The organism is Peribacillus sp. 05N428 (assembly GCF_056397085.1).
Genome location: NZ_JBFTMS010000002.1, coordinates 115,344 through 173,014, shown reverse-complemented (window position 1 = coordinate 173,014; position 57,671 = coordinate 115,344). Strand labels below are relative to the sequence as shown.

The following is a 57,671-nucleotide window of genomic DNA, read 5'->3' as shown; positions in this document are numbered from 1 at the left end:
GTGCTTAGATTGCGGGATATAAACAAGGAAAGATAATATGATCAGTAAATGCAGCCACCAAGCTACATAAAAAACGACGGTTGCCGCTGTTGTCCCCATCCAGCCGAATAGAAATGCGATGCTCGATGCGACTGGCTCTGACCAGGTTGCATCGTGTCCATGCCAGATCATCCCCATTCCATTCCCCAGTAATACGGTGATCATGATACCGGTAATGAAGATGACAACCAAACCTGCTTTGAAATCCCTTTTCAAGCGAACGAGCTTTTCGACATAACGGCGGTATGCCGCCCATAGGATTGCAACAAGAACGGTAAGCGTCACAATTTCCTGGAAGAAAGTAAAGGCCGGATAAACAGGGCCGAACGGTAAATGCCACCCCGGCCTTAAGCCTTTAACGAAAAAATCAAGTGCGCCAAATTGCACTAATATGAAACCATAAAATAACAAGGCATGAATGATCCCGCTCTTTTTATCTTTAAAGAGTTTCTTCTGTCCAAATACATAAATCCCTATTTTGACAAGACGATCTTTCACACGGTTATCGAATTCCACTTTTTTGCCAAGTTTTATATAAGCAATACGAGTCTTTATCAAATAGACAAACAAACCGGCGGCGTAAGCGGTTACAAGCAGGAATGCAACTAAGTTGATCCACAGTAAACCATTCATTTCCATGCAGTCTTTCCCCCTCTTTAGTAAATTGCAAAATGCCAGGTACCATTATGGGAAATTTGGCATTTTTCTGAAATTTGATTAATTCCATTATATAATGAATGAGCATTCAGTCAACTTTTTTCTTTTAAAAACCATTTAATTTTTCTGCCCCTTAATTATATAATTCGACAAATCCATGCATTACCCTTCTGCATTCAAAAAAAATGAAGACCCTTTCCCCCTTTTTAATGGTTACTGACAGGGAATTAGAGCCAAACTAAATATAATCATTTAGGGGGGATTTTTTTTGAAGATAATCACTACGATTGCCTCTATATTTTTATTGATCTTCTCTTGGTGCTGGGTTGATCTTAAGGTAGGGCATAAGCGTTATTTGAAGCACGCAACCAACATTAAATATCCGCCTCGGAATAGCGAAATGACTGTATTCACATCAGGGAAAATCCTGTTTGAAGATTATATCAAGGAAGTCAGGCAAGCTCAGGATTCCATCCATATCCTTTTTTATATAGTAAAAAATGATAAATTCAGCAAGGACTTTTTGAAGTTACTGCAGTCAAAAGCGGAAGAGGGCGTGGAAGTGCGGCTTTTAGTCGATTGGATAGGGAGTAAAAAGATGTCCCGCCAAACCATTCAGGAGCTGACTGAAAGCGGCGTTCATTTTTCTTTCAGCTTTAAACCGAAACTCCCCTTCCTTTTCTATACCATACAAAAAAGAAATCACCGTAAGATCTCGGTGATAGATGGAAAAATCGGCTATCTTGGCGGCTTTAATATCGGTAAGGAGTATATAAACCAAGGGGAGAAGCTGAACCCATGGAGGGATTACCATTTAAAAATGACCGGGGAAGGTGTAAAAGACCTTCAGGAAGTCTTCCTTTCGGATTGGTTCTATGATACAAACGAGGATTACAGAGGAACGCCTGCCTATTTTCCGACATTGACTCCCGGGACGCAGGCCCATCAGTTTGTCGTCACGAATGGCAGTGATCTTGAACAGTCACTGACAAACATGATTCGTCAAGCGACTAAAAAAATCATTATCGGGACTCCATACTTCATTCCCAGTGAAACTTTATTTCAGGAATTAAGGGATGCCCTTGCACGCAATGTTTCCGTTACGGTCATCGTACCTGAAATTTCAGACCACGCCCTTGTAAAGGAAGCTTCTTTTCCCTATTTTCGGGTACTAATAAAAGACGGGGCGGAAATCATGCAATTTCAAAGAGGGTTCTACCATTCTAAAGTGATATTGATCGATGATATAATGTGTGATATCGGTACGGCTAATTTTGATAAACGCAGTTGTTTTTTAAATAGTGAAATGAACTGCATCGTATTTGACCGGACATTTATAAAAGATGTAGAAAAGGAATTGGCAGTGGACCTGGCCGAATCCAAGCCGCTAAACGGGGATGCTCTTTCCAGTATGAATGTAGTCCGTTCAGCAAAAGAATCGCTGGCTTCCATCCTTTCTCCTTTTCTTTGACAACCCTTTGCTCAAGGAGAAAAATATAATGATAATAAGATTTGGGTTCGTATCCAATGCCACCTGTTTATGGGAGGCTTCTCCGGCTAAGACACTTACTTTCAAGCGATATAGCACACTTAGCGCAGAAAAAGGAATGGAAAAGCTCCTGGATGTGACAAGGCAGAACATTGAAAATACCTTAAGGGTCCTTCAATATAACACGGCACACCAAATAGAAGTATACCGGATGTCCAGTTCCATTGTTCCTTTAGCCACACATCCCGAAATCGAATGGGATTTCGTTACTCCTTTTAAGAAAGAGTGGAAACAGCTTGGCGATTGGGCCACTGCACACAAGATGCGGCTCAGCTTTCATCCCAATCAGTTTACGCTGTTCACCAGCCCTAAGCCCGAGATCACACAAAATGCCGTGAAAGATATGGAGTTCCATTATAAAATGCTTGATGCAATGGGCATTGCGGACACCTCTTTCATCAATATCCATGTCGGTGGGGCCTATGGTGATAAAGAGTCCGCCCTTGTAAGGGTTCATGACAACCTTAAATCGCTGCCTATGCACATCAAGGAAAGAATGACTTTGGAGAATGATGATAAAACCTATACAGCATCTGAAACCCTCGGCGTATGTAAAAGGGAGGGCATCCCGCTTGTATTCGATTATCACCATCATCTCGCAAACCTTTCGGATGAGCCGCTTAACGAGCTGCTCACCGAGGTGTTCACCACTTGGAAACAAGCAGGAGCGGTACCAAAGATCCATATTTCATCCCCAAAATCGGCAGGTGAATTTCGCTCGCATGCAGATTATATCGATTTGGACTTCATCATGCCCCTTTTTAAAGTGCTTAAGGATCTTGGACAGGACGTGGATTTCATGATCGAGGCCAAGATGAAGGATCGGGCAATGTTGCAGCTGATTGAAGATATGGCTAAGATTCGAGGTGTAAAAAGGGTGAGCGGAGGAGCCATTGAGTGCTAAATAACCTAAAAAAAGCGGCTGTTTCGCTCGAAACAGCCGCTTTTTTCCATTACATTTTTTCCGGTGCCGAAACCCCGATGATGGCCAATGCATTCTTTAACGTAATTTGGACGGATTTGACCAGTCCAAGGCGAGCCTTACTTCTTTCCATTTCTTCAACATCCAGAACCTTATCTGCATTGTAGAAACTGTGGAATGTAGAAGCCAGGTCGTATATATAATTCGTCATACGGTGAGGCATCCGTTTTTCGGCTGCTTCCGCTATTGCCTGCGGGAATTCTCCTAATTTCTTCAAAAGCTCCACTTCTTTTTCAGTAGATAGGGAAGAGAAATCAGTGACTCCTTCATAGCTGATCCCTTGTTCCACACCTTGGCGCAAAATGCTGGAAATACGGGCGTGGGCATACTGTGCATAATAAACCGGGTTTTCATTGGATTGTGAGACCGCAAGATCCAAATCAAAGTCCATATGGGTATCCGCACTTCTCATTGCAAAGAAATAACGTGTTGCATCCAGACCCACTTCATCAATCAGGTCACGCATCGTAACTGCTTTACCGGTACGTTTACTCATCTTCATTTTCTCGCCATCCTTGTACAGGTGGACAAGCTGGATGATTTCCACTTCAAGCTGCTCGCGGTTGTACCCTAATGCTTCGATCGCTGCTTTCATGCGCGGTATATACCCGTGGTGGTCTGCACCCCAGATATTGATCAGCGTTTCAAAGCCGCGCTCCAATTTATTACGGTGATAGGCAATATCCGGTGTCAAATATGTGTAAGAACCATCCTGCTTAATAAGCACCCGGTCTTTATCATCGCCTAATTCCGTAGAGCGGAACCATGTAGCCCCATCTTCCTCGTAAACATGGCCCCTTTCCCTCAACACCTTAAGTGCTTCATCAATTTTACCGTCTTGATAAAGGGATGTTTCGGAGTACCATACATCAAATCCGACACGGAAATTACCCAAGTCCGTTTTCAGTTTTTCCATTTCATATTTCAAGCCGTACTCACGGAAAAATTCAAAACGTTCCTTCTCATCGACATTTACATATTTATCCCCATACTCACTTGCAAGTGTCTTACCGATGCCAATGATATCTTCGCCATGATAACCGCCCTCAGGCATATCCTTTTCGAGGCCAATCGCCTGGAAATAACGGGCTTCTATGGAAATGGCCAAATTATTGATTTGATTTCCGGCATCATTGATATAGTATTCACGTGAAACATCGTAACCGGCTTTAGAGAGGATATTACATAACGTATCACCTACTGCTGCACCACGGGCATGACCAAGATGGAGATCACCGGTCGGGTTTGCGGAAACGAACTCCACTTGGATTTTTTCGCCTTTACCAAAGTCACTTTCCCCATATGCTTCATCCACTTTCAAAATGACAGGAACCAATTCCGTCAAATAAGCATTATTCATGTAGAAGTTGATGAAACCCGGTCCTGCTATTTCAATTTTTTCGATGGATGCTTTTGAGTTGTCAAAGTTTTCGATGATTGCCTCTGCTATCATCTTTGGCGCTTTCTTTGCAATCTTCGTTAATTGCATGGCCATATTCGTGGAATAATCTCCGTGTGTCTTATCTCTTGGCAGTTCCAATACAACATTTGGAATTTGCTCTTCCGTTGCTAAACCAGCTTTAATGACTGCCGCTTTAATCTCTTCTTTCAGTTTTTCCTGTACCTCTTTTACTATATTCATGCGTTATGCTTCCTCCTTGTAGGAAATCGTCATCTCATATTGACCAGGTTCGCTTCCCTGCATATGTAACGTATATTTAAGGACAAGTTTCCCTTGCTTGGCCTGCTCATCCCATTGATGATGGATCTTCTTCGCGGTCGTCCGTAATCCTAACCTGCCATATATACTTTCGTAATGCCCATTTGTCGCTTCCTGCAGGCGGAAAAGCTGCCTCATTTTAATGGCACCATTTCTAAGCAGGATCGTTTCATCCGGTTTGTGTTTGATGGTCGTTTGTGTTTGACCGGTTTCATTTTCCTCTTTATATTGCAAATATAAATCTGCACCTTTATACATTTTTGTACCAAATGTGACCAGCTCATACGTTTCCGTTTCTGAACCGTGCTTGATTTTTGTCTGTAAAGTCACTTTAATAGCATGCTTATCTATATCATGAAGAGTCAAAGCTACACTTCCTTCATCATGTCGTTCTTAACTTTATAAGTATAAATATTCTTCAAGGAAGTTTCAACTTGGAGCGGAAAATAAAGTGTTAATCCAAAAGTGTGAGGATAAACTGTCGAAATCATGTTGTTGCAATCCATTTGATTTTAACGCAATAATGACTCATTGGGCGGAATAATTCAAAAAGAGCCATTAATTCTTATCCATGGATAAAAAAAGACCATTCCCGCTATAAAACAGGAACAGTCAAGTCTTCCATCATTAACCTTTTTGAACCCATCCTAGAATCATTTCGCGAATCAGCTTGCTCGCCGTATTCGCAGTTTGCTCGGATGGATCATAGATCGGTGCCACTTCTACTAAATCGCAGCCGACCACATTAATTTCAGACCGTGCTATCTCATGAATCGAAGCTAAAAGCTCTTTGGAAGTGATGCCTCCACAATCTACGGTGCCTGTACCCGGCGCGTGCGCAGGGTCAAGAACATCGATGTCGATCGTCACATATACAGGACGGCCAGCTAACTGCGGCAATACTTCTTTCAAAGGTTCAAGAACTTCAAATTTAGAGATGTGCATGCCATTTTCTTTTGCCCATTGGAACTCTTCCTTCAAACCTGAACGAATGCCGAAAGAGTATACATTTTTCGGGCCGATAAGTTCTGCGGATTTACGGATGATGGACGCATGGGAAAGCGGCTCTCCCTCATAATCCTCACGTAAATCTGTATGGGCATCCATATGGATGATGGCCATATCGGGATACTTTTTGAACATGGCTTTGATGACAGGCCATGTGACAAGATGTTCCCCTCCCATCCCCATTGGGAACTTACCTGCATCCAACAAGCTGTCGACAAAGTTTTCAATCATATCGATACTGCGCTGCGGATTGCCGAATGGTAATGGAATATCCCCGGCATCAAAGAATTTAACTTCCTCTAATTCACGATCTAAATACGGGCTGTACTCTTCCAAACCAATCGAAACTTCACGAATCCGGGTAGGGCCGAAGCGGGAACCCGGACGGAAACTTACCGTCCAGTCCATCGGCATGCCGTATAGCACAGCTTCAGATTCCTCAAAAACAGGGTGGCTTTTAATGAATACATTGCCTGAATAGGCTTCATCGAATTTCATGGTCCATGCCTCCCTTATTTCACTAAATCTTGAACGAATTTAGGCAGAACGAATGCTGCTTTATGAAGTTCTTTTGTATAATATTTAGTTTCCATTTCATGGAAACGATCTTCAGTCACTTCTAATGGATTATATTTTTTCGATCCGATCGTGAACGCCCAAAGGCCGCTTGGATACGTCGGGATATTCGCTAAATACAGGCTCGTGATTGGGAATATCTCTTTCACATCACGTTGAACATCGCGAATTAAGTCCGCTTTAAACCAAGGGTTGTCGGATTGTGCCACAAAAATCCCATCTTCTTTCAAAGCTTTGGAAATCCCGGCATAAAAACCTTTTGTGAATAAATTGACAGCAGGTCCGACAGGTTCAGTTGAGTCAACCATGATCACGTCATATTCATTTTCACTTTTGGCGATGTGCATGAAGCCATCCCCAACTTGTACGTCTACACGCGGATCTTCAAGCATGCCTGCAATTTCCGGCAGGTATTTCTTTGAGTATTCGATGACTTTCCCATCGATATCCACCAATGTAGCTTTTTTTACGCTTGGGTGTTTAAGGATTTCACGGATAACTCCTCCGTCCCCTCCACCTACAACCAAAACGTTTTCTGGATTAGGATGGGTAAATAAAGGAACATGGGCTACCATTTCATGGTAAACGAATTCATCGCGCTGTGAAGTCATTACCATGTCATCCAGCAATAGCATATTGCCCCACTCTTCCGTTTCAATCATATCAAGCTTTTGAAACTCAGTTTGCTCCGTATGTAAAGTACGATTCACTTTCATCGTAATACCAAAGTTCTCTGTTTGTTTTTCAGTAAACCAAATGCTCATTTATTAACGCTCCTTTTCCATTTCATATTGTCAGTCACCTTATAGGTTCCCCAAAATCGGTATAGTCATTAGCTAGAAAAATTATAGACGAATCTAGCAGAATTGCAAGATAAATTTCTTAAATGCAGTTCTTATGTTTAAAATTTTCTTTTTTTTCCATAATAGTAATAGATACTAGATTCTTACCTGATAAGAGAGGTGAAAGCAATGGAATTGATTCCAAGCGAACGATTTAAAAGGACAACTAAATATGTACGGGCCTTCATTATCCTTGCCACAATCGGGCTGACAATACTCTTTGTATTGCTTCTCTCTTTACTGATTTATGCAAAAATATTAGGTCCGCCTCCTTTGGTCGTGCCGCAGTCCACTCTCTATTACAGTGATGATGGAAATGTGATCGGTGAAACAGATAATGGCCAGAAGCGTTATTGGGCCGGAATGGAGTCGATTTCACCACAGCTCATCAAAGCGACTGTCGCCGTTGAGGACCGCCAATTTTACACTCATTATGGATTTGATATAAAGCGGATCGGCGGTGCCATCCTTGCCGATATTAAGGCAATGTCCAAGGTCCAGGGTGCAAGCACCATTACCCAGCAGTATGCCCGGAACCTGTTTCTTGGGCATGACAAAACGTGGTCGCGCAAACTTAATGAGGCCTTTTATACGATACGTTTAGAAATGAACTACTCCAAAAAGGAAATTCTAGAAGGCTATTTAAATACGATTTACTATGGCCATGGTGCATATGGAGCCCAAGCTGCAAGTCAATATTACTTTGGCAAGGATGCCAAGGATTTGACTCTTCCTGAAGCGAGCATGCTGGCCGGAATACCAAAAGGGCCGTCAAACTATTCTCCATTGGATAACTTTGAAAAAGCGAAATCAAGGCAGAAAGTTGTCCTGCAATCCATGAAAAGCAAAAACTACGTTTCAGAAAAGGATATCGCGGAAGCGCTGCGAACATCCCTTACATTAAAAGGGGAACACGGAACGGTCACCAAGAAGACCGCTCCTTATTTCCAGGATGCCGTCAAGCAGGCTTTAAAATCTCAGCTTCATTTAGATGACCGGACGATCGAGCTCGGCGGCCTTAAGGTGTATACGACACTGGACGAAACCCAGCAGGATGCTGCTGAAGAGGTCCTTTCCAATACCATACCCAAGTCTTCTGGCATTCAAGCCTCGATAGTGGCAATGGATCCGGATACCGGGGAGGTCCGTGCGCTGGTCGGCGGTAAAGATTATTCCGAGTCTCCATTCAATCGGGCCACACAGGCCGTTCGCCAGCCTGGTTCAACCATGAAGCCATTGCTATACTATTCAGCGCTGGAGAATGGTTTCACACCGTCCACCACCTTGAAAAGCGAGACAACTACATTTTCTTTCGATGATGGTCACTCATCTTACACACCGCATAATTACAACCATCAATATGCGGAAGGCGAAATCACGATGGCTCAGGCCATTGCTCTTTCCGATAATATCTTCGCCGTAAAAACACATTTGTTCCTTGGGGAACAGTCATTGGTCGATACGGCGCGTCGATTCGGAATCACGGCGAAGATGGATGCGGTCCCTTCCCTGGCACTCGGTACGTCAGGTGTTAGGGCGATTGAAATGGTGAACGCATACAGCATTCTGGCTAACGGCGGCAAGAAGGTTGAACCCGTGTTTATCAAAAAGGTGGAAAATCAAAAAGGTGAAGTGATTTTTGATGAAAAGGAGAAACCGGAACAGATTCTTGATAAGGACAAGGCATTTGTCATGACCCAGATGCTTACAGGTGTTTTCGATGAAACGTTAAATGGCTATACGAAAGTGACCGGCAGCACCATCAGTTCCCGGCTGACCCGCCCATATGCCGGCAAATCAGGCTCCACCCCGACGGATAGCTGGATGATCGGTTACACACCGGAGCTTGTAGCAGGAGTATGGACTGGATATGACCAAGGCAAAAAGATCGAGATCCCTGCTGAAAAAGGCTATGCAAAGAAAATCTGGGCTTCCTATATGGAAAAGGGGCTAAAAGGTAAACCAGCAAAATCATTTAAGGAAACCGAAAACGTAATCGGGGTAAATGTGAATCCCGTAAGCGGAAAATTGGCCACAAAGGATTGTCCCGTCTCAAGAATGACTTATTATGTTAAAGGAACCGAGCCTGTCGAATACTGTGCCGAGCACTTTAAGGGTGAGAATCCGAAACATGCCCCAAAAGAAGAAGAACATAAAAAGGCCCCGTGGTACAAGAAAGTCTTAAAACCTTGGGGATAACGAAAAACCCCCGAAGCCTGCAGCGGCTTCGGGGGTTTTTCTGTCCTAGTTCCACAGTGACTAAACTGCTGTCTTTAAGTTTACTGATTTTATCGCTTTCCTACAAGTGCATTTTTCACTAAACTTAACATTTCATCCATCAAACGAGATTCAAACCGTCAATGACTCCTTCAGCTGATCTGAAGAACGCTCCCACATTCCCGCATCATGATTTTTCAGGAAGTCTGCAAGCACACGTTTTGATTTATCGTCCATGTCCTCAACGATGATTTTTCGTTTTAGCGATTTATCCATCCGGTTAACATGCTCCGGGAGCGATTTGTAACCGCGTCTAATTGACCTGTCGACCATCATTTCACATGCTGTCACACCTGCATAGTGCGGACCATTTTGAGTGGCTTCAATGGTCACCCAAACAAGCCAGTAAGGTTTGGCATTCGGGACTTCCTCTTTAGTCTTTAAAAACTTGATCCCTTTTTCCACTGCACTTCTTGCATGCATCGCTCCGATATCGACCTCTGCTTCACCTGCATCCACATCGATGATGACCGGGGAAATATTATCGAGCGTTAATACCCCTGCCCCATATCCGCCATGACCTTCTGTTGGGTCGTTTTTTATAATATTGAAGCCTACCTTTTTCTTTGGTTGTTCTTCCATGTTCATATCCCCCTTTATCGTTTTGTCATTCCTTATTATTGGTTAAAAAAACAAAAGTGAAAAAAATTGACTCAAGGTGTCTCCCACAAACTTGGTACCAGTATTCAAAACCGGTCTAATTGTATATTGACTCAGCGGTGTAATGATCAGAATCAAAAAAATCAGTGAGCCATATTGTTCATACTGGGTCATTTTTGCCCGCAAGTCTGCGGAAACAAGATCCTGAACGATCCTATAACCATCGAGAGGCGGCAGCGGTAACAGATTAAATACAAATAAAAGGACATTTAAATTTATGAGTATACTTAAGAAAGGCTCGACGAAAAACGGTAAATCAGGTCCAACGCCTGCGGCAATCAATCCGTAAAAAATCAAGTACCCCAAAATTGCAACAAGCAAATTACTGAACGGACCGGCAAAAGAGACGAGCACTCCTGCCAATTTTGGATTCTTGAAATGAAAACGATTAACCGGAACAGGTCTCGCCCAACCAAATCCGGCTATTAATATCAACAGAGTTCCGATCGGATCCAAATGAGAAATCGGATTCAATGTGACTCTTCCTTCATTCTTGGCAGTCGGGTCACCGAACTTATAGGCCACATAAGCATGGGAAAATTCATGAACCGTAAATGCGATCAACAGTGACACAATGACATATGGAAGCTTTTCCAAAGGATAAACCAAAAACCGTTCTATTTGATCAATGAATTCCATCGATAGCTTCTCCCCCAATGTTTATTACCGTTAGTATACATCAAAAACTCAAGAAGTGAAAAAACTCTGACTTCCGTGTCTTGCAATTCTTTTTCCATTGTGAAACACTACAAGATAAGAGAGGAAGGGGGGGAAAAGAGATGCCATATGTAACAGTCAAAATGCTTGAAGGCCGTACAGACGAACAAAAAAAGGCTTTAGTCGAAAAGGTGACTGCAGCCGTGACGGAAACAACTGGAGCACCAGCTGAAGCCGTGACGATTTTCATTGAAGAAATGTCAAAAAATCATTTAGCAGTAGCCGGTGTCCGTAAAAGCGATCTATAAGATTTACATAATGGGGAAAAGCTAAGCCATCAATTCGGCTTAGCTTTTGTTTTTAACTGCTCAATATATTCATATGCCTCATCAATTTCTTCAAGGGTATATTTTTGTTTGCTTTTCAGCGTAAAAATTTTCTCGGTGACTTCCTCTTTTTCAAGCGTGTCGAAGTATAGCACCGTTGAAACCAGCTCCAAAAACCTGGCATTCTGCTCGTTCATATCCTGTAAGCATGCCTCAAGTGCCGGCATCTCCACTTCCTGTATGGATAGGAAATCCTGGCCGGCATCCGTTATCGAATAACAATATTGATAATAGCCTGCTTTTTTTTCCCTTACTTCATTCAAGTAGCCCATTTCGCAGAGCTCTTCAATCCGTAAGGTCAACTCCTCCGAATACGGTCCATAAAAGTGAAACTGAAACTTTTCATGAAATGGGAAGGACAGCTTCTTCGCGATATAAACGATTTTTTGTAATTTTTTCCGACCCGAGATTTCACCGGCAGTAGAAATTGCATTGATAATGTTTGCATGATCCTTAAACAAGGCTCGTCACTCCTCACCAAAAATGTACCACTTTAATCCGATAGCTCCAAAAGCTTGCGGATCTGTTTTTTAATATTTTTCTTCGTAGATTCATCACGCAATAAATCCGCTGGATAATACAACTTATGATCCGTTCTTCTTTTCCCTGAAATTGCATCGACAATTTCGGATTCACGTGATAATTCACGAATTTCGCCATTATTTTTAAGCAAGTGAATCGGAAGTCTCTCCTCTTCCTCACCTGGCCGGTAAAAATCATACGGCAGATCTGATGAGGAATCGACGACAAGATAATAATCCGGATCGATGCCTGCCTTCTTGAATAGCGTCCTTAATTCCATCAATCTGTTCATTTGACTGTTCGACGGATGGAATTCCACATATTTAAATAGTGTACGGTTAACGAAGCGAGTGCATAAATCTTTTAAAATCGCATCGTTTTCCTCTTCCCATGCTTCGAAATAATAGAGCATCACCGATTCATCCATTTTCAAATAGTCCGTTAAAGTCACTTCTCCCTTGAACAATGAATAAAAATGGTGCGGTTCTTGAGCAAACTCATAACCGGATTCATATAAATGTTTCGCCCTATGTAGGATCTTTGTAAGTATGACCTCCGCACTTCTCGTAACTGGATGGAAATAAACCTGCCAATACATTTGGTAGCGACTCATGATATAATCCTCAACCGCATGCATCCCGCTCTGCTTTATGACGGCATGTTCTTCCCTTGGCCTCATCACACGCAAAAGCCTTTCCATATCGAAATGTCCATAACTCACGCCAGTGAAATAAGCATCACGCTGTAAATAGTCCATTCTATCAGCATCGATCTGACTTGAAATCAGGCTGACTACTAATTTGCCTTTATAGGTTTTCGCGATGACTTCTGCCACTTTTTTTGGAAAATCACGCCCAACTCTAAGGAGGATCTTATTCACTTCCGTATCGCCGACGATTATCTGCTGCGTGAATTGCTCATGATCCAGATCAAACACTTTTTCAAAAGAATGAGAGAAAGGACCATGACCCAAATCATGCAGGAGGGCTGCGCACAAGGATAGTAACCGCTCCTCTGGTTTCCATTCCGGTCTGCCCTCGAAAACATCATCCACGATTCTCCGGACAATCTCGTATACTCCAAGCGAATGGCTAAGCCGACTATGTTCCGCACCATGAAAGGTTAAATAAGTCGTTCCCAGCTGTTTGATCCTACGAAGCCGCTGGAATTCCTTCGTCCCTATTAAATCCCATATAACCCGGTCACGAACATGTATATATCGGTGCACCGGATCCTTGAATACTTTTTCTTCTTGTAATTTTTCGCCGGAATATCCCATGAACTACCCTCTTTTTCATAATCTCGATGCACTCATTATAGCGTGTTTTGACAAAAAACCCTAACTTCCACCTTGCTAGTAAGAGGGGGCATTTTGTAAGAAAACGGAAGTTTCAGTCTGGTTTTGTCTCGAAAATAAGGAAATAAAAAATCACCGCAGTGTGTCGAATCTGGGTGATGATTACTGGTTCCATATATCATTAAGAAATAATCCACTCTACCTATATATCATGGATCCTACTTTAGTTTTTTATTGATTTTATCTAGTAACTCGTCTTCTGTCGGTGCAGCAACCGGACGGTTATTGACAAAGGCAAAAGACTTCTTTCTGCCAGGACCGCAGTAGGATTGGCAGCCCACTTCAATTTTCGCGTCGGGATCAAGCTTTTCAAGACGCGGGATCAATGTTTTTATGTTTACCGCCAAGCAGTCATCGCACACTCTGAATTCATTGGACATCCTCCGGTCACCATCCTTTCCATGACAAACTGTATTTCATCCATTTATATGACTAAAGGGTATTTTACCGTTTCTACTTATGAATATCAAGAGGGCTGAATGATGTGAAAAATGATGTAATTAATCAAAAAACTAGTATCCTTTTAACCTTTTTGTATAAAAAATCCATATTTTGTCCAAAATGCTAGTAGAACCCTCCATAAATCACTGCCACACGATATTTTATATAGTTATTTATTTTAAAAGTTACCAGAAAGGGAGTATGTAGAAATGAAGGTTCGTCAAGACGCCTGGACAGAAGAAGATGATTTGCTTTTGGCAGAAACGGTATTGCGCCATGTGCGGGAAGGCAGCACTCAGCTTAATGCTTTTGAAGAGGTAGGAGATAAGTTGAATCGCACCTCTGCAGCATGCGGATTCCGCTGGAATGCAGTCGTCCGCCATAATTATGATAAAGCACTATCCCTTGCCAAGAAACAGCGTAAGCAGCGGCAAAGGATCCTTGGAAAAGATCAAGGAGGAAAAAAACGGCTTCTTTATACACCGCCGTCCCCAACGATTTCCGACATAATGGTTCCCCATGTACAAGAAGAGGAACTAGAGTTGAAATCCGAAGTCGATACTACCAATTATGAAGCAGCAGAGGAATTCGTTGTGGCAGAAGCCCTCGCTCCTAAGGCACAGCACACACCAGTTACTTTGGAAACGGCCATGAGCCTTGATGCCGTCATCGCCTATTTGGAATCCATGAACGGCCGCATGCTTCAAGCCGAAGTATTAAAAACCGAAAATGAAAGATTGAAGCTTGAAATTAAAGGGCTGAAAAAGCGAAACGAAGATTTGGAGAATAAAATCAGCCACCTAGAACAAAACAGCGGGTTGATGCAGGAAGATTATGAAACTTTGATGAATATCATGAATCGAGCAAGAAAGCTGGTCTTGTTAGAGGAAGAGGAACGTCCGGCAACTAAGTTCAAGATGGACCGGAATGGCAATTTGGAAAAAATGGCCGAGTAATAAGATAATGTGGGGTTCTGTTATATAGATCAACCACATGCCAGAGGCCGTTTCACCCCTATTTATCCGAAAAAGGGAGCCAACAAGGCTCTTTTTTTCATTGTTTCAAGAAAGAAGGAATACTATCTCCGCCTATCATACAGTCCTTTTACAGTTTCAGTGAATGCTAAAGTCGTATTAAATGAAAGAAGCCATTCCTGACTTAATGGAACGGCTTCTTTCATATCAATCCTTTAATGCATCGAATACTTTATCATTGCGTTCGACCACTCTCGTCAAGTACGCCTCATACAGCGGCCATTCCTCAGCGGAAAGCGTGTCAGAGAATATCTTTTCGCTATGTTCCTTCAATACTCGAAGGAATCTGAGCATCACGTCTTGAACACTCAATTGCACACCCAACAATTCGGTTAGGGACGCCATTACCGAAGGGACGATATCAGGATAAGCGAATTTGGTTTCTGCATTTCCTTTAGCTGCATTATAAAAACCCTTCACGAGACTGGCACGTTCAGCCCCGCTTCCATTGACACACAAATAGATTTGCACCGCTACGCCATTGCGGATCCTGCGTTGGGATATACCCGCAAACTTTTGCCCATTTATACTTAAATCATAACTGCCAGGACAATAGGAACCGACGATTTCCCGCGCCTCCATCTTGACTGGGAAATCGGAAAACATCAATTGGACAAGCTTCCACATCGCATCATATCCACGATTGATTTCAATTTTCTGCTCGTTTTCAGGAAAAATGAGCGAAAAATTAAGGACCCCCTCATCCAGGACGACTGCCAGCCCTCCCGAATTCCTCACGATGGCCCGGAAACCATGTTCATCCAAATGATCCAAACCCTTTTTAAGAAAAGGCAACTTCGTATCCTGTATACCCATGACGATGGTTCGGTGGTGTACCCACGCCCTGGCTACGGCCGCTGATTTACCTGACCCAACGGAAGCGCAAAATGTATCATCCATCGCAAAGGACTCCAGAGCAGGAAACTGAGGTCCAACGGAAGATTGATCAATAATCCTCCACTCTTGCTGCATTAATAATGAATCTGTCTCACCCATACGAATCTCCCTCTACATTTAATCCTCAAGCTGCCTATTGATACTGCGCCACAAACCCCTGTGCCGCTGTAATGACAGCCAGTTTATATACATCCTCTTCACTGCATCCCCTCGAAAGGTCATTCACCGGACGATTCAGCCCCTGAAGGATCGGACCGACCGCTTCGAAGCCACCCAAGCGCTGTACCATCTTATAGCTAATGTTCCCTGCTTCGAGACTTGGGAAAATAAAAACATTCGCATCCCCCTGAATAAGGGAATCCGGTGCTTTTTTCCTTGCCACAGAAGGAACGAAGGCCGCGTCAAACTGAAATTCCCCATCAAGAATGACTTCAGGGTCCATTTCTTTTGCCAAATCGACCGCATCAACCACTTTTAAGGTCTCGGGGGATGTTGCCGATCCCTTTGTGGAAAAGCTCAGCATCGCCACACGCGGTTCGATATCGAACATTAATGCAGTCTTCGCACTTTCTATAGCAATTTCAGCCAGGTCCTGGGAACTGGGGTTTATATTGATTGCACAATCCGCGAATACATATTTCTCTTCCTCCCGGACCATGATGAACACTCCCGAGGTTTTTTGGACGCCCGGCTTTGTTTTAATGATCTTTAAGGCTGGACGAACCGTATCGGCAGTCGAATGCGTTGCGCCACTAACCATTCCATGTGCCAGTTTCATATGGACGAGCATGGTTCCAAAATAGTTCTCATCCGTTAAGATTTCACGTGCTTGCAGATCGGTCGCTTTACCATCACGGACCTTCACGAACGCTTCAACCATTTCATCCATCATGATATAATTCTTCGGATCATATATTTCGATTGCATCAAGGGAGATCTTTAAGTCTTTTGCCTTCTCTTGAATCAACCCGATATCCCCGATCAATACCGGTGTCACCAGTTTAGCTTGGGCAAGCCTGCCTGCCGCCCCCAAAATCCGTTCATCCAACCCTTCCGGAAAAACGATCTTTAAATTATGTCCCATAATTTTCGATTCCAATATTTCAAATAAATCACTCATTGGCTCTTCCTCCTTTTTAGATACGTTTCCCCCATTTTTTCTATATTTAACCATCCGTTAAAATCCATTGTCGTCTTCTTTTAAGAATACTCCAGCAGCCAGGTAAATTCCAGCCATCCGCAAATTTGAAAATTTCAGAAACACCGAAAAACAGTGATGGTGTTTGCGGGTTGATATAAATTTCCTTATACTGAAACTATGCTATATTAAAGTTATAATAAGACTTAGGAGTGATTGTAATGAGTGAAGCAGCACAAACACTGGACGGCTGGTATTGTTTACATGATTTCCGCCTGATCGACTGGGCTTCTTGGAAAACGTTATCAAGTGACGAACGCCAATTGGCCATCTCGGAATTCCAAGGTTTACTGGATAAATGGAATATGACACAAAGTAACAATGAAGGCAGCCATGCCCTATATTCCATCGTTGGTCAGAAAGCGGACTTCATGCTTATGTTTGCCCGCCCAACCATGGAAGAATTGAATGCAATCGAAAGCGAATTCAATAAAACGAAGCTTGCCGAATATACAATTCCCGCTTATTCATACGTTTCCGTCGTGGAATTAAGCAATTACTTAGCTGGCGGAGATGGTGAGGACCCATACCAGAACCCTCATGTTCGTTCCAGACTTTATCCGATACTGCCAAAAGCGAAACATGTATGTTTCTATCCAATGGACAAGCGTCGTGATGGCGATGATAACTGGTATATGCTTTCCATGGAAGAGCGCAAAGGCTTAATGCGTTCCCATGGCTTGATTGGCCGCAGTTATGCCGGTAAAGTAAAACAAATCATTTCAGGTTCTGTCGGATTTGACGATTATGAATGGGGCGTGACTCTATTCGCAGATGATGTCCTTCAATTCAAAAAATTAATCTATGAAATGCGTTTTGATGAAGTGAGTGCACGTTACGCTGCATTTGGGTCTTTCTTTGTGGGCAATATCCTGCCTGAAGAAAATGTATCTTCATTCCTATACGTTTAAGACGAATGGCTTCCGGTTTCCGGAAGCTTTTTTTATGTCCGTTCCTTTTTATTTTTCCCCGGCTGAGGAATAAATCCAATCTACATCCCATACATTTTCAATAGTGATGAATTTATTTTTTCACAGTCCCATTCAGCTTCAGGAAAATTGATCAAGGCAATTCCTGTCTCCAGCGAGGTGAAGGAACGTTACTTCTATTCATTAGCCGGCAAGAGGATATGGCTTATATCATGAACGGCAGCAGCCGTTATGTATCGCTTAACATTCATTGTGGTTTTTTAAGCCACCCGGGGATTGTCCAGAACATACACAATACTACCGGTCGCTATAAATCGCACTGTTTCTCCCAGTCCACACTCTCGGATTGTCCAAATTCCACAGTATCAACTAAACCTTGAATTCAGGAGGGAATGCAATGTCACAAAATAATCCTTATGGTAATTACCCGTACGGAGGAAGCCCTTATTACCCCTATGAAAATAACGAGCCTGAACTAAGGCAGCAGAATCCTAACCCGCAGCAAGGTTACCCGCAGCAAGGATACCAACAGCCATCATACCAGCCACAACAGCCCACTATGGCAGGCACGCCACAACAAATGCCGGTGACGATGGGTCAACCCCCTTCCGGACCACAGATACCTGGTATGCTTCCGGTCGAAGCGTCGTATATCGAGAACATCTTGCGTTTGAATAAAGGGAAGTTAGCCACTGTTTATACCACGTTTGAAAACAACCAGGAATGGAATGCCATGATCTTCAAAGGAATTATCGAGGCTGCAGGACGCGATCATCTAATCATAAGCGACCCTCAAACGGGAAAACGATACTTAATCCCGATGGTATACTTAGATTATATAACGTTTGATGAAGAAATCGAATATGACTATCCATTTGGAGGCGCTGGGCTTACCACCTATTCGCCAAGGTAAAAAAATCCAATAAAGAAAAGAGCCTCAGAATCCATTTGATTTTGAGGCTCTTCTTATATTGGGGTGACTTTTCTCCAAAAAAAAGCTGACCCAAAAGGATCAGCTCAGTCTTTAGAGGTTCGGAAAACATTCCACCTTCAACTCACCAGGTATGGTTTCTATCAATATGTAGGAACAAAGTTGATTGGAGAAAAAGGTGCGAGCCGAGGAGGCCCATGACCGCCTCTGGATAAGCGAGTGCCTGCAGCGGTAATGTACGTCCAAATTGTACAAGCCATAAAAAAACTGCAGGCAAACTCGATTTCTTCGAATTTGTCTGCAGCCTCAACTGAACTTACAAGTATTTATACGCAGCAATGATCATTAAGACCCAAGCAACCAAGAAAGAAACTCCGCCAAGCGGTGTGATGGCACCAAGGACTTTGATTTGCGTAACGCTTAGAACGAATAGGCTACCGGAAAACAGGATAATCCCTATTAGCATAAGCCAGCCTGACCAGTTGATCAGCGGGCTGGAAATTTTCCCAGCCAATAAACCGAGTACCAATAAACCCACCGCGTGGAACATTTGATATTGAACAGCGGTTTGCCAAGTTTCCAAATATTTATCAGGAATTTTCCCTTCCAGTCCGTGGGCACCGAATGCACCAAGTGCCACAGCAATAAACCCATTCAATGCACCTAAAATGATGAATAGTTTCAATTATTTCGCTCCCCTTCCCTAATTTAAAAATCGAACAAGGACTCCCCATTGGCCTCATCCATTTTAACCGGTTCTACATTCGGTGTAGCCGACATGACGGGCTGGGTCAATGTGATTGGCTTCTGTATGCTGATGTTCGAAGCTTTTTCATCAACCATCACTTCACAAAGGGACTTAATGGCCATTACATACCCTTGCACCTTATCCTCTGAATTTGCCTGTTTCGCTTTTAAAACAAGCTCTTCGATTTTATCTAACATTTGTCTTGATGAAATTTCCAACTTTACCACCTCGTCTATATACAGGTCAAAACTATCATAACTAGCATAGCAAAAATCAGAGAAGAAAACACCTTGCATATTTCCTACCTTTTAATTGGCTTGGCTTGAAATTTCAAGCATGGCTCCCCTGAAGAATGAAAGACATCAAGAGAAGGCTGGTTTGATGTTTTGAATTGAAAAGCACGGCAGCCTTTTGGAAAACCGAGATCCCAAGTTATATAGAAATGACGGCACGCCATACAATTCACCCGTTTCGTTTTCTTGCTGATATCATCGGTTTGGGATTTTCCAATCAATTGGAGATTCCCCCATTTCCATCAGCAATTGATTTGTTTTGGAAAATGGTTTGGTGCCAAAGAAACCACGGGACGCCGACAGCGGACTTGGATGTACGGACTTAATGATTTTATGGCGGGCTTCATCAATCAAAGGGATTTTGGTTTGAGCGGGTTTCCCCCACAGGATGAATACAACCGGTTTCGAACGCTCATTCAATAGGCGAATAACTTGATTCGTAAAGATTTCCCATCCTTTTCCGCGGTGTGAATGCGCCTCTCCCTCACGGACAGTCAAGACGGTATTCAATAGAAGCACTCCCTGTTTTGCCCATTCGACCAGGTAACCATTATCCGGAACCTCATAGCCAAGATCGGTGTGTAACTCTTTAAAGATATTTCTTAAAGAGGGCGGGATGCGAACCTCCGGCTTGACTGAAAAACTAAGGCCATGCGCCTGACCCTGGCCATGGTATGGGTCCTGTCCAAGGATGACAACCTTTACATCTTCAAAAGGAGTATAATGAAGCGCGTTGAAAATATCGTCCTGATCCGGATGAATGACTTGCTGACTGTACTCTTGCTTTATAAATTCCCATAGCTCCTGGTAATATTCTTTTTTGAATTCCTCTTTCAATAGAGGCCACCAATCATTTGTTAAAAACTGCTTTTCCATTTGCCACAGCCCCTCTCCACTTTTTGAAACTATATTATATCAAACTTCATCGCTTGCCTTTTTCCATAGATTACGATTTATGTTTCTATATACCCCAAAAAGGGGAAAATAGAAAGTTAGCAAGCAATTTAACCATGTTGGAGGCTTTCCTATGAAAAAGTGGTACAAAAGAAAACGATTTTATCTGCTTGTCAGCATTTTGATCGTCATTGCAATCGTCATTGCCTATAACAGCTACAAGCCACTTCCCGATGGCATTTCTTATGAAGGGAAGGTTCATCAAGTCGAGGATATCGATTTCATCTATGACCTTTCCTATCACGATGAACAAGGGAATCTGCAACATGAGCAGCGAATTTTCCAAACCATAAATCAAGCCATAGAAGAGGCTGATTCGTATATCGTAATCGATATGTTTTTGTTTAATGCTTTTTATGATGAAAAGATAAACTTCCCGAAGTTAACCGAGACGCTGAAGGATAATCTGGTTGAACAGAAGAAAAAGAAACCTGACCTCCAGATTATATTCATTACTGATGAAGTGAATACTTCCTATAATGCCTACCAGTTAGAGGCATTGGAAACGATGAAGAAAAATGGAATTGATGTCATTGTTACCAACTTAGACCGCCTCCGGGATCCGAATCCTCTCTATTCAGGTGTGTATCGGACCTTTTTCCAATGGTTCGGTGAAAGCGGGAAAGGCTGGATTGTCAATCCAATGGCTAAAAGCGCACCAAAGGTCACCTTGCGTTCTTATCTTAGACTGATGAATATCAAAGCCAATCACAGAAAAGTGGTCGCGACTGAAAAAACGGCCATCATCTCATCTGCCAATCCTCATGACGCAAGTGGCTTCCATTCCAATATTGCCTTCCAGATGGACGGGAATATCATCGGCGATTTCGTTAAAGCCGAAGAAGCCGCTTCGAAATTCTCGGGAGGTCCAAAGTCATTTCCTGAGTTCAAGGAGAAATCAGCAGATAAAGGGCCGATATCGGTACAACTGCTAACGGAAGGAAAAATCAATAAACATGTCCTAAAGGCAATTAAGGATGCTGAAAATGGTGACAAGATCCATCTTGCCATGTTCTACATTGCCGATCGCGAGGTTGTCGAGGCATTAACGGATGCAGCTAAACGGGGTGTGAAGATTGAAATGATATTGGATCCGAATCAAAACGCATTCGGAAGTGAAAAAATCGGGCTGCCCAATCTTCCGGTTGCCGCCGAATTCGAAAAACTGGGGGATGAAAACATCTCGATACGCTGGTATAAAACAGATAAAGAACAGTTCCATACAAAATTGATGATGATCCAAAAGGCTGATGAAACAGTCATTCTTGGAGGATCGGCTAATTATACTTCACGAAATCTAGATGACTATAACCTTGAAGCGAATGTTGAAATCCATGCTCCAAATGATGCGGACGTTTCCAAGGATGTCGACAGCTATTTCCATAGACTCTGGACAAATCAAAACGGAACATACACGGTGGATTACAGTGAATACCAAAAGAAACTGCCTGTCTTCAAATACTTGACCTACCGCATACAGAAGGTATTCCGCTTCACCACTTACTAAATATTCTTTGAGATAAATGTTTAACAGGGTCCAAATGAGGTTATATATTACTATAGCCAATCAGCAACTGTAATAAGCAAGATTCCATTTACCTATTTTCAAGAGAATCTTAATGAAATTCAAGGAGGAGTTTATATGTATCAAGTACATGTAGTAGAAAACGGTTTACAAGCAAAGGAAAAAATCGATGAATTAGTTACATCAGGTTATACGAAAGATGATGTATATTTGTTTGCCCATGATAAAACCCGTTCTAAACACCTTACCGAGAATACAAATACAGAAGGTGTAGGCATGAAGGAACAAGGTTTCCTTGATACCGTAGGAAATCTCTTTAAATCTCGCGGAGATGAACTTCGTAATCGAATGAGCAACCTTGGCCTTAGTGATATGGAGGCAGAGCGTTACGAGGAAGTTCTTGACGAAGGAAAAGTAGTCATCGTTGCTTCCAAACAAGATAATAAAGACGGGGTCACACACTAAAATAAACCATACCATTACCCTATATGGATTCATAAAAAACGAGGCCCCAAAACTTGGGGCCTCGTTTTTTTATGATCATTATCCCAGGATGCTTTGGTACGCGGCCTTTGCATGGACCATATCCTTCGTACCGTGGATCAACGCCCGGCCATCCTTGAAAATGACGATACGTTCCCCGGCTTTTTCACAGGAGAGAAGAAATGGATTGAATTTCACCAAATAACCGCTGCCGTCCAGATCTTTGGCTAATTTTTCGAGTTGCAGTTCCAGAGGTTTTGGCGGTCTTACCTGTACAGTGTCCCTCCCGCAAAGAACAGCCGTTTTCGTTGCATTTTCCATTGTTAAAAATGGGTATGTCCTCTGCTCTCCGCACGAGAGACAATCTTTCTTTTTCGCTTTTGTCAATTTAACGGTTTGGTATTGATTTCTCCACAGATCAAAAGAAACAAGTGCAGGCCGCACCGATTCCCAATCTTCAACAAGGATTTTCAAAGCCTCGGCAGTTTGGTGTGCCACGACCATCGTAACAGCTGGTGATATGATCCCTCCTGTGTCACAGGTCATTCCTTGAATCGGGATCGCTTTAAGCAAACAGTGCAAACATGGAGTCTGCCCGGGAAGGATCGTCAAAGTCATGCCCACGCTCCCCACACATGCCCCATAAATCCACGGTATATGAAGCTTTTGTGATAAATCATTAATAATCATCCGTGTCTCAAAATTGTCGGTTGCATCCAATATCAAATCAACATCACCAAGCAGCTGTTCGAGATTCTGGGCAGTTGCGTCCATGATGATGGCATTCACTTCAACTTCATGGTTGATATCCAATAAATGACGCTTTGCCGCCTCTGCTTTTGGCAGTTTCTCCTCGACATCCCGTTCCGTATACATTTGTTGGCGCTGTAAATTACTGGTCTCGACATAATCCCTGTCGACAATGGTAAGCTTCCCTACTCCTGCACGAGTAAGGGCCTCGGCATTAGCAGATCCCAAAGCCCCTGCACCAAGAAGCAAGACATGCTTCTTCATAATTTTCAATTGGCCCCCTTCACCAACGGGGGCGAATAAAGTCTGCCTTGAATATCGCTCTTTCACCGTGATCCCTCCCTTCCGGACGCTTCACCCTCCACTTACTGGCGGAATGAAAGCAACTGTATCTCCATCAGATAAAATCGTGTCATCATCGGCAAATTCCTCATTGACCGCTGTCATCACGGTTTCAAGACCTTCCAATTGAAAATCCACCTTCATCTTTCCTTTTAGCTGGGCAACACTCATTCCATTTCCTTCTATTGAAACAGTCTCTTTGCCTAGCTCATCTTTCAATTGGGCAAATAAAAGTACATTAATCATCAATATCCCCCTCTTCCGGTTTCCCTGATGGATATGGAACGGTTTCCAACTGGTTTCCTACCCATGTCTCCCCATCTTCCCAGTGTTCTTTTTTCCAAATCGGGACGATTTCTTTAATTCTTTCGATCGCATACCTGTTCGCCTCATATGCATCATTTCGGTGGGGCGTACTAACGGCAATAACCACTGCGATATCCGTGATTTCAAGTTTACCTACACGATGGGTGATCGCCGTTTCTGCATCTGGCCAACGCTCCTTGATCTCAGATCCGATTTGCTCCAATTTCTTGATGGCCATCGGTTCATACGCTTCGTATACTAAGAAGAGAGTCTTTTTTCCTTTCGTCATTTCCCTCACCGTACCAATAAAGGTCGTGACGGCACCTGCATTTCGACTGACTACTTTATCAATCACTTCCTGGATGACAATCGGCTCTTTTGAAATATTATAATTCATGTCTACCATCCTTTATATATAATTCTGTTTGATCAATATAATCTGCCTCTTGATAATCTTCCCTCGTATTCATATTGAAAAAAAGGTAGTGAAAATGTTCAGGATTCTCGCGATATAACGTAAAGTCGGTTTCTTTCATGATTTTCACCGAGATTTTTTCCAAGAATAGACTCATTTTTAATTCATGTTTTAATAAACACTCCGTCAGTATAGGAAGACACCTTTTATGGTAAACAGCAAAAAGCGGCTGGAGCCTGCCATTTATTTCTGGAATGACAGCATCGAATCCAGGTTCATAATGGGTAATGATATCCTTTATGGCATCTGCACTCACAAACGGCATATCGCACGCTGCAAGGAACTGAAGCTCCGTTTTCGATGAGGTCAGCCCTGCATGCAATCCGCCAAGAGGTCCTTGATCTTTATGTAAATCCGGAATGAGCGGAAGTTGCAGAAAATGATATTCTTCAAACGTATTCGTAATGACCATAATGTTTTCTGACACCTTTTTCAATTCGGATGCCACTCTTGAAATGTTCACAACGCCGCCTACGGTCAAAAGTGCCTTATTCACTCCCATACGGCTTGATTTCCCGCCAGCTAAAAGCAACATGGTCCATTCCATAGAAATCAACCTCCCTTTTTGGGTTTAATCCAGCATCGAACGGAAAAGCTATACTAAATGTGACTCCACTATATTTAAATATTTTAAATCAAATTTGAAAATAATGACACTTTCACAACCTTTACTTTGTCCATCAAAAGTTGGAGGCAGGGTCCAAAGCTAAAAGTGCATGCTGACATCCATCCAATTTCCTTAATTACAGGTTCGAAAAATGACTTATACGAGGCGATTGCCCTTCCTTCGCCAAGACACTCATAGTAGGCTGAAAACTAAGTTTTACATAAAAGAAATTTTGGTATATTCTAAAAATAGGATATTAACTGGTATGCTGATAATATCGATATCTAATTCTCCTGAGGAGGTCACATAATGACTATGAAAAGAGCTATGACAGTTGCCGGATCTGATTCGAGCGGCGGCGCAGGTCTTCAAGCAGATTTAAAGACATTCCAAGAATTCGGCGTTTACGGTATGTCCGCTTTAACGACAATCGTGACGATGGATCCGAAGAATGGCTGGGCCCATAATGTATTCCCCACACCGGTCGAAGTCTTGGAAGCCCAAATCGAAACGATTCTATCAATCGGCATTGATGCCATGAAAACGGGAATGCTTGGATCAGTGGAAATCATTGAACTTGTTGCCCGTAAAATAGATGAGTTGAAGCTGGACAAAGTCGTAATCGATCCAGTTATGGTATGTAAAGGTGAAGATGAAGTATTGCACCCTGAAACGGCTGTAGCTCTGCGCGAACTGCTTGTTCCACGTGCAACTGTAGTCACGCCTAACCTGTTCGAGGCCGCTCAGTTAGCGGGAACTGCTCCTATCAAGACGATTGATGATATGAGGGCTGCAGCTGAAAAGATTCATGCACTTGGTGCAAAATATGTCTTGATCAAAGGCGGTAATAAGCTGGATCATGATAAAGCCATCGACCTTTTATATGATGGACAAGAATTTGAAATCCTTGAATCGGAAAAAATCGAAACGACCAATACACATGGTGCCGGCTGTTCATCTTCTGCAGCCATCGCAGCTCAATTGGCTGAAGGGAAAAGCCCGCGTGAGGCTATCCTCATTTCTAAAGACTTCATCACCGAGGCGGTTCGCCACTCTTGGAAGATGAATGACTATGTCGGACCTGTCAATCATGGTGCATACCATAAATATGGAATGGCGGAAAAAACACAAAAATAAAACATCAAGTTTAATGGCTGCTCAAATTCATCGAGCGGCCTTTTTCGCTTTTTTTGTTTTTATTTAGTAAAATAGAAAGAAGGAAAAGCTTATCTAGCCGCCCAGTTAAGGAGGAAATTATCGAATGAAACCAATAGACCGTACAGAGGTGCAAAATGCCATTGATTCTTTCGCCGGACAAGATGTATATCTTCACCTTGAAACGACAAATGGCGCCTATGCCACTCATGTAGATGAAGCTTTCTTCTCGGCAGGTGCTTATATTCGTAACGCATTTATACAGTATGAACATGGCAAGATAGTTGGGGATGGACCCTATCGCGTCGGCTTGAAGCTCAATATTGGCTGGGTATATGCAGAAGGCGTTAACCACTTCGAAATGGATGAACAGGGGAGATTGCTATTGGCAGGCCTTGATTTTTCCGGAAAGCTTGCTGTCTCCATGCAGCTCAGTCCCACTCCCTTTGAATGATGACAACTTGCTTGATATATATCATATGATGATTCCGATGAAAACTCCCATTCACCGATAAACATACTTACTGTAAGTAGAACGGAAGGAGAAATATACCTTGGAAAAAGAACGCCATGTATTAGTTATATTCCCACATCCAGATGATGAAGCCTTCTCGGTCTCCGGAACGCTTGCCCTTCATAGAGAAGCGGGCACTCCTGTCACCTATTTATGCTTAACTTTAGGAGAAATGGGACGTAATTTAGGAAACCCTCCATTCGCAACAAGGGAATCGCTTCCCAAAATTCGGAAAAAGGAATTAATCGATGCAGCAAATGCGATTGGCATCCAAGATTTACGCATGCTTGGATTGCGTGATAAGACAATTGAATTCGAAGATGATGAAAAGCTGACTTCATTATTTACCGATGCCATCAATGAATTGAATCCTTCATTGATCATTACGTTTTACCCAGGATACAGTGTCCATCCGGACCATGAAGCGACAGCACGGGCTGTAGTTCGGGCCGTGGAACGAATGGAAGAGAAAGAGAGACCTAAACTTCATTGTGTCGCCTTCTCGAATAACTGCATTGACGAATTGGGGCAGCCCGACATCGTCCATGATATCACTGCCGTCGAAGAAAAAAAGGTAGCCACATTCACTGCCCACCGTTCGCAAACGGAAGCAATGGTTATCGATTGGAAAGAGAAATTCGAAAATCAGGATGCAGATTTCCTAGACTGGATCCGCAAAGAAAGATTATGGACCTATAAATTTTAAGGAAACCGCCAATAAGGCGGTTTTCTTTGTTGTTTAGGCATAAAAAAAACGCCTGTGGATTACAGGCGGTGAAAAGGGGGATACTTTGGAAAATCAATCATAATATAAGCATCCCCAAAATTCTTCTTTTTATACAATCCTATTGAAAAATTTAGGCAGACAAGCGTTCCTCATGCTGCATTTTCACTCTTGCCGAGGCTTTTTTTCCATGTGCCAAGTAATAAATGCCAATAAGTACGAATGCAAAAACTGACATTCCTATGAATAACCCTTTGAACCCTGTAAATGGAATAAGGAATCCCAATAGGAATGGGCCCACACCAATACCGAAGTCATACATTGTAAAAAACGTGGATGTGGCTAATCCCATTCGATTTGATGGGGCTTCCTTGATGGAAATCGCTTGACTGCTTGATTGGAACGTACCATACCCCACTCCGATAAAGGCGCCGGCAATCAGAAGCGTAATACCATGATGGGATTGGCTCAGAATGACCATTCCGACGGCAAATAGTAAGAGCGATGGGTAAATAACTGCATTTTCCCCCTTCACATCAAACATCCGCCCCGTAAACGGACGGGACGCCAAAAGGAAAACGGCAAAAACGACAAAGAAAAAGCTCGCCGCATCCATTAAATCCATTTCCTTTGCAAAAGACGTTAAATAGGACAAGATGCTCGAATAGGTAAATCCGGCAAACCCGATAAAAATGGAAATGGGCAGTGCCCTTTTTTCAAAATAGTCGCTGATCTTAAATCCTTTTTGTGGCGAAGCTCCGCCCTTATCCCCTTCAGGCACATTCATGAATAATGATGCAACTAAAGAAAATGCGGCAAATAAGGAGGCTGCATAGAAAATGATGGAATAACTGAAATGCTGTGTAATCAGCAAGCCAATGAACGGTCCGAATGCCATTGCCAAGTTTGTACTCATGGCAAAGTAACCTGTACCTTCACCGCGTCTTTCATTCGGAATGATATCTGCAGCAATCGTTCCAGTTGCCGTAGTGGCAAGTCCAAAAGCAAAACCGTGAATAAGCCGATCGATCAATAAGAGGGATAAACTATTCACCAGGAAATAGCCGATGGATGCGATCAGGAATAGAATTAACGAGCCAAGCAACATCTTTCTGCGGCCGATCTTGTCAATTTTTTTCCCTGCAATCGGCCTGACAAGCACAGCCCCAAGAACAAAAATACTTGAAGCAAGCCCTGCTTGTGCTTGCGAAGCATGAAAATTATCCATCGTATAAATGGTCAATGTCACCATCAGGACATAAAAAGTTAAAAATAGAAAAAAGTTCGCAGACGAAACAATCAGAAAGTCTTTCGTCCACAATTTCGGTTTGTGATTCATTTCAATCCTTCTTCCTTACTATTGTTTTAATTTTTCCTTCAGGAAAATCAACGTTCGTAACGTTGCCTCCCGGTCTTCTTCAGCCAAACCGCTCATTAATTGAAGTTCAAATTCCTCAACTACCTTTTTGGCCTCTTGATAAGTCCTTAAACCTGACTCCGTTAACTGTATTCTCCGTTCCCGTTTATCTTTTCCTGGAACTTGTTCAACCAACTCAAGCTCTTCCAGCCGGTTTACCGTCCTGGTTACCGTCGGTTTCTCCACATCTAAATAAGTGCTTATTTCAACAAGCGTAGAACAGCCGAACTGACTCAGATAATATACAATCGACCATTGGGAATGATAAAGATCAACCTTGGCCAATTGTTCATTTAACTTTTTCGTAAATGACCTTGAAAATTGTAAGTTATGATGAAAAAAACCATTTTGAAAGGACAAAGGTATTCCTCCTGTAAAGTAGTTACCTAGGTAACTATACACCTATTCATTAAAAATGTCTAGCCCTCAGGAAGAACGAAAACAATCGTAGGGACACTGTATCCTCAGCTTCTCCACCACTTCCGAGACAAAAAAACCCCTTTTCAGGAGATTCACGATTTTACTCTGAGTTTCATGCTTTTACTCGTCAATTTCACGCTTTTACTCGTGAGTTTGGGCGTTACCCGTGAGTTTCACACCTTTACTCGTGAGTTTCACGCTTTTACTCGTGAGTTTCACACTTTTACCCGTGAGTTTCACACCTTTACTCGTGAGTTTCACGCTTTTACTCGTGAATTTCATGCTTTTACTCGTGAGTTGGGCGTTACTCGTCAATTTCACGCTTTTACTCGTGAATTTTGTGCCATACACAAAAAGGAAACCCCGCTATTGGCGAGGTTTCCCAAATATATGCTTCTTTTCTGCTCATTGATAACATCAAGGCATATTTAACCGAGATAGCGGCAAACGATATAGCTTATCATCCTTTTCATCAGGATTTCCTCGGCCGTCCGTATTGTTGCTTATGAAATATATGAATTCTTCCTCAACGAATACATCACGTATCCTTCCTGAGCCCGTGATGATATTGGTCAGTTTTCCGCTCTTTACATCGTAACTCTTTAGCGCTTCGCCCCTTAAGGCAGCAAAATAAAGCTTTCCGTCAAAATAGGCCATGCCTGAAGGAGCCCATGTATTTTCACCGGAATGAATCAATGGTTTTATCATATCCGGTTTTTGCTCATCGCCCTGTATCTCTGGCCAGCCATAGTTCTTACCGGGGTCAATTTTATTTAATTCATCGTGGGCCGAATCTCCGTGCTCACTATCATACAACTGCCCTGCTTCATCCCAAGCAAGACCTTGTGGATTGCGGTGACCGTATGAATAGACATATGAATTCCCGAAAGGATTATCTTTAGGAATGGTGCCATCCAGGTTCAAGCGCAGAATTTTTCCGCCTAAAGATTCTATGTCCTGTGCGATTTCAGACTTTCTTGCATCACCTGTTGTTGCATATAGCTTATCATCCGGTCCAATCTTGATCCTGCCGCCATGGTGGAAGTCCCCGCTTGGTATTCCGTCGATTAAGGTCTCCATCTCCTGCCATATATCATCATTTTTTTCTAAAATGACGATGCGATTGATGGAGTTCCCTCCCTCTTCATAAGTATAATAGGCGAAAGCTTGCCCGCTCTTAGAGAAGTCGGGAGCTAGCAAAAATCCAAGCAATCCAGCTTCGGCTTTAGCTGACAATGTCTTTTTAAGATTGACCTTTTGCCGTGTCATCTTATCCTTGTCCCATTCGACGATGGTTCCAGTCCGCTCTGACACATACATTGTGTCCCCATTCTTCTGAATCGACCACGGGGCCTGCAGGTTCGTTACCAACACATCCGGATCTTCCCCTAAAGTGCCTGTCACTTCTTTGTCAGGATTCGGCTGGTTTTTGCTTTTGTCATCATTCATGTTGCAACCAGTTAAAAACAATGTAGCCATAAGGAAAAATAAGAGCAATTTTTTCAAAGTCTTTTCCCCCTTTGATTCTTGAGTTTAATAGGCTGACTGTTTAAGTACCTTTAAAATGGCCTCCGCGACGCCTGATTCATCATTCTTGCCTGTTACTTCATCACACAGATTTTTAATTTCGAGCGGGGCATTTCCCATTGCGACAGACAAACCTACCCGTTCAAACATGGATACATCATTATAATTATCTCCAATAGCCATGGTTTCCTGCATCGAGCCGGATTTTCCATTCACATATGTTTCAAGCGCCGTACCTTTTTGAGCCGTTTCACTCATGATTTCTACATTTTCACGTCCTGATGAAGTGACTGTAACTCCTTGTCCTTCCAATTTCGAAGCAATTTGATTTAATAAAGTTAAATCCTTTGAGAAGCTGAGAATTTTATAATATTCCTCATTCGAACGGCTGAATAACTCGGAATAATCGGAAATGGAGGTTACCTGTCCCAGCTGTAAACGCTGCTCTGCAAATTTTCGCATACCCTCAGGGTCAATGTCGGGATTGGCTGTAACGAATACATCAACCAAAACAGATATTGCGTTTTCATAGTCTTTGGAATAAATCCCCTGACTCGTATATATTTCGAAATAAATCCCTTGTTCTTCGAGGAATCCAGCGACCATTTTAGCAGTGGCTGCTGACATTGGATTGGAAGCGGCAATCTCCCCTTCCTCCGTGAAGAGGGCCGCACCATTTACACAGATGACAGGGCAAACGATGCCTGCTTCATCTAAAGCGAACCTTGCTTCCACATAAGATCTTCCAGTAGCAATGATCACTTCCACTCCCTCGCTTTGCGCCCTCAGGATTGCTTGTTTATTTTCCTCACTGACCTTTTGCATTTTGTTTAGCAATGTTCCGTCCATATCAATCGCAATCGTCTTTATCAATTCAATCGGCCCCTTTTTTCAATATAATCCCTATTTTAACCGAAAGGGCGTGGATAAACACGTTTAACAAACCCGTATATATTCTTGATGTGGCTTCAGGGGTTAAAAAATCCTTTTATGAATATAAATAAACTGCGCCTATTAAGGTAGGCGCAGTTTATTTTCTTAATGTAGAATCGTTTTTCTATCGGCATCTTGTGCCCGTTCAGTAATCTGTTCATTGATGTCTTTTTGAATATCATCGATGGCTGTAAAATCCATTGCTTTTACATAAATCTTTTCGAGTTCGTCATGCAGCTCTTTTGCCTTAGCCAGATTTGCTGTCGCTTCATTCATTTTCGTCCGATACCTGGTGGAAACATCCTTTAATTGATCGGCATATATTTCATCTGTTCCTGGCAAAATGGCCGTTTTATATATATCAATGATTTCGTCCCCTCCACAACTCGGGAAATATTCATGAGGCGATGTGCTGTCAAAAATGGCGATTCCCACCTCCCGGACGATTACCATGTCCAAGCTATGCGGATCGAAACCACAATGATATATTTCCACATCAAAGCCCCTTTGCTCCGCAGCCTTTGCAATCTTCTTCAGCATCGTTGATTTCCCTGAACCTGGACGCCCCTTTAAAAAGTACCGTTTTTGTATTCCCTCAGTAATATTGGGTATGAAATCAACTGCACCCGTTGGTGTAGCTGCACCTAAGAATCGGTGACGAACATCCGACTTCTTATTAAGGACGATATCTCTATAAAAGCTTTCAATCAATTTATTGGTCAACCCATTCAATTTTGCGAAATCAATATTTGACTTGTAAATGTCTTCCCATTCATCATGTATCTTTAATGCTTCAGCGAATAGGGTATATGCTTTCTCGAAACTCTTGCTTCTCGCATTCGTCAACTTTATGATGGCCGCTCTTTCAGAAGCCAGTTGCTGGGAATCCCAGGCAGCCCCAAGATTCACATATTCCTCAATCGCCCCTGGTGCCTTCGGCTCAATCACATGCGGCGCAGTCCCATCCACGATACCGATTTTCAAAGCCGGTATGATTACTCCATCAATGGATTCATTATCGGACGAACAATGTAAATACTCGATGTCATAGTCTTTATCCAGCCATTCTTGGCCGATTTTTTTCATAATGGTCGATTTACCGGAACCAGGTCCGCCTTTTAATATGAATAATCTTTCCAGACCTTTTAAATTTGAATCATATAAACTATAAAAACCTTTAGCCGTATTGCCTCCAGCAAAATAATTCATCACTTTTCCTGTCACTTTCACACTCTCCCTCACAATAAAGATGTGATCTTCAAGACAGCGTATGAAAAAAGTGCCTAATGGGTGAATACCTAAAGGTAAACAATTTATTTTATTAGGGCTGCAGATTCCGCTTGTGTGACTTCCAGGAATTCTGACGGTTTTAAAACGATCTGTGTACCGATTTTCCCTCCACTTACGATGATTTCAGTCAGGTTTGCTGCACTTTCATCGATAAAGGTCGGGTATTGTTTTTTCATTCCGATCGGGGAACAGCCTCCCCGAATGTACCCTGTGTATTTTTGCAGATCTTTAACCGCAAGCATTTCAATTTTTTTTGCACCTGCGGCCTTCGCTGCTTTTTTCAAGTCTAGTTCGGTGGCTACAGGAATGACAAATACGTAAAGCTGATGGGGTCCGTTATGGGTGACAAGCGTTTTAAAAACGGTTTCTGGCGCTTTTCCAATCTTGTCCGCAACAGTGATCCCATCAATTTTTCCATCGCGGGCATCATAACTCATCATGCCATACTCTATACGTTTGTTATCAAGAATTCGCATTGCATTCGTTTTACTGGCTCCCATAAGAAAATTCCCCTTATCGTTTTCTTCCATCTTACCATTTTAATTACCAGGCAAAAAGAAAAGCACAGTGCTTATGCATCTGTGCTTTTAGACTATAGACAAATTCGAGGAAAAGCCTGTTTTCCTCAGTTTTTATTAAAAAAAGTTCCAGTTGTTTTCTGAAGTCCGCTCTCTTTTCGACAAATTGAAACACACACAGTGTTTTTTCATCCTAAGAGTCATTCTAAATGACGTCTTTGGAAATCCGCTATCCTCTTGTAGTCGCCTTCCAATTGCCTGCTTACGGATAAATAAATTGACATCAATTCTTCATACACTTTGACGTTCTCTTCGATCGGGACAAGTTCATTCGTTTCACCAACCATACCCTCAACCTCATCAAGGCTTTCGATTTCGCCTAAAGCATATAATCCAAGAACGGCGGCACCTAAGCTCGAACTCTCAAAGCTTTCTGGAATTGTCACGTTTTGATTGAATATATCAGCCATGATTTGGCGCCAGAGCTTCGAACGGACAAATCCGCCGCTTGCATGAATCTTCTCGGGAGCACCAGTCAATTCCTTTACGGCTATAAGGACACTGTACAAGTTATACATTACACCCTCCAGTACTGCCCGGACCATATGGTCACGAGTGTGATGAAGCGCCAGTCCAAAGAAGGAGCCCCTTGCATCGGCACTCCATAATGGTGCCCGTTCCCCTGCCATATACGGATGGAATATCAACCCATCAGAACCAGGTGCAATATTAGAAGCCATATCCGTCAGAATCTCATAGGAGTCCTGTCCCGAAGCCTTCGCTTTTTCGATTTCCACACGGCCCAATTGATCGCGTGCCCATCGGAAGGTGATTCCCCCATTGTTGACCGGTCCGCCGATTACCCAATGATTCTCAGTAAGGGCATAGCAGAATGTCCGGCCTTTGGGATCGGTAAGCGGCCTGTCACTGACGGTTCTTACCGCACCGCTCGTTCCGATTGTCACTGCCAGAACTCCTGGCTTGATTGCGTTTTGACCTAAGTTGGCAAGCACGCCATCACTCGCTCCAATTACAAACGGTGTACCAGCATGAATGTTCATTTTTGCAGCTAATTCCTCACTTAAGCCTGAGAGGATATGCGTTGTAGGGACAAGCATCGGCAGCTTATCAGCCCCAATTCCAGCAATGGTGAGTGCCTCTTCATCCCACTTCAGTTCATTCATGTTGAACATGCCCGTTGCAGAAGCGAGTGAATAATCCATTACATACTCATTGAAAAATTTATAGATGATGTATTCTTTAATTCCTATAAATTTGTCCGTTTCGTTAAAAATCCCGGGGTGCTCATTTCTTAACCACATTACTTTCGTGATTGGGGACATCGGGTGAACAGGCGTTCCGGTCCTGTGATACAATTGCATCCCCTGTTCCGAAGCCTTCAGTTTCCTCGCATAGCCAACACTTCGATTATCCGCCCATGTAATGCTATTCGTAAGCGGGTTGCCGTCCTTACCCATGGCGATCAAGCTATGCATCGCCGAACTGAACGATATCAAGCCCAGTTCTTGCTTTTCTATTCCGCTTGCAATCATGACCTCGCCTATAGCAATGATGACCGCTTTATAAATTTCTTCGGGATCTTGTTCCGCCACGGAAGGAGTTGGACTGTGCAGAGGATATCCCCTCGAACAAGATTGGACAACCTCCCCCCCTTTTGAAAAAAGAACAACTTTCGTACTCGTCGTGCCAATATCGATCCCCATCATATAACCTGAATGTTTCATATATACATCATGCTCCTTTCTCTTAAACAATTGAATTCAATAGTAAGATTAGGATAAGTGAAACGACTGATATAATCATTTCCATAACCGTTCAAGACTTTATCGTCTGTGCGACTGCCGACCATCCAAAATCTGCTCCATTCACATGTGATGGAGTAAGGACCGGCGGCAATTTACTATAACGCCAGGACAGCAGATATGATCGGCAGGCAGCTCAATACATTTTTAAATGCACCGCCCGCTCCAATAATCAAGATGATGGAGGCAGCGGATATGAATTGGTTTTGCTCCCCTTTATTAAAACCTCTAGCGCAACCTAATGTAAAGAATGAAACCATGAGGCGCAATGATTGGTTTTCCTATGAAATCAACCCATCATTCCATGTTGAATCTTCACCAAAGCTCCGATCAACATTACCAAGAATATTACCTACCCCTGTCTGAACAGCATCTGCAACATCCCGAATATCCATACCTGTGGTGATCCATAAAATGGCGGAAGCGAGCAGTAATGCAATAAATGGGTTTCATTTTACTTTGGCATGATAAAACCGGGCAACAAGCCCACCTATCCAAATAAACCAAACATCTTATTCAAGCATTCACCCTAAATAGGAAAGGAATCCATCAAGGTAAGATCTCAATGAAAAAAGCATGGAACCCGTTCATTATGAACTAAACTCGATGCCTGATTCAGTCATGGATCGATCAACCGCCAATAAAAAGAGGACCGGATCTTTGCTTGATTTCTTCCTCCAGTTGCTCAGGATAGGCAATGAGGAAGCAGGTGGATGGTCCTGATGATTTTTCAATATCGACTTTATCACTTATATGCACAGAAACACCTTCACCACTTTGATCCAGATGCCCCCATTCATATTCTATCCCTTTTGAGCCGACTGGAAGTGCCTGAACACCTTCCATTTCACATAAGCTTTTATATAATGATAATGGTGCGACCCACTCTTGCTGTTCCATTACTTCTTCTCCAACGAGCGGCCTGCCGATCAAAGCGATTTTCCGTAAGGGCTGTTGCTTTTTAACACGTTCATTCACTCGTTTACCAATCACCATAAGACCAAGTGCTGACTGAAGAAGCGGCATGTTACTTTCTGTGCTGCCAGTGATGGGGAGATCCTCCATTCCCAATTCATTCAGCCCCTTCCTGACACCCCTGGTCAAGTCCTCCCAGGCTTCATCACCGCAGAAATTATTTAGTACGACGGATACGGGTCTTCCGCCAACACCCAGGCATTCCATGACGGCAACCCGAAAGGAATAATATCCAACGACCTCATAAGGGACATGGACAAGATCTTTTTCCTTTTGCCCGATCCCGCCGCTATTGTCACTTGAGACGATCAAGGAATCTGATTCGGAAAATGGCAAAATCAATGAATCACTCATTCTGCTAATCCATCTTTAAAAATGATTTTTTTCAAAACAGGTTCCAAGCGCGGCAATAAAAGGACTGCCAATACTACATTTACCGCCGTCGCCAACGTTAACCCCGGAACCAATAACGTGTAAAAGCCAGGGCTGATCAGAAATGCGAAAGGCAGGGCCAAAACGAAGGCATTACTGATAAAGAAGAGGAAAAATGCGCCTACTTTTTTTCCGTTTATATATAAAATGCTAAACATCCATGTCAGGACAGCCATTTCGACCATGATCAAAAAGTGGAATGGCCCAAGTGTCATGCCGCCGATGAACGCTGAAATGATATGGCCAAGCCCAGCAACTATAGCCCCCGATACCGGGCCAAGTATGACAGCCGCCAAGAGGGCAGGAAAACTATCCAAAGCGATGCTTCCGATCGGTGAAGGGATTTTAATCATTGCCCCTACCGCCGATAAGGCGATGAATATAGCAATTGCACTAATTTTTCTTACATCCATATTTACTCTTTTTCCTTTCTTTTCCCTCCTCGGAACACATTTGCGCTGCGGATATATTCCACATCTTTTACACCAAGACGGAAATTGATCACACGTGCAACAGCAAAGAAGTAATCCGACAAACGATTTAAATATTGAAGTGATAATGGTGAAACGGCCGCACCCGACTTAATCAATGAAACGACCAGCCGTTCTGCCCTTCTTGTCACGGTTCGGGCAATGTGAATCGTTGCAGCCGCTTTTGAGCCGCCAGGCAGGATAAACTTTTCCAATTCCGGCGCTTCAAGTATGAAGGTATCTATCCGTTCTTCCAAATAGGTAATGGCCTCATCCGTCAGCTTTTGCGGGGCCTTATCGGAAACCGTTGCCAAATCACCGCCGCAGTCAAACAACTCATGCTGGATTTTCTCTAGATCGGCCAGTACATCCGTAAATATCGCAGGATCCAATTCTGTCACCGCAAGACCGATATAGCTATTCACTTCATCTACCGTTCCATAAGATTCAACACGAATGTCATCCTTGTCAAGCCGACCTCCGATTACGCTGGTTTGTCCCTTATCCCCTGTACGTGTATAGATTTTCATCCCAATTACCTCCTCTACTTTATTCGCTGGTTAATTCCATACCAGATGATATCAACGCGTTTTGATATGGATGCTACATCTTGATAGACCCATCCGCAGGCATCGCGCCATCTGCGGTCTCTTGCTTCAATCGGGACAATTCCCTTGGAAATATCAGAACCGATTACAATGCAGCTGTGTTCATCCCTATCATTCTCCCATATTCGCCAATCAGCCATGATTTCCTTCCATCTTCTTCGAATTGAATCTGAATCCATCTTTTCTGCATCTTGTTGAATCCATGCATCCAAACCTTGCAATACAACTGCCCTGCCTTGGAAATCAATCAATTCCGGCTGTTCTTGTCGATAACCGGATAACCAAAGGACATCATTTTCCAAACCATACAATTGCTTTACCCACTTAGTTTTCCCATTATAGGCGCCTCCTGTAACAAAGTGCAGCGTTCTCCCCTCCTTAAGCTGTTCCGGTCTTCCCATATCAGCTCATATCCCCTGCCATGGGAAATTCCCCAATCAAAAAAGGACTTTTCCTTCGGGGCATAGCGGACCAATAAATCACGAATTACCCCTCCATGCGTCATTAGGGCAAATCGGTTCTCCTTACAGGCAATCAATTGTTTCCAGCCATTATTCACACGTTCGGAAAATGCCGGATAACTTTCACCCCCAGGCACCAGTGCCTCCATGGGACGTACCAGCCAATTAAGATAATCTCCATCTGTCTTCAACTCATGATACGTCCGCCCTTCCCAATTGCCGAAGTTCATCTCACGGAACAAAGGGTTTTTGATCGGAACTGCATCTGGAAACAACAGGCGTGCAGTTTCCACACATCGGGACAAATCACTGCTGAAAATTTTTTCATACTGTGGGTACGAGCCCCTTAAGTCCAGTATTTCCTTTTCTCCTTCGGTACTTAATGGAGAATCCGTCCAGCCTAAATAGGCCTTTCGTTCATTAGCTACTGTCAGCCCATGGCGAAGTAGTGTAATAGCCACAATATCAGCCATAACCAAAGCTCAACCCCTTCCACGGATGCCCCCAGTACATCCCCCGTTATCCCACCGAACCAACTGAGGATTTTACGTTTCATATATACCAGGAAAAACACGGCAGCCAGACACATGATGAAAAATAAGGGGACAAGCTTAAAATCGATGATCCAGGCAAGCGCCAAACTTACAAGGAGGTACAGCCAATAAATGGGCAAACTGCATTTCATCACTGCACTTTGAAAAAAAGCACCTAGCCCCTCTTTTTTAGCGAGCGGCATCCGGATGAGTAAATAACCCATCACACATTTACTTAAGAGCGGAAGAGCGATGATCAAGAAGTATGTCCATTCATTTACCCTTTCGACAATTTCATAGATAAATAGAAACCGGGCGGCCAATAGGACTATGACGGAGATGACACCGAATGCACCTGTCCTGGAATCCTTCATGATTTCCAATCGCCGCTCTTTATCCTGATAGGAAAAAAAAGCATCACTTGCATCGATCCAGCCATCGAGATGCAAGCCTCCCGTTAATGCCATGGTCAAAAACCAAAGGAAAAAGGCAATCGAAAGCGATGACAATGGGGTCCATTCCACAAGTGCATACAAAACGCCGCCCAATATCAAGCCTAGCAAAAGACCTACTAATGGAAAGGTTTGAATGGCACGGTGAATATATTTCTTCTCCATCGGAAGCTGCTTCTTTATTGGAAAGACCGTAAAGAACTGCAGGTTAATTAAAAATCCGATCACTCCGCTCATTCCTGCATGCCCCCTTTCTTCCGCAATGGAATTCCCGCTTCCACTAGATAGGCTTCATCGGCCAGCCCGACGATCGTTTGATGAAGCAACCCCAGTGTTTTTCCGTATATATGAAGGAAATCATCCTGGAAAATCGGTTCCTGCACCAATTCATTGCTCACGACAATTAAACAATTGGATTGTTTTTTTATCTCATTGATTCCGGTTATTATTTTTGAAAAAACGCTATTTAAGAATTCTTCTTCAAGCGGAAGGCCAGGACCAAATAGTTCGTTATCAAGCAGGGTTGTCAGACAATCAAGCAGAATTATGGAATCCTGATCAATATCCGCCCCTATTCTTGTAATATCCGTTGCGTATTCGGAGGTCTTCCACGTAATCGGGCTGCTTTCCCTATCTTTCCGGTGCCTAAGGATGCGTTCACCCATCTCAGCGTCACTGACTCGGCCACAGGCGAGGTAATGCAAGTTCCCATCCATCTGGAGTGCATACTCCAGGGCTTTTCTTTCCGCGAAGCTGCTTTTTCCAGAACGGACACCCCCGGTTATAAAACAGAGCCTTGCTTTCTCCACTGTCTTACCCCCTCCATCAGTGCTTCGTTATCATGTTCACTCTTCACTGCAAACCGAAGCCACCTTCCATCCAAACCCGGAAAATTATAGGTATGGCGCGGTACGATTCCTTTTTTCAGCAAAAAGGGGAAAAGGGATAAAGATTCATCTTTCACCAAATAAAAATTAACTGTGCTATCGGAGACATCCAACCCCTGCTCCTCATAAAACAGGAATAGTTTTTGCTTTTGCCATGCAATATAGTCTCTTGTTTTTCTCATATAGGCATCTTCTGCAAGACAGATTTTCCCTACTTCAAGTGCCACATGGTTGACGCTCCAATGCGGTTTATAATTTCTTACCCGTTTTATGATGTCAGGTGACGCAAGCAAATAGCCTAGTCTCAAACCGGGGATCGCAAAGATTTTAGTCATTGATCTTAGTATGAGTAAATGTGGAAATGCATTGATTAAAGAAGCATAACTAAAGGCATCCTCCGTGAAATCATAAAAGGCCTCATCCAGGACAACCAGGCAATTCGCTTTTTGGCATTCAATGATCAATTCCCTAACTGTATCCCGCTTAAATGAAACTCCCGTCGGATTATTAGGCGTACATAAGAAAATGGCATCATATTCGGGTAATCGCGGAATCAATCGTTTCAGGTCCAATTGCCACCCAGGAGCATCAAGCTGGTGAAAATCGACCTTACAGCCCGCTGCCAAACAAGCTTCAGCATATTCCGCAAATGCCGGCTGTATGATTAGCACCCTTTGATTGGCTAATCCGTTCGCTACCAGCATGATGATTTCAGCACCACCGTTCCCCATCAAAACGGATTGCTCAGGAAGTGATTCTTTTTTTGCAATTGATTTTGTCAGTTCAATGGCATGCGGATCTGGATATTGAAGGATCCCTTCGAAAAACCCAGACCACTGTTCCTTTATCCGTAAAGGCGGACCCAATGGGTTGATGTTAGCACTGAAGTCGAGAACCGATTCAGGCATTTCGATTTCCAGCGCTTCATAAAGATAATGAGGATTAGAGCCATGAGAAGGTAATGTCAAGAATAAGTCCCCCTAGCCATAGCATCAGCAGAAATAGAAAAGATGACCGATGCATGATGGTAATCGTTTGTGGTATATGTTTTGCTTCCAATCGAACAAGCGGAACTCCCATCCTCGCACGGTCGGAAACAATTCCTTTGTACATGTTCCGGCCTCCAAGCTGGATTCCCAAAATGGCCGCAACGCCTGCTTCACACCACCCGCTATTCGGGCTTGGATGTTTCTTTGCGTCATTGAATAATATCTTCCACCTGGCGCCGAATCCATGATAGCCGGATTTCGAGCTCAGCAACATCAGGAAGCCGGTGAGGCGGCTGGGTATCCAGTTGACGATATCATCGAGCTTAGCTGAAGCCCAGCCGAATTGCCCATATTTATCATTCTTGTACCCTACCATGGAATCGCAGGTATTAATCGCCCTGTACACCATCGCGAGCGGCGCACCGCCGATAGCTGCCCAAAATAATGGCGCTGTAATCCCATCACTGGTATTTTCCGCTACGGTTTCCACGGTGCCCCTGACGATTTCTGGTTCATCAAGCTCAGCCGTATCACGGCCAACGATATAGGAAAGCTTTACCCTCGCCTCAGGGAAATTCCGTTCATTAAGCGGAAGGCAAACATCCATCCCAGCTTGCTTCAAGCCCTTCTGAGCTATCGTTGTGGAAATGACAACAGCTTCCCAAAGGATACCTGCAAGCGGATGGATTAGATAAGCCAAATAAACGGTAAGAACTGTAATCAATAACACCGCCGATAGGACGATGATCAACATGAAGAGCCCTTTCCGTTTCTTATATGCCCCTTTATTGAATGCCAGATCCAACTTGCTAATCATCGTTCCTATCCATTTGACTGGATGCGGCCAACTTGGCGGATCTCCAATTAATAAATCAAGGAAGAACGCCAGCGTAACCGCAAAAAGATGATGATAAATCATAATTCCTCAATCCGTTTCCGATTATTCGTTAAGGCTTCCACTGTACAATCATATACACCGCGACTGATCAGCTTCCCTAACGGAGTGATGGTGCCTGCATATTGAAGCTTTGCCCCTCTTTGAGTTGCCGCAATCAACATGCTGTCTGTCGATGTTCCTGTTGCACAAGTATTTGTCACCTTATCCATGACATGCAAATCATGAAGCGCTTTTACTTTTGCCTCGGTCGCAGTCACTATACTGTGGATATATGCCTCTTCTGCCAAATGTCCATTTACAAATATCCATGTATTTATCGTTCCTGGAGCGGAACTCCAAGAATGCCGGTCAGCTAATGAAGCGTCGATGGCATTCCCTACACCGGCCGTTACAATGATAAAAACCGAGAAATCTTCAGCTCTTAATAGCTTGCTTGCGACCGTATCGAGAAAGACAGCTGTCATCATCCCTACCGTTTCCTGAGGCTCAAAACCATGAGTTGTTAAATAGTCGGCCATTTCAACATGATGATCCTCGCAATCATAGCCATGATGGACGTGCCTATTCACAAAATACTTATGCCAGCCCGTCCCCGAACCAGTCACTCCAGAAGACATCGTTCTAAGCGGGATCGGAGACTTCAATTGAATCATCTCAAATCCGACTGTCAAATAAGAATCATCAATTTCCAACGGGATAGTATCCTGGCCATGCTTTTCCGGAACGATGAACATTTGCGGTTTCGGAAGGGCGGGATGTGGGTGTTTTTCGATCGTCGTATGATATACATCCTGAATCCGTTCCTGTTGAAGCACTTCATTCGGCACATCAACAACCTGAATCTGCCCTTTCTCAAGCAGCATAAGCCGATCACAATATAATCCAGCCAAATTCAAATCATGAAAAATTGAAATAACGGTCAACTTCTGCTCTTTTGCCATTTTCCTCATTAGATCAAGAAGATCTTTTTGATAGGAAAGATCCAAATGGTTCGTAGGTTCGTCCAAAAAAAGGATTTCCGGCTCTTGGGCAAGGGCCTGTGCCAGCAGGACCCTCTGTCTTTCCCCTCCTGATAATCGATCAAAATGAAGATCCTGAAAATCAGCTACTCCCGTTTGTTCCATCACCCGCTGGACAATCGATTCATCTTCTGCGGACCAACTATGGAACCAACCTGATTGATGGGCATATCGCCCAAGTGAGACCGTCTCTTTTACTGTATAGGAGAAAGCTAATGAGGAATGCTGAGGGAGCACGGCAATGACCTGTGCAAGTTGTTTTGACGAATAATCCTTCAAATCCCTGCCGCTTATCCTTACGCTTCCGCCTTTATAATCGAGCACCCCGCTAAGCATACTTAAAAGCGTCGTTTTCCCGCTGCCATTAGGACCAAGAATCCCGAATAATTCCCCTTTATGTACATCAAAAGAGACAGAGTCCAAAACAGCTTTGTTGTGATATCCACCTGTTAACCCTTTTACTTCAAGCATCCGTTTTTACCCTTCTCTCCGTCTCTTTAATAAAATCAGCGCAAATGCAGGTGCCCCGATAAGTGAGGTAATCACCCCGATCGGCAGTTCCGATGGGGCAATGATCGTTCGTGCTACAAAATCGGCCAATATCAAGAATCCGCCTCCTATCAACAATGACAACGGAAGCAAATGTTTATGGTCAGGTCCCCAAATCTTTCGGACAAAATGAGGAATGACCAATCCTACAAAACCAATCGCCCCTGAAACGGCAACGGCTGCCCCTGTCAATGTCGAACCGGCTATCAAGATCCACATTTTCCGCCGCTTGACATTCACACCTAAGTGTTTTGCCCGGTCTTCCCCGAAAGTCATCGCATTCAATTCACTTGTATTCATGATCAAGGTCAACGAACCAATGATAAAAAACGGCAAAATGATTACGATATAATTCCATCCGCGCATTGAGACGCTTCCCATCAGCCAGCCGATGATTTGTCTTAATTCATCACCCGTCAGCGCAATCATCAATGAAATGAAGGCACTTAAAAACGAGCTGAAAATGATTCCCGTTAAAATGATCGTTTCCACTTTCATCGATCGATCCATTTTTTTTGCAAAAGTCAGTACGCAGAGCATCGTGAGCACTGAACATAAGATACTCAATGCCGGAAGGGTATATAAACCGATGAATGGCAGTGATATATTCAAGAATATTGTCAAAACGGCTCCGACCGATGCTCCTGATGAAATACCTAATGTGTAAGGATCAGCGAGCGGGTTCCGGAGCAGTCCCTGAAAAGCCGCACCCGCAATCGCAAGTGATGCCCCAACCAAACCAGCGAGCAGCACCCGCGGCAAGCGGATGTTCATCACGATATTCGTTAGCATCACATCCGGATCGGCAGAAATCGGCAAGTGGAAAATCTCCTTGCCGATTATTTGTATAAGTACGGGAATCGGTACTGGCACCGAACCAAAGGAAATGCCTATCGTCATTGCGAATAACAAAATGAACAACGCAATCAAATAAGCAAACGCCCATTTAGTTGTCAAATTGGTTCGGATAGACTGATTTGGCAAGTTCCTCTACTCCCTCTATTAAGCGTGGACCGGAACGGGTCACCAAGTCAGAATGGACATCAAAGACTTGGCCATTCTTAACAGCATTTACGTCTTGCCATCCTTTTCGGCCCTTCACTTCACTTACTGCATCTTTCGTATAATAACCATACGTTGTAATGATGACATCAGGATTTGCAGCAATCATCGACTCTTCATCAATTTTTGCCCAACCGTCCAATTCAGCAGCCGCATTATTCGCTGAAATAGTTTGAAGCATCTCATTCATGAAAGTATTTTTTCCAGGTGTGTATATTTCCGGTGAAGGCGAAACTTCCACTAAAACGGTCTTCCTATCCTCTTCCTTTACGGATTTGGCCTTTTCCTGGATATCCTTGAGCTTCGTTTTCATATCCGCAACGATTTCGTTTGCCTTATCATGTTCTCCCGTTGCCTGTCCAATCATTTCAATAGACTCATAGACTTGGTCAAAGCTTTGGGCATCATTGACTACGAGCACATCTATTCCAGCATCCTTAAGCTGCTGTAAACCCTCATTTGAATTATGGGCACTTGATGCATGCGCAAGAACAAGGTCAGGCTTCATGGAGACAATCAGCTCCGTGTTCATTTCCATTCCGCCAACTTTTTGAATTTCTTTCGTTTCCTCCGGGTAATTATCATTGTCGGAAACACCAACGACCTTTTTACCCAAACCAAGTGCAAAGACCACTTCCGTATTACTTGGTATCAACGAAACGATTTTCTTCGGTTCTTTTTCTATCGTTACTTTTTCCCCACTTGCATCTTTAATCGTAATCGGGAAAGCTTCGTGTTGAGCATGATTCGTTTGCTCCTTTTCTTTTCCTTCATCAGCAGCACCACCGCAGCCAACCATCATGCCTGCAGTCAGTAACATTAACAGTATCAGACCAAAAATCTTCTTCATTTTCATTCCCCACAATCTTTTTATTTAATTTCTTCATACCTAACAGAGAAAACCAATCCTGGAAGATGCCCCCAAAACAAAAAGCATCTCCCGTTAAACGGAAGATGCTTGCATGGCAACAATATCAATACGGACTCTATCTTAGGGTCTGCCACACACCTTCCCATCCGCGTAGGTTACAGGTGTACGAATTCTGGCAGGTCTCCTGGCTCATGGTCTTCGTCAACGGCACCTTCCCATATCTCATACAGTGGTACACAGCCGTCAGCTCCCATATACAGTGGCGGGACCGCGTTGGCATTTCACCAACTTCCCTTTTAAGTCATTAAGACACCAAATCGTTCATATGTATATAATTTTCACTGCCTTCATTATACACCATGTAAGAATCGATTATTATATGATTTTTCTGAACAAGTGCGAAATGACCCTTCCGCCTTCAATGCTTTGAAGCATTTTCAATCAGCGACGCAAACCCATTGATCGATAACCCCGGTGAAATCCGAACTCTATGCAGAGCATGCATCCCTTGGTCGCTTGAAGCTCCCCCAGGTTCGGTAGTGACTGCCATTTTGTATCCAGCTTCTTCTGACAGCCTGAGACTCTCTTCGTTATACCGGCCAACCGGATAGGAAAGCACTGTCGTGTCCTGGTCGAGGATACGGTCGAACAGCACCTTCGACTGAACCATTTCCGCTTCTTGCTGCTCTGCCGTCATGCGGTTCAGCTCCAAATGGTTGATGGTATGGCTTTCAATCGAAATCCCATCCCTGCTCATCTCCAACATTTGATTTTCAGTCAGGTGATGACCTTTATCTATGGACTTCCCGATCATGAAGACAGTTGCTTTCATATCATTTTCTTTTAATATCGGGAAAGCCTCCGTGTAGTTATCTGTATAGCCATCATCAAAAGTAAGCCAGACGCACTTCTCACTTGGCATCCGATTCTCGGCTAAAACGAGGAATGCTTCTTCAGGGGATAATGTATAGTAACCATTCTCCCGAAGCCAAGCCATCTGTGATCGGAATTCCTCCCTTGGGACCCGAAGGCCATTACCTTGGGAAATGCTGTGATACATCAAAATCGGAAGCTGGACCGGGGACTCGGCCTTTATCCAGTCTCCCGTATCGATTTGCCCCTCCGAATCCTGCCCGCTCCCATTCTCAGCCGCTTCGGCCACTTCAATGTCATCTTCCGCAATCGGTGCAGCCGTCTTTGTGCCTATCCCCTCTAAAATCCCTTGTGTGCATCCAGGTAAAATCAAAACCCCCAGCAATGCCGCCATCCTTAAAACTCTATATTTTTTCACTATCATTCTCCTGATTTTTTTATAGTATAATAGTACCAGAAAACCAATGGACAATAAAGTATTCCATTTAATGAAAAAAGAGGAAAAACGAGAGCTTTGCGATGCGCTAAACATTTATGAGGATTTTTTTTCATAACTATGTGCTATTAGCTTGAAAAGTTTGCCTATAAGAAATATAATAAATAAGTCGTCGACTTTAATATATGTCCCAGTAGCTCAGCAGGATAGAGCGACAGCCTCCTAAGCTGTAGGTCGTAGGTTCGATTCCTATCTGGGACGCTAATTATAAACCCCTGTTACAAGCGGTCCTTCCGCGGAGTAACAGGGGTTTTTTTCTGTTGGTTAAGAACAATTGATTTTTTGATGGAGAAAACACAGGTCTCAAGGCTAAATTTTTTCATCAAGCCATATAGATATAAAACCTGATTGCAAAACTATGCATAAAGGTTGGAAATATTGGCGAACAAGAATACAAACTGTTTGATAGTAAAAAAAGTCTTATTTATCACGTCGATAAATACAAATACTGATTTCGGGATATAATCATTTTTTTTTGAAATATATGTTTTAACCTGTCCCATCCGGGTATACAAATACTGTAAGACATTCTCACCAAAGGAGATGATAGTGCATGATGAGTACAATCAGAAGCCAATGGAACAAAGAGAATGACGCAGCGGTGTTTAGTCCCGGTGATCAGCGTTAGAGTCAATTGAAGAGTTGGATGATAATCAAACATGGGAATTACTAGTCTTCTCATCCAAAGGAGGAAGATACGATCATGAGTATTTACAGCCTATGGAATCCAGAGAATGATGAAGCAATTTTCAGTCCGGGTGATCAGAAGCCATTCAGTACGCTCATACGAGTAGATTCGGATAAACACACACACACTGACAAAACACTTGAATATGAATTACATGGCACCGTACTGAATGAAATTTAGTCGAAGCAGGAATATACCGAAAAAGGATGGAGCGATTGCTCCATCCTTTTACTTTTATTTATCGAATTTCAGTTTCGCCAAGGCATCTGCCAATGCAGTATTGATCGGCTCTTCTTTATTTTGCTTTTTCATATAATTGGATACTTCATTTTTGGATACTTTTTGATTTTTATTTTGCCCTCTTCGTTTATTGTAAGAAGATAGTTTTTCGTGAAAACCGCATTTACAGGTGAATGTCTGTGCTTCTCCTTGACCGCGCATTTCCATCTTTTTATGGCATTGCGGGCATCTGGCATTTGTTACACGTGAAACACTTTTTTTGTGGCCGCAATCACGATCTTGACAGACAAGCATTTTTCCCTTTTTACCATTCACTTCTAGCATCAGCTTGCCGCAATCAGGACATTTCGTTCCTGACACGTTATCATGCTTGAATTTTTGATCACTATTTTTGATTTCATGGACGATATTTTTGGCGTAGGCGCGCATATCACCGATGAAAGCCTGTTTTGGCAGCTTTCCTTTTGCTATCGCAGTTAACTTTTGCTCCCATTGAGCTGTCAAAGCTGGAGAACGCAAGTCTTCAGGTGCCAATTGAAGAAGTTGTTTTCCTTTTGAGGTGACATGAAGACCCTTTCCTCTCTTCTCGATCAGGAAGCTATTGAATAGTTTTTCAATAACATCCGCACGTGTTGCAACAGTTCCAATCCCGCCAGTTTCACCAAGAGTCTTGATGAGCTCTTTGCTTTCCCCTGCCATGAAACGAGCAGGATTCTCCATTGCCGAAAGAAGCGACCCCTCATTGAATGGTTCCGGCGGTTTCGTTTCACCCTCTGTTTGTTTCACAGTCGAAATGGTTAAACTGTCACCTTTTTGAACGTTCGGAAGCAGTTGCTCCGCAAGGCCATCTTTAGCTTCTTCCTCATCGAATTGGTGATCATAAACTTCCTTCCAACCTGACTTCAGGATGACCTTCCCTTTTGCCATGAACGTCTCCTGCCCCATTTTTGCGGTGATGGTCGTTTGTTCATATTCAAAAGGCGGCATCAATACAGCAAGGAACCTTTTAACGACCAAATCATAGATTTTCGATTCTTTGTCGCTCAGTTTTCCCGGTAGCGGCGTTTGCTCAGTGGGGATGATTGCATGGTGATCAGAAACCTTGCTATCGTCCACGAACGATTTATTTGTTTTAATCGGGCTGCGCAGGATCCTTGATGCATACTGGGCATATGGTTTAATGCTTACAGCCTGTAATCTTTCTTTTAGCGTATCAACCAAATCCGTTGATAAAAAGCGTGAATCCGTCCTTGGATAAGTCAAGACCTTATGGCTTTCATATAAGCGCTGCATGATCGATAACGTCTCCTTCGCCGAATAGCCGAATTTCTTATTGGCATCCCGTTGAAGTTCTGTTAAATCATATAAGGAAGGGGCAAAACTTTTCTTATGTGCCTTGTTCACTTCAACCACTTCTGCACTTTTCCCCTTAACGGCTGCAAGAACCTTTTCTGCCTTGTTTTTATCAAATGTGCGGATATCTTTTGATTGGGCATCTTGCCAGACGAGGCGCAAATTGGGTTCTGCAATTGCCGAAACGCCATAATATTTCTTAGGCTGGAATTGTTTTATTTCCTCTTCTTTTTTTGCAATCATCGCAAGTGTCGGCGTTTGGACCCTCCCGCAGGATAACTGGGCATTGTGCTTGGTCGTTAGGGCACGCGTCGCGTTCATCCCAACGATCCAGTCCGCTTCCGCCCTTGCTACAGCAGAGGCAAATAGATTTTCATACTCCTTGCCATCTTTCAGATTTTTAAATCCATCTTTGATCGCTTTATCCGTTACAGAGGAAATCCAAAGCCGCTTGACCGGCTTCTTCACATTCGCTTTTTCGAGAATCCAGCGTGCAACAAGTTCCCCTTCACGGCCTGCATCCGTTGCAATGATGACATCCTTGACATCATTGCGATTCAATTGTGTTTTAACCGATTGAAACTGTTTGCCTGATTGCTTGATCACGACCAATTTCAAAGCAGGCGGCAACATGGGCAGGTCCTCAAGGCGCCACGTTTTATATTTTTCATCATAAGATTCCGGATCTGCATGGGTAACCAAATGACCCAGTGCCCAAGTGACGATATACTGATCGCCTTCAAAAAAGCCATTCCCCTTTTTTCCACAATTCAGCACTTTTGCTATATCTCTTCCGACCGAAGGTTTCTCGGCCAGTACGACTGTTTTACTCATATTAACATCCTTTCGCTTTTAAACTGGTTCCTCTATTATCTCATATAATTTATGACAGGGCGATAATGCACCATGGCATTGGATCTATTGGTTCACTTTAAGGATTCCCCGTACCCACATATATGTAAATTAATAGATTAGATAGCATTCCCGTGCAGATTTTAGTATGATGAAACGTAGGGATTTTTTCAAATTAATTGGGAGGTTCAATATAAATGAGCTTACTTTCTATAGATAAATTAGCACACAGCTTTGGCGACCGTACCTTATTCAAGGATGTTTCCTTCCGCCTGATGGCCGGCGAACATGTTGGTCTGGTCGGGGCAAATGGTGTCGGGAAATCAACGATGATGAATATCATTACAGGACAACTTATCCATGATGATGGCCGGGTCGAATGGACACCTGGTGTCGAATATGGCTATCTTGATCAACATACGATACTTTCAAAAGGTAAATCGATTCGCGACGTCTTACGGGATGCCTACTTGCCTTTATTCGAGCAGGAAAAAGCACTGAATGAAGTTACAGAGAAAATGGGTACGGCCACTCCGGAGGAACTTGAAGAACTCTTGGAACAAATGGGTGAAATCCAGGACAAGCTGGAAGCCGGCGGTTTTTACAATCTGGATATTAAAATTGAAGAAGCGGCCCGCGGTTTAGGGTTGGATGCAATCGGTTTGGACCGTGATGTCTCTGCCCTTAGCGGCGGACAACGGACAAAGGTTTTACTAGCCAAGCTACTTTTGGAACAGCCTGAAGTACTGCTTCTTGATGAACCGACGAACTACTTGGATGTGGAGCATATCCGCTGGCTGAGCAGCTACTTAAAGGAATATCCACATGCATTTCTATTGATTTCGCATGATACCGAGTTCATGAACGGCGTCGTCGACGTCATCTTCCATCTTGAATTTTCTAAATTGACCCGTTACACGGCAACTTATGAAAAGTTCCTTGAGCTGGCTGAATTGAATAAAAACCAACATATTAACGCCTATGAAAAACAGCGCGAATTCATTAAAAAGCAGGAAGATTTCATTGCAAAGAATAAAGCACGCTATTCAACGACCGGACGGGCAAAGAGCCGTCAAAAGCAATTGAATCGCATGGAACGCATCGATCGTCCGGAAACTGCAATGAAACCTACCTTTGACTTTAAAGAGTCACGTGCGAGCAGCCGTTATGTCTTTGAAGGTGAAGATCTGGAAATCGGATATGACCGCCCATTGCTTCCGAAGTTGTCCATGACCATCGAGCGGGGAGAAAAAATTGCCGTGGTCGGCTGTAACGGAGTTGGTAAATCCACTCTATTAAAAACGATTTTGGGTAAAATCGATCCTCTAGGAGGTAAAAGATCACTTGGCGATTTCCTTTTTTCTTCGTATTTTGAACAAGAAGTGAAAGCAGGCGATACGACGCCGATCGATGAAGTATGGAATGCATTTCCGCATCTGGACCAACCGCAGGTACGTGCGATTCTTGCCCGTGTCGGTTTGAAAAACGAGCACATTACACGTCCGATGAGCCATTTAAGCGGTGGGGAACAAGCTAAAGTGCGCCTATGTAAACTCATGCTTACCGAAAGCAATTGGCTGTTATTCGATGAACCGACGAACCATTTGGATGTCGTTGCAAAAGAAGAACTGAAACGAGCATTGAAAGAGTATAAAGGAACGATTGTCCTCGTATGCCATGAACCTGATTTCTATGAAGATTGGGTTACCAAAGTATGGGATGTAGAGGAATGGTCGGCACAAAATTAATTTTTTCGGGGATGCTGCAGAAGCGGCATCCCCTTTATTGTGGAATAAATAAAAAGCTGACTGAAAACACTCCTTCAGTCAGCTTTCATTTCCTCATCATGCAGCTTAAACTCGTTCCGCCACCAAGGTATATGTTTTCGGAAGCCCAATATCATGGATTTTATGATTCGGTTCTTCCTCGAGCACTTTAATAACGAGTCCTGATTGACCTATTGACGTTATAAGTTCCCCGATTGTCCACTTACGCTGTACAACTCTTGAAAGGCTCCCTTTTTCCTCATCCGGCATATGCTTCGAAAAGGCGACCTCATTGTTTTCGATTGCCGGAGCGAAATAGTTGCCTGTTATTTTATGTTTTTTACCATTTGAAGTAATGAGCTTTGTTGAAATCGGATGAAATTCATGCAGTACGAATCGGCCTCCGGGTTTCAGCATCTTTTTAATTTTTTCAAATAACGGCTGCAGATCTATTAAGTAATGAAGGACACCGAGCTCCATTAAAACCAAATCCTGATTCCCCGATTCATGCTCGGGTGATAGCGAAAGGACATCCGAAACGATATACTCGATGGAGACTTTGGCGCCACTTGCCAGCTCATTTGCAAACATTGCGTTTTCCTGGGAAAAATCAACAACTTTCACTTCTGCTCCCAATATGGCCAGTGCAACTGCCTTAACACCGTTCGATCCCATCAAATGAGTGATTTTTTTGCCGGATATTTCCCCCATATATTTATAAAAAGGGTGCAGTCTCCATTTTGGGTTTTGTTTGATTTTTGATGCCAATTCAACGGGATCTCCATAACGATTGACAAGCGCTAAATAATTATTCTGGTTCCAGGCTTGTTCATTTTCCGCTGTGAACCCCTTCTGCTCGGCTGATAAGTAAGCATGAATCTCGGCACTGAACTTTCTCATTTCTTCTTCGTATAAATAACTGTATAACGACCTGCACCAAACCTCCATATCCCCCATCTTTATGGATAAACGATAAGGATCCGTTTTAATGGTCGTGTTAAACCGGCAGCGAACAGTGACAGATATCCCCTCGACATCCATTAGAAAGAATGCAGTCTCAGGACTTCTTTCAGGCTTTGTTGGCACGTATTCGGAAAAAAGATCCAAAGCCTCATTAAAGACATCCCATTGTACATCCATGTCGATTTCCTTATAGTCATCGATTTCTACTCCTTGTACGAAAAGAGCAGATCGACCTGTATATTGGTAGGGAATATTAGCTTGATCCAATATGTTCGCCATTAATGTGATTGTTTGATAATAACTTGCCTTCATATGTACCTCCTAAACATCAAAAGAGCATGAAAATTATTCTTCTATAGCAAATTCCAAACCGGTACTCGTAATGGCAATCAGCTCTTCATCTTGGCGATCTATGCCATAAACGAGTAATGTAACAAGCATATATATGGCTCTGAACCGGGCTAGGCTCTCTGTTTCCTTTTCGATTTCACCATAGATTTCGAAAAAAGCACTGCGCACCTCTTTTGGGAAATAACTGTATAAAAAGGAGAAATCAATGGCTGGATTCCCGATATGGACATCTCCCCAATCAATGACACCTGCGAGAACGCCTTCGTCATCAAGTAAAACATTCCGGATATGGATGTCTCCGTGAACGAGCGAAATCGGATGCAGAACATCCAATTCACCTAAGGTTTCAACAAAATCCTTAACTGCATGCGCCTGTTCAAAGTATCCTAGCTTTATTAGATTCGAGACATTTTCCATAAGTGATTTCTTTCGATAGGGTACATCCAGCCTCATCATCCCATCAGGCTGCACACCTAAACGCATAGCCTTTTCGACAGGGAAACTGTGAAGAACCTTCAAAAAGCGGGCAAATCTTTTTGCCGATTCGACCTTATTTGCTTTTGCTCCTTCTACAGGCAAGTGTCCTTTCACCATTTTATAACCGGTAAAAGGATAAGGATACAAAGTGCTTGGTTTCCCTAAAAAAATGGGTTCAGGGATAGCAAGCGGAAAAGTGCCTGCAATGGAAGGCAAAAGCTGGTTTTCCACTTGAATCAACGTAACTGCAATAGGGCGGCGGGGAAAACGGAATACAAATTGCCCATTGATTTGTATGACCGTGTTATCGAAACCCTCCCCAAGTTGCTTGATCTCTTTCAACTCAATTTCCGGAAACTGCAGCATGATCAATTTCCCTGCCAGCTCCAGAGAAACTGGATATTCTGCCAACCAAGGCTTGTTCACTCCCGTCTCCCCCTTTTACCGGTTTCTCCCTCTATTGGGGCTGCTGCCAGATCCACCTCTGCGATTACTCGCGCCTTGTGTACTAGTTGATCTACGGCTGTCTCTTTGACCTCCTCGTGGATTGTCACGCTTTTGTCCACGGCCGTCTTCCGAGCGGCCACTCCGCGGATTCTCTCGCCTTGGTCCGCGGTTGTTTTCCGAACGAACTCCACGTGAATCCTCACGTATAGGCCCGCGGCTGTTTTCCATCCGGCCTCCACGTGGTTTCTCCCTCTCGACTTCACGATTGTCCGCTTGATTTACAGAACGGTGACTGCCCCTATTCGGTCCTCTCGTATCGATCCGTTCCCGATGTTTCCTTCCTCCTCCCGAACGCGGGCGGCGAGTACCCTCATCGGAAGAGTCATCATGACGCTTCCTTTTTTGCCTCACCTCATCGGGTTGGAACATTTTCACTCCTTCAATCGTCCTTCTTTCGATTTTCATGGAGATCCCTTTTTCAATATCGCTTAATAGCTGAAGATCCTTCGTTGCTATGAAGGTGACAGCCAAGCCATTCTCACCCGCGCGGCCCGTCCGGCCGATTCGGTGGATGTAACTTTCTGCATCCTCGGGAACATCGTAATTAAACACATGGGTCACGCCTTCTACATCAAGCCCTCGTGCAGCAACATCCGTCGCCACTAAATATTGAAGCTTTGCGTCTCTGAAGTTTTTCATGACACGTTCCCGCTTTGCCTGTGAAAGGTCACCATGAAGCTCTTCAGAATTGAATCCAGCTGCCTTCAGGGCATCATTCAATACCGAAACGCGACGTTTTGTACGGCAAAATATGATTGCAAGGTATGGCTGTTCTTCTTTGATCATGTTGATTAATGAAGATTGTTTGGCACGATCGGTCGTCTCGATGACAAGCTGCCTGATTTTCTCGACCGTTACTTGCTCAGCCTTCACAGCGGCAGTTAATGGTTTAGTCATATAGCGTTTAGCCAATTGATGAACCTGTTCAGGCATCGTCGCTGAAAAGAGCAGCGTTTGGCGCTCCTCTGGAAGCTGTTCCATGATTTCTTCCACTTCTGGTAAAAACCCAATATGAAGCATTTGATCAGCTTCATCTAGCACAAGCGTTCCAGTTTGTGAGAGATCGATGGTGCCTCTTCGTAAATGATCTAATAACCTGCCTGGCGTGGCGACCACCACGGAAATGTTTCTTGTCAGCTTTTTCATTTGCTGCTCGACATCCTGTCCGCCATAAACTGCAAGCACTTGAAGCCCTTCGATTTCATCAGCGAATTTTTTCAATTCAGCAGTGATTTGCAAAGCCAATTCCCTTGTTGGCGTGACGATCAGTGATTGTATGTGGGATGCGGCGGGATCGACTTTTTCCAGGATTGGCAGCAAAAAGGCCAAAGTCTTCCCCGTTCCTGTCTGCGCCTTTGCGATGACATCCCTTCCAGCAAGGATATCGGGTATCGATTTCTCCTGAATCGGGGTAGGGGCGGATATTCCTATTTGCTTTAATATGTTGTTAATCGCCGGGCTGACGCCAAGGTCGATGAATTCTGTCATGTATGGGCCTACTTTCTGAATTTCTTCATTTAATTTACTGATAAATCCACTTAAATGGTAACAGCTGCCTTCACTTCAAGTCATTATCCTTAGTCTAAGCTATTTGTTAGTATATCATTATCTATTTTCGAGAAAACCTGTACCTTAAAATTTTTCATCCTATTGTACTTTAGTTATTTTTCTAATATAATTTATAAGATTTATTATCCATCTATCGAGCTACTTACTTGAAAAAGGGTAAGCATCTCCTCCTTGTAGATTTTTGCAAGGATTTTTTGTATATAAAAAAGGAGTGACCGCATGTTTAAATTAAAAGAACGGAATTCAAATATTAAAACGGAAGTACTTGCGGGGCTTACAACCTTTTTAACACTAGCTTATATCATCGTTGTAAACCCCATGATCCTTTCTGATGCCGGTGTTCCATTCGACCAGGCATTCACAGCAACCATAATCGCAATAATAGTCGGTACCCTATGCATGGCCCTTTTAGCCAATTACCCAATTGTCATAGCACCAGCAATGGGATTGAATGCTTATTTTGCATACTCGGTATTGGGAACCCATGATATCTCATACACAGTTGCTTTCTCTGCAGTCTTTGTTACCGGTATCATCTTTATCCTTTTATCCCTAACCTCTTTCCGTTCAAAATTGATCGAGGCCATCCCTAATAACTTAAAGCATGCAATCAGTGCCGGAATCGGGCTTTTCATCACCTTCATCGGACTTCGTTTGTCTGGTGTCGTCACACAGCATGAATCCAACCTGGTTACCCTTGGAAGCTTCAGGGATCCCAGTGTGGCACTTACATTGGTTGGTCTGGTCATAACGATCGTGCTGATCGTTCGCAATGTGCAGGGAGCGATATTCATCGGAATGATCGTGACCGCCATAATCGCTTTCTTTACAGGCCAATTGGAAATTAACGGCCTGGTCTCCACCCCTTCCTTACCTGAAGGAATAATAGTCGCCAATCCCATCACATCTATCGCCGATGTCATTAACTACGGGCTATATGGCGTCGTCTTCTCCATTTTGCTTGTCATGCTTTTCGATACGACCGGTGCTTTATTGGGCATTGTCCGTCAAGCTGGATTGCTGAAGGAAAATAAGCTTGAAAAATCCGGCAGTGCCTTCTTTGCAGATTCGATCGGCACTACTGTCGGCGCCATGTTCGGCACAAGCCCGACCGCTGCCTCGGTTGAATCATCAGCTGGTGTAGGAGCGGGCGGCAAGACAGGTTTAACCGCGTTGGTCGTGGCCATCCTTTTCCTAATAACCGCCTTCTTCAGCCCGTTGATAGGAGCAGTCTCAAATGTAGCGGCAATCACGGCACCTAGCTTGATCATCGTCGGAAGCATGATGATTAAGAGCATTAATGAAATTGACTGGACACACTTTGATGAATCATTCCCAGCCTTTTTGGTCATTGTCGCCATGCCTTTAACATCAAGCATCGCCAACGGGATAGCACTCGGGTTCATCGCCTATCCCATATTAAAAATGGCAAGAGGCAAATTCCGTGAAGTCCATCCATTCGTCTACTTGTTTGCTGCCCTATTTCTTTATCAACTGATTTTCCTGGCTTGATCGATCATCTCATGAAGGGCAACATGGGATAATTAAAAGGAGTGTTCAATTAGGCTAATTGAACACTCCTTTATTTGTTTACGTGCAATTATTTTATAACGTTTTCTTTCTGCTTACCTTTAATCACACTTGGTACTCCAACTGCCGTGCAATTATCGGGAACGGGTGTCAAAACAACTGCATTTGCCCCCACTTTCGAATTCTTGCCAATTCGGATGCCGCCCAATACTTTAGCGCCCACTCCAATATATGCATAATCACAAACCTCAGGAGCTTTTCTGCTTTCTTTACTTTGCCCGAACGTTACTTGATGCAATATTGTAACGTGATCCCCTATTTTAGTAAACGGATT

At 43.4% G+C, this 57,671-nt stretch carries 61 protein-coding genes, 1 tRNA gene and 1 riboswitch (2 of these 63 cut by a window edge); of the genes, 16 read left to right on the top strand and 46 right to left on the bottom strand.

Annotated elements, in window-relative coordinates:
- Positions 1-672: the beginning of a (Fe-S)-binding protein gene (locus AC1DIV_RS02540; protein WP_340878615.1), read on the bottom strand. It extends 1,458 nt beyond the left edge of the window; the window shows 672 of its 2,130 coding nt (coding positions 1-672); its start codon is at positions 670-672; its stop codon lies beyond the left edge, outside the window.
- 292 nt (positions 673-964) lie between these two features.
- Between AC1DIV_RS02540 and cls the strand changes: the two genes are divergently transcribed.
- Both cls and uvsE read left to right on the top strand, forming a co-directional pair.
- The gene (gene cls / locus AC1DIV_RS02535; protein WP_340878159.1) at positions 965-2,167 is read left to right on the top strand and encodes a cardiolipin synthase; all 1,203 of its coding nucleotides are present in this window, start codon (positions 965-967) and stop codon (positions 2,165-2,167) included.
- Positions 2,168-2,195: 28 nt separating this feature from the next.
- Positions 2,196-3,149, top strand: coding sequence for a UV DNA damage repair endonuclease UvsE (gene uvsE, locus AC1DIV_RS02530; RefSeq protein WP_340878160.1), 954 nt, complete (start codon positions 2,196-2,198; stop codon positions 3,147-3,149).
- 49 nt (positions 3,150-3,198) lie between these two features.
- Here the strand turns inward: uvsE and argS are convergent, their stop codons facing one another.
- From argS to speE, 4 genes are all read right to left on the bottom strand, one after another.
- A complete protein-coding gene (gene argS, locus AC1DIV_RS02525; RefSeq protein WP_340878161.1) occupies positions 3,199-4,869 on the bottom strand; it encodes an arginine--tRNA ligase in 1,671 nt (556 codons plus the stop codon).
- 3 nt (positions 4,870-4,872) lie between these two features.
- Positions 4,873-5,313, bottom strand: coding sequence for a YwiB family protein (locus tag AC1DIV_RS02520; protein ID WP_048683553.1), 441 nt, complete (start codon positions 5,311-5,313; stop codon positions 4,873-4,875).
- A gap of 261 nt (positions 5,314-5,574) precedes the next feature.
- On the bottom strand, positions 5,575-6,453 hold the full coding sequence (speB, locus tag AC1DIV_RS02515; protein WP_053536907.1) for an agmatinase: 879 nt from the start codon (positions 6,451-6,453) through the stop codon (positions 5,575-5,577).
- A 14-nt stretch (positions 6,454-6,467) separates the two neighbouring features.
- Entirely contained in the window at positions 6,468-7,295 is an 828-nt protein-coding gene (gene speE / locus AC1DIV_RS02510) for a spermidine synthase (RefSeq protein ID WP_034315891.1), read from the bottom strand.
- 207 nt (positions 7,296-7,502) lie between these two features.
- On the opposite strand from speE, the gene AC1DIV_RS02505 reads away from it, so the two are divergent.
- Positions 7,503-9,572 (top strand): transglycosylase domain-containing protein, encoded by a 2,070-nt coding sequence (locus tag AC1DIV_RS02505; protein ID WP_072272219.1) that lies wholly within the window; start codon positions 7,503-7,505, stop codon positions 9,570-9,572.
- Between the two features lie 150 nt (positions 9,573-9,722).
- Here AC1DIV_RS02505 and AC1DIV_RS02500 read toward each other — a convergent pair whose 3' ends face one another.
- Both AC1DIV_RS02500 and AC1DIV_RS02495 read right to left on the bottom strand, forming a co-directional pair.
- Entirely contained in the window at positions 9,723-10,232 is a 510-nt protein-coding gene (locus tag AC1DIV_RS02500; RefSeq protein ID WP_063589657.1) for a YwhD family protein, read from the bottom strand.
- A 42-nt stretch (positions 10,233-10,274) separates the two neighbouring features.
- Positions 10,275-10,931 carry a site-2 protease family protein gene (locus tag AC1DIV_RS02495; protein ID WP_340878616.1) on the bottom strand — a complete coding sequence of 219 codons (657 nt, stop codon included), beginning with the start codon at positions 10,929-10,931 and terminating at the stop codon, positions 10,275-10,277.
- A 158-nt stretch (positions 10,932-11,089) separates the two neighbouring features.
- On the opposite strand from AC1DIV_RS02495, the gene AC1DIV_RS02490 reads away from it, so the two are divergent.
- Positions 11,090-11,275, top strand: coding sequence for a 2-hydroxymuconate tautomerase (locus AC1DIV_RS02490; RefSeq protein ID WP_034315897.1), 186 nt, complete (start codon positions 11,090-11,092; stop codon positions 11,273-11,275).
- Between the two features lie 29 nt (positions 11,276-11,304).
- Here AC1DIV_RS02490 and AC1DIV_RS02485 read toward each other — a convergent pair whose 3' ends face one another.
- The 3 genes from AC1DIV_RS02485 to AC1DIV_RS02475 all read right to left on the bottom strand — a co-directional run bounded on the left by AC1DIV_RS02485 (position 11,305) and on the right by AC1DIV_RS02475 (position 13,612).
- Positions 11,305-11,814, bottom strand: coding sequence for a YwgA family protein (locus AC1DIV_RS02485; protein ID WP_034315899.1), 510 nt, complete (start codon positions 11,812-11,814; stop codon positions 11,305-11,307).
- A gap of 32 nt (positions 11,815-11,846) precedes the next feature.
- Positions 11,847-13,154, bottom strand: a complete 1,308-nt coding sequence (locus tag AC1DIV_RS02480; RefSeq protein ID WP_340878162.1) for an HD domain-containing protein — start codon at positions 13,152-13,154, stop codon at positions 11,847-11,849.
- Positions 13,155-13,390: 236 nt separating this feature from the next.
- Positions 13,391-13,612, bottom strand: a complete 222-nt coding sequence (locus AC1DIV_RS02475) for a YuzB family protein (protein ID WP_048683566.1) — start codon at positions 13,610-13,612, stop codon at positions 13,391-13,393.
- Positions 13,613-13,882: 270 nt separating this feature from the next.
- Here AC1DIV_RS02475 and AC1DIV_RS02470 point away from each other — a divergent pair, with 270 nt between their 5' ends.
- Positions 13,883-14,629 carry an RsfA family transcriptional regulator gene (locus AC1DIV_RS02470; RefSeq protein WP_251541626.1) on the top strand — a complete coding sequence of 249 codons (747 nt, stop codon included), beginning with the start codon at positions 13,883-13,885 and terminating at the stop codon, positions 14,627-14,629.
- 225 nt (positions 14,630-14,854) lie between these two features.
- Here the strand turns inward: AC1DIV_RS02470 and lipL are convergent, their stop codons facing one another.
- Together lipL and pta are read right to left on the bottom strand one after the other, a co-directional pair.
- Positions 14,855-15,703 (bottom strand): octanoyl-[GcvH]:protein N-octanoyltransferase, encoded by an 849-nt coding sequence (gene lipL, locus AC1DIV_RS02465; protein ID WP_340878165.1) that lies wholly within the window; start codon positions 15,701-15,703, stop codon positions 14,855-14,857.
- Positions 15,704-15,737: 34 nt separating this feature from the next.
- The gene (pta, locus tag AC1DIV_RS02460; protein ID WP_048683577.1) at positions 15,738-16,724 is read right to left on the bottom strand and encodes a phosphate acetyltransferase; all 987 of its coding nucleotides are present in this window, start codon (positions 16,722-16,724) and stop codon (positions 15,738-15,740) included.
- Positions 16,725-16,963: 239 nt separating this feature from the next.
- On the opposite strand from pta, the gene hemQ reads away from it, so the two are divergent.
- A complete protein-coding gene (hemQ, locus tag AC1DIV_RS02455) occupies positions 16,964-17,713 on the top strand; it encodes a hydrogen peroxide-dependent heme synthase (protein WP_340878167.1) in 750 nt (249 codons plus the stop codon).
- 415 nt (positions 17,714-18,128) lie between these two features.
- The gene (gerQ, locus tag AC1DIV_RS02450) at positions 18,129-18,644 is read left to right on the top strand and encodes a spore coat protein GerQ (RefSeq protein ID WP_340878168.1); all 516 of its coding nucleotides are present in this window, start codon (positions 18,129-18,131) and stop codon (positions 18,642-18,644) included.
- A 334-nt stretch (positions 18,645-18,978) separates the two neighbouring features.
- On the opposite strand, the gene AC1DIV_RS02445 is transcribed toward gerQ, so the two are convergent.
- The 3 genes from AC1DIV_RS02445 to AC1DIV_RS02435 form a co-directional block, all read right to left on the bottom strand.
- Complete coding sequence (locus tag AC1DIV_RS02445; RefSeq protein WP_054398573.1) at positions 18,979-19,347, bottom strand: DUF423 domain-containing protein; 369 nt, start codon at positions 19,345-19,347, stop codon at positions 18,979-18,981.
- Between the two features lie 23 nt (positions 19,348-19,370).
- A complete protein-coding gene (locus tag AC1DIV_RS02440) occupies positions 19,371-19,628 on the bottom strand; it encodes a YwdI family protein (protein ID WP_340878169.1) in 258 nt (85 codons plus the stop codon).
- Between the two features lie 270 nt (positions 19,629-19,898).
- Positions 19,899-20,579 (bottom strand): uracil-DNA glycosylase, encoded by a 681-nt coding sequence (locus tag AC1DIV_RS02435; RefSeq protein WP_063595690.1) that lies wholly within the window; start codon positions 20,577-20,579, stop codon positions 19,899-19,901.
- A 151-nt stretch (positions 20,580-20,730) separates the two neighbouring features.
- Between AC1DIV_RS02435 and AC1DIV_RS02430 the strand changes: the two genes are divergently transcribed.
- Together AC1DIV_RS02430 and AC1DIV_RS02425 are read left to right on the top strand one after the other, a co-directional pair.
- Positions 20,731-22,164: a phospholipase D family protein gene (locus tag AC1DIV_RS02430; protein WP_340878170.1), complete on the top strand. Its 1,434-nt coding sequence runs from the start codon at positions 20,731-20,733 to the stop codon at positions 22,162-22,164.
- A 135-nt stretch (positions 22,165-22,299) separates the two neighbouring features.
- On the top strand, positions 22,300-22,647 hold the full coding sequence (locus tag AC1DIV_RS02425) for a YflT domain-containing protein (protein ID WP_053536921.1): 348 nt from the start codon (positions 22,300-22,302) through the stop codon (positions 22,645-22,647).
- 78 nt (positions 22,648-22,725) lie between these two features.
- On the opposite strand, the gene AC1DIV_RS02420 is transcribed toward AC1DIV_RS02425, so the two are convergent.
- From AC1DIV_RS02420 to mobA, 4 genes are read right to left on the bottom strand one after another with little or no spacing between them, the layout of a single operon-like run.
- Positions 22,726-23,745 (bottom strand): MoeB/ThiF family adenylyltransferase, encoded by a 1,020-nt coding sequence (locus AC1DIV_RS02420; protein ID WP_048683603.1) that lies wholly within the window; start codon positions 23,743-23,745, stop codon positions 22,726-22,728.
- Positions 23,746-23,769: 24 nt separating this feature from the next.
- Positions 23,770-24,003 (bottom strand): molybdopterin converting factor subunit 1, encoded by a 234-nt coding sequence (gene moaD / locus AC1DIV_RS02415; protein ID WP_034315925.1) that lies wholly within the window; start codon positions 24,001-24,003, stop codon positions 23,770-23,772.
- The gene (locus AC1DIV_RS02410; RefSeq protein ID WP_048683606.1) at positions 23,996-24,460 is read right to left on the bottom strand and encodes a molybdenum cofactor biosynthesis protein MoaE; all 465 of its coding nucleotides are present in this window, start codon (positions 24,458-24,460) and stop codon (positions 23,996-23,998) included. Before AC1DIV_RS02410 ends, moaD begins: the two co-directional genes overlap by 8 nt.
- A complete protein-coding gene (gene mobA / locus AC1DIV_RS02405) occupies positions 24,450-25,085 on the bottom strand; it encodes a molybdenum cofactor guanylyltransferase (protein WP_340878171.1) in 636 nt (211 codons plus the stop codon). Before mobA ends, AC1DIV_RS02410 begins: the two co-directional genes overlap by 11 nt.
- Before the next feature lie 369 nt (positions 25,086-25,454).
- Here mobA and pdxK point away from each other — a divergent pair, with 369 nt between their 5' ends.
- The 3 genes from pdxK to bshB2 all read left to right on the top strand — a co-directional run bounded on the left by pdxK (position 25,455) and on the right by bshB2 (position 27,520).
- On the top strand, positions 25,455-26,282 hold the full coding sequence (gene pdxK, locus AC1DIV_RS02400) for a pyridoxine/pyridoxal/pyridoxamine kinase (protein WP_252268099.1): 828 nt from the start codon (positions 25,455-25,457) through the stop codon (positions 26,280-26,282).
- A 124-nt stretch (positions 26,283-26,406) separates the two neighbouring features.
- Positions 26,407-26,754 (top strand): YojF family protein, encoded by a 348-nt coding sequence (locus AC1DIV_RS02395; RefSeq protein ID WP_048683611.1) that lies wholly within the window; start codon positions 26,407-26,409, stop codon positions 26,752-26,754.
- 100 nt (positions 26,755-26,854) lie between these two features.
- On the top strand, positions 26,855-27,520 hold the full coding sequence (bshB2, locus tag AC1DIV_RS02390; protein WP_034315960.1) for a bacillithiol biosynthesis deacetylase BshB2: 666 nt from the start codon (positions 26,855-26,857) through the stop codon (positions 27,518-27,520).
- A 151-nt stretch (positions 27,521-27,671) separates the two neighbouring features.
- Here bshB2 and AC1DIV_RS02385 read toward each other — a convergent pair whose 3' ends face one another.
- The 22 genes from AC1DIV_RS02385 to AC1DIV_RS02280 form a co-directional block, all read right to left on the bottom strand.
- Positions 27,672-28,877: an MFS transporter gene (locus AC1DIV_RS02385; RefSeq protein WP_340878172.1), complete on the bottom strand. Its 1,206-nt coding sequence runs from the start codon at positions 28,875-28,877 to the stop codon at positions 27,672-27,674.
- Positions 28,878-28,895: 18 nt separating this feature from the next.
- Positions 28,896-29,315, bottom strand: coding sequence for a MarR family winged helix-turn-helix transcriptional regulator (locus AC1DIV_RS02380; RefSeq protein WP_318291537.1), 420 nt, complete (start codon positions 29,313-29,315; stop codon positions 28,896-28,898).
- Between the two features lie 477 nt (positions 29,316-29,792).
- On the bottom strand, positions 29,793-30,881 hold the full coding sequence (locus tag AC1DIV_RS02375; RefSeq protein ID WP_340878173.1) for a PQQ-dependent sugar dehydrogenase: 1,089 nt from the start codon (positions 30,879-30,881) through the stop codon (positions 29,793-29,795).
- A gap of 27 nt (positions 30,882-30,908) precedes the next feature.
- A complete protein-coding gene (locus AC1DIV_RS02370; RefSeq protein ID WP_340878174.1) occupies positions 30,909-31,775 on the bottom strand; it encodes a Cof-type HAD-IIB family hydrolase in 867 nt (288 codons plus the stop codon).
- Between the two features lie 165 nt (positions 31,776-31,940).
- Positions 31,941-33,059, bottom strand: a complete 1,119-nt coding sequence (locus tag AC1DIV_RS02365; RefSeq protein WP_477575699.1) for a PRK06851 family protein — start codon at positions 33,057-33,059, stop codon at positions 31,941-31,943.
- A gap of 89 nt (positions 33,060-33,148) precedes the next feature.
- The gene (gene ybaK, locus AC1DIV_RS02360) at positions 33,149-33,625 is read right to left on the bottom strand and encodes a Cys-tRNA(Pro) deacylase (protein WP_340878177.1); all 477 of its coding nucleotides are present in this window, start codon (positions 33,623-33,625) and stop codon (positions 33,149-33,151) included.
- Between the two features lie 218 nt (positions 33,626-33,843).
- Complete coding sequence (gene gntK, locus AC1DIV_RS02355) at positions 33,844-35,388, bottom strand: gluconokinase (RefSeq protein WP_340878178.1); 1,545 nt, start codon at positions 35,386-35,388, stop codon at positions 33,844-33,846.
- A gap of 176 nt (positions 35,389-35,564) precedes the next feature.
- Positions 35,565-35,726, bottom strand: a complete 162-nt coding sequence (locus tag AC1DIV_RS02350; RefSeq protein WP_323596457.1) for a GntT/GntP/DsdX family permease — start codon at positions 35,724-35,726, stop codon at positions 35,565-35,567.
- 21 nt (positions 35,727-35,747) lie between these two features.
- Positions 35,748-35,906: a GntT/GntP/DsdX family permease gene (locus tag AC1DIV_RS02345; RefSeq protein WP_340878617.1), complete on the bottom strand. Its 159-nt coding sequence runs from the start codon at positions 35,904-35,906 to the stop codon at positions 35,748-35,750.
- A gap of 190 nt (positions 35,907-36,096) precedes the next feature.
- Positions 36,097-36,795 carry an ATP-binding protein gene (locus tag AC1DIV_RS02340; protein ID WP_340878179.1) on the bottom strand — a complete coding sequence of 233 codons (699 nt, stop codon included), beginning with the start codon at positions 36,793-36,795 and terminating at the stop codon, positions 36,097-36,099.
- Positions 36,792-37,286, bottom strand: a complete 495-nt coding sequence (locus AC1DIV_RS02335; protein WP_262870332.1) for an ECF transporter S component — start codon at positions 37,284-37,286, stop codon at positions 36,792-36,794. The genes AC1DIV_RS02340 and AC1DIV_RS02335 overlap by 4 nt, the downstream gene beginning before the upstream one ends.
- A gap of 2 nt (positions 37,287-37,288) precedes the next feature.
- Entirely contained in the window at positions 37,289-37,873 is a 585-nt protein-coding gene (locus AC1DIV_RS02330; RefSeq protein ID WP_340878180.1) for a cob(I)yrinic acid a,c-diamide adenosyltransferase, read from the bottom strand.
- 14 nt (positions 37,874-37,887) lie between these two features.
- Positions 37,888-38,262: a bifunctional adenosylcobinamide kinase/adenosylcobinamide-phosphate guanylyltransferase gene (locus AC1DIV_RS02325; protein ID WP_477575697.1), complete on the bottom strand. Its 375-nt coding sequence runs from the start codon at positions 38,260-38,262 to the stop codon at positions 37,888-37,890.
- A gap of 5 nt (positions 38,263-38,267) precedes the next feature.
- On the bottom strand, positions 38,268-38,885 hold the full coding sequence (locus AC1DIV_RS02320) for a histidine phosphatase family protein (protein WP_340878182.1): 618 nt from the start codon (positions 38,883-38,885) through the stop codon (positions 38,268-38,270).
- Positions 38,843-39,634: an adenosylcobinamide-GDP ribazoletransferase gene (gene cobS / locus AC1DIV_RS02315; RefSeq protein WP_340878183.1), complete on the bottom strand. Its 792-nt coding sequence runs from the start codon at positions 39,632-39,634 to the stop codon at positions 38,843-38,845. The genes AC1DIV_RS02320 and cobS overlap by 43 nt, the downstream gene beginning before the upstream one ends.
- A complete protein-coding gene (locus AC1DIV_RS02310; RefSeq protein ID WP_340878184.1) occupies positions 39,631-40,206 on the bottom strand; it encodes a bifunctional adenosylcobinamide kinase/adenosylcobinamide-phosphate guanylyltransferase in 576 nt (191 codons plus the stop codon). The genes cobS and AC1DIV_RS02310 overlap by 4 nt, the downstream gene beginning before the upstream one ends.
- The gene (gene cobD, locus AC1DIV_RS02305) at positions 40,179-41,252 is read right to left on the bottom strand and encodes a threonine-phosphate decarboxylase CobD (RefSeq protein ID WP_340878185.1); all 1,074 of its coding nucleotides are present in this window, start codon (positions 41,250-41,252) and stop codon (positions 40,179-40,181) included. The genes AC1DIV_RS02310 and cobD overlap by 28 nt, the downstream gene beginning before the upstream one ends.
- Positions 41,227-42,192: an adenosylcobinamide-phosphate synthase CbiB gene (gene cbiB, locus AC1DIV_RS02300; protein ID WP_340878186.1), complete on the bottom strand. Its 966-nt coding sequence runs from the start codon at positions 42,190-42,192 to the stop codon at positions 41,227-41,229. Before cbiB ends, cobD begins: the two co-directional genes overlap by 26 nt.
- Positions 42,189-43,661 carry a heme ABC transporter ATP-binding protein gene (locus AC1DIV_RS02295; RefSeq protein ID WP_063595676.1) on the bottom strand — a complete coding sequence of 491 codons (1,473 nt, stop codon included), beginning with the start codon at positions 43,659-43,661 and terminating at the stop codon, positions 42,189-42,191. The genes cbiB and AC1DIV_RS02295 overlap by 4 nt, the downstream gene beginning before the upstream one ends.
- A gap of 6 nt (positions 43,662-43,667) precedes the next feature.
- Positions 43,668-44,723 (bottom strand): FecCD family ABC transporter permease, encoded by a 1,056-nt coding sequence (locus AC1DIV_RS02290; protein ID WP_252268105.1) that lies wholly within the window; start codon positions 44,721-44,723, stop codon positions 43,668-43,670.
- Positions 44,686-45,651 carry an ABC transporter substrate-binding protein gene (locus tag AC1DIV_RS02285; protein ID WP_340878187.1) on the bottom strand — a complete coding sequence of 322 codons (966 nt, stop codon included), beginning with the start codon at positions 45,649-45,651 and terminating at the stop codon, positions 44,686-44,688. The genes AC1DIV_RS02290 and AC1DIV_RS02285 overlap by 38 nt, the downstream gene beginning before the upstream one ends.
- A 178-nt stretch (positions 45,652-45,829) precedes the next feature.
- Positions 45,830-46,004: riboswitch (cobalamin riboswitch) on the bottom strand.
- 86 nt (positions 46,005-46,090) lie between these two features.
- The gene (locus tag AC1DIV_RS02280) at positions 46,091-46,939 is read right to left on the bottom strand and encodes a polysaccharide deacetylase family protein (protein WP_445670175.1); all 849 of its coding nucleotides are present in this window, start codon (positions 46,937-46,939) and stop codon (positions 46,091-46,093) included.
- 229 nt (positions 46,940-47,168) lie between these two features.
- On the opposite strand from AC1DIV_RS02280, the gene AC1DIV_RS02275 reads away from it, so the two are divergent.
- Both AC1DIV_RS02275 and AC1DIV_RS02270 read left to right on the top strand, forming a co-directional pair.
- Positions 47,169-47,242, top strand: a tRNA-Arg gene (locus tag AC1DIV_RS02275).
- Positions 47,243-47,744: 502 nt separating this feature from the next.
- On the top strand, positions 47,745-47,909 hold the full coding sequence (locus AC1DIV_RS02270) for a hypothetical protein (RefSeq protein ID WP_156404392.1): 165 nt from the start codon (positions 47,745-47,747) through the stop codon (positions 47,907-47,909).
- A 54-nt stretch (positions 47,910-47,963) separates the two neighbouring features.
- Here AC1DIV_RS02270 and AC1DIV_RS02265 read toward each other — a convergent pair whose 3' ends face one another.
- A complete protein-coding gene (locus AC1DIV_RS02265; protein ID WP_340878189.1) occupies positions 47,964-50,156 on the bottom strand; it encodes a DNA topoisomerase III in 2,193 nt (730 codons plus the stop codon).
- A gap of 215 nt (positions 50,157-50,371) precedes the next feature.
- Between AC1DIV_RS02265 and AC1DIV_RS02260 the strand changes: the two genes are divergently transcribed.
- Positions 50,372-51,922, top strand: a complete 1,551-nt coding sequence (locus AC1DIV_RS02260; RefSeq protein WP_202186238.1) for an ABC-F family ATP-binding cassette domain-containing protein — start codon at positions 50,372-50,374, stop codon at positions 51,920-51,922.
- 105 nt (positions 51,923-52,027) lie between these two features.
- Here AC1DIV_RS02260 and AC1DIV_RS02255 read toward each other — a convergent pair whose 3' ends face one another.
- The 3 genes from AC1DIV_RS02255 to AC1DIV_RS02245 are packed head-to-tail and all read right to left on the bottom strand — an operon-like array spanning position 52,028 to position 55,726.
- Entirely contained in the window at positions 52,028-53,215 is a 1,188-nt protein-coding gene (locus AC1DIV_RS02255; protein WP_340878190.1) for a class I SAM-dependent methyltransferase, read from the bottom strand.
- A gap of 33 nt (positions 53,216-53,248) precedes the next feature.
- The gene (locus tag AC1DIV_RS02250) at positions 53,249-54,157 is read right to left on the bottom strand and encodes a phosphotransferase (protein WP_340878191.1); all 909 of its coding nucleotides are present in this window, start codon (positions 54,155-54,157) and stop codon (positions 53,249-53,251) included.
- A 15-nt stretch (positions 54,158-54,172) separates the two neighbouring features.
- Positions 54,173-55,726, bottom strand: a complete 1,554-nt coding sequence (locus AC1DIV_RS02245) for a DEAD/DEAH box helicase (RefSeq protein WP_340878192.1) — start codon at positions 55,724-55,726, stop codon at positions 54,173-54,175.
- Between the two features lie 300 nt (positions 55,727-56,026).
- Here AC1DIV_RS02245 and AC1DIV_RS02240 point away from each other — a divergent pair, with 300 nt between their 5' ends.
- On the top strand, positions 56,027-57,319 hold the full coding sequence (locus AC1DIV_RS02240; RefSeq protein ID WP_340878193.1) for an NCS2 family permease: 1,293 nt from the start codon (positions 56,027-56,029) through the stop codon (positions 57,317-57,319).
- An 88-nt stretch (positions 57,320-57,407) separates the two neighbouring features.
- Here the strand turns inward: AC1DIV_RS02240 and AC1DIV_RS02235 are convergent, their stop codons facing one another.
- Positions 57,408-57,671, bottom strand: partial view of a serine O-acetyltransferase gene (locus AC1DIV_RS02235; protein WP_340878195.1) — the 3' end only. 273 nt of this gene lie beyond the right edge of the window; 264 of the gene's 537 nt are visible here — the last part of the coding sequence; its start codon lies off the right edge, out of view; it ends in the stop codon at positions 57,408-57,410.

Bases quoted from the DNA above. Each gene is read 5' to 3' on its own strand.
- moaD (WP_034315925.1), bottom strand. From the start codon at position 24,003: ATGATTAATGTACTTTTATTTGCCCAATTGAAAGATGAGCTAGGCAAA.
- speE (WP_034315891.1), bottom strand. From the start codon at position 7,295: ATGAGCATTTGGTTTACTGAAAAACAAACAGAGAACTTTGGTATTACG.
- AC1DIV_RS02265 (WP_340878189.1), bottom strand. From the start codon at position 50,156: ATGAGTAAAACAGTCGTACTGGCCGAGAAACCTTCGGTCGGAAGAGAT.
- AC1DIV_RS02410 (WP_048683606.1), bottom strand. From the start codon at position 24,460: ATGAATTATAATATTTCAAAAGAGCCGATTGTCATCCAGGAAGTGATT.
- lipL (WP_340878165.1), bottom strand. From the start codon at position 15,703: ATGGGTGAGACAGATTCATTATTAATGCAGCAAGAGTGGAGGATTATT.
- AC1DIV_RS02245 (WP_340878192.1), bottom strand. From the start codon at position 55,726: ATGACAGAATTCATCGACCTTGGCGTCAGCCCGGCGATTAACAACATA.
- AC1DIV_RS02280 (WP_445670175.1), bottom strand. From the start codon at position 46,939: ATGGCGGCATTGCTGGGGGTTTTGATTTTACCTGGATGCACACAAGGG.
- AC1DIV_RS02385 (WP_340878172.1), bottom strand. From the start codon at position 28,877: ATGAATCACAAACCGAAATTGTGGACGAAAGACTTTCTGATTGTTTCG.
- AC1DIV_RS02475 (WP_048683566.1), bottom strand. From the start codon at position 13,612: ATGTCCAATGAATTCAGAGTGTGCGATGACTGCTTGGCGGTAAACATA.
- AC1DIV_RS02295 (WP_063595676.1), bottom strand. From the start codon at position 43,661: ATGCTTGAAGTAAAAGGGTTAACAGGTGGATATCACAACAAAGCTGTT.
- gerQ (WP_340878168.1), top strand. From the start codon at position 18,129: ATGTCACAAAATAATCCTTATGGTAATTACCCGTACGGAGGAAGCCCT.
- uvsE (WP_340878160.1), top strand. From the start codon at position 2,196: ATGATAATAAGATTTGGGTTCGTATCCAATGCCACCTGTTTATGGGAG.
- AC1DIV_RS02340 (WP_340878179.1), bottom strand. From the start codon at position 36,795: ATGAGTGATTCATTGATTTTGCCATTTTCCGAATCAGATTCCTTGATC.
- AC1DIV_RS02335 (WP_262870332.1), bottom strand. From the start codon at position 37,286: ATGGATGTAAGAAAAATTAGTGCAATTGCTATATTCATCGCCTTATCG.
- AC1DIV_RS02270 (WP_156404392.1), top strand. From the start codon at position 47,745: ATGAGTATTTACAGCCTATGGAATCCAGAGAATGATGAAGCAATTTTC.
- hemQ (WP_340878167.1), top strand. From the start codon at position 16,964: ATGAGTGAAGCAGCACAAACACTGGACGGCTGGTATTGTTTACATGAT.
- AC1DIV_RS02505 (WP_072272219.1), top strand. From the start codon at position 7,503: ATGGAATTGATTCCAAGCGAACGATTTAAAAGGACAACTAAATATGTA.
- AC1DIV_RS02500 (WP_063589657.1), bottom strand. From the start codon at position 10,232: ATGGAAGAACAACCAAAGAAAAAGGTAGGCTTCAATATTATAAAAAAC.
- pdxK (WP_252268099.1), top strand. From the start codon at position 25,455: ATGACTATGAAAAGAGCTATGACAGTTGCCGGATCTGATTCGAGCGGC.
- speB (WP_053536907.1), bottom strand. From the start codon at position 6,453: ATGAAATTCGATGAAGCCTATTCAGGCAATGTATTCATTAAAAGCCAC.
- AC1DIV_RS02285 (WP_340878187.1), bottom strand. From the start codon at position 45,651: ATGAAGAAGATTTTTGGTCTGATACTGTTAATGTTACTGACTGCAGGC.
- AC1DIV_RS02260 (WP_202186238.1), top strand. From the start codon at position 50,372: ATGAGCTTACTTTCTATAGATAAATTAGCACACAGCTTTGGCGACCGT.
- AC1DIV_RS02330 (WP_340878180.1), bottom strand. From the start codon at position 37,873: ATGAAAATCTATACACGTACAGGGGATAAGGGACAAACCAGCGTAATC.
- mobA (WP_340878171.1), bottom strand. From the start codon at position 25,085: ATGGAATGGACCATGTTGCTTTTAGCTGGCGGGAAATCAAGCCGTATG.
- AC1DIV_RS02320 (WP_340878182.1), bottom strand. From the start codon at position 38,885: ATGGCTGATATTGTGGCTATTACACTACTTCGCCATGGGCTGACAGTA.
- AC1DIV_RS02255 (WP_340878190.1), bottom strand. From the start codon at position 53,215: ATGAAGGCAAGTTATTATCAAACAATCACATTAATGGCGAACATATTG.
- AC1DIV_RS02435 (WP_063595690.1), bottom strand. From the start codon at position 20,579: ATGGAAAAGCAGTTTTTAACAAATGATTGGTGGCCTCTATTGAAAGAG.
- ybaK (WP_340878177.1), bottom strand. From the start codon at position 33,625: ATGGGAGCCAGTAAAACGAATGCAATGCGAATTCTTGATAACAAACGT.
- cbiB (WP_340878186.1), bottom strand. From the start codon at position 42,192: ATGATTTATCATCATCTTTTTGCGGTTACGCTGGCGTTCTTCCTTGAT.
- AC1DIV_RS02350 (WP_323596457.1), bottom strand. From the start codon at position 35,726: ATGGTTTCATTCTTTACATTAGGTTGCGCTAGAGGTTTTAATAAAGGG.
- AC1DIV_RS02240 (WP_340878193.1), top strand. From the start codon at position 56,027: ATGTTTAAATTAAAAGAACGGAATTCAAATATTAAAACGGAAGTACTT.
- AC1DIV_RS02395 (WP_048683611.1), top strand. From the start codon at position 26,407: ATGAAACCAATAGACCGTACAGAGGTGCAAAATGCCATTGATTCTTTC.
- AC1DIV_RS02430 (WP_340878170.1), top strand. From the start codon at position 20,731: ATGAAAAAGTGGTACAAAAGAAAACGATTTTATCTGCTTGTCAGCATT.
- gntK (WP_340878178.1), bottom strand. From the start codon at position 35,388: ATGAAACATTCAGGTTATATGATGGGGATCGATATTGGCACGACGAGT.
- cobS (WP_340878183.1), bottom strand. From the start codon at position 39,634: ATGAGCGGAGTGATCGGATTTTTAATTAACCTGCAGTTCTTTACGGTC.
- pta (WP_048683577.1), bottom strand. From the start codon at position 16,724: ATGAGTGATTTATTTGAAATATTGGAATCGAAAATTATGGGACATAAT.
- AC1DIV_RS02480 (WP_340878162.1), bottom strand. From the start codon at position 13,154: ATGGGATATTCCGGCGAAAAATTACAAGAAGAAAAAGTATTCAAGGAT.
- AC1DIV_RS02425 (WP_053536921.1), top strand. From the start codon at position 22,300: ATGTATCAAGTACATGTAGTAGAAAACGGTTTACAAGCAAAGGAAAAA.
- argS (WP_340878161.1), bottom strand. From the start codon at position 4,869: ATGAATATAGTAAAAGAGGTACAGGAAAAACTGAAAGAAGAGATTAAA.
- AC1DIV_RS02470 (WP_251541626.1), top strand. From the start codon at position 13,883: ATGAAGGTTCGTCAAGACGCCTGGACAGAAGAAGATGATTTGCTTTTG.
- AC1DIV_RS02490 (WP_034315897.1), top strand. From the start codon at position 11,090: ATGCCATATGTAACAGTCAAAATGCTTGAAGGCCGTACAGACGAACAA.